Genomic DNA, 57,671 nt, shown 5'->3' on the forward strand with positions numbered 1-57,671 from the left:
TTCTCTGCTATCCAGAGCAACGATTTTAAAACGCTGGATGAAGGTCAGCGCGTAGAGTTCTCGATTGAGAACGGCGCAAAAGGGCCTTCGGCGGCCAATGTTGTTGCCCTGTAAAGACAGGCAATAACGGCTAATTATCAGGTTAGAAATCCCCGGTTTTTGCTCTGATATGAATTGCCCAAATAAAGAACGCTTTGCGCGAGATACCAAGTTTGGAGATCCTTAGATCGATCCTTAAACTACGGTACTATGACGGCTCCTATGACTAGGAGCCGTTTTTTTGTGCTATTTTTCAGGTTAGTGACAACTTTCATTGCTACGGTATTCTTCGTAAAAATCATTCCACTGAATTAATTTATCACAGCCTGTTTAAGCACGTTAGAATTCGCAGGGCTAATCTCAAAGAGAATAGAGCAAACAGCGACGTGGGAATTTTTATAAAGAAACGCCCTCGTCTATCAAGACTGAGGGCGGCAAAGACTTCTATTCGAAAAAACCAGCGCCATTCCAGTTAATCGAGCTGAAGGGATTGGATAAGCGAAATAGCTAGATCAATCGTTGGCCAGTGAGCGCTTCAAGAATTTTCAACGGGGACTGCTCTGGGTGTTTCATACCCTTTACCGGTAATAGGAAGGTCTGTTCCAGCATATATTGGCCTCCCATTGCGGCATGTGGTGTTTGATCTGAAAAACAAATCCAACTGCTACCAGGCGGAAATTCGATCGCAACTTGTTGGCCATTTTGCTGATAATCTGCGTCAGATTTCATTTTATCGTGTAGCTGCAACATTAAATGATCGTAATGGCTGCGTCGGAGTTTGGTGATACCAACTTTATGCTGTAACCAACTGCTAATAGGTGAGTAGCGATCGAGTTTTGGCAGATAACGGCTCGCTAATTGCTGAAAATCTTCACCTACTCGCCAAGAGCGATTTTCACCGTGGGGATTAATATTGGTGAAAATACGAATAATCCGCTCACCGTAATTAGGCCTCGAGGGGAAAGCATCAACGTGTAAACGGCTATCATCTTTGCGCCAGGACGTTTTGTCCCGCCATGCGGCGACTGGATGCAGCCTTAGGCTGTTAGTTGGGCTGCGTAGGGCATGGGTATATTCAGGTAATAATTGTCCTAATAGACTAACGCAGTGTTGATAATAGCGCTCAAGCAGCTGGCGCGTTAGCTCGATTTTACTTTCATCCGTCACACCAGTAAGTTCACCTTCCAGAGGTTTGAAACTGATGTTTTTGCGTTTTATATCGACCAGCGCTGGGTTCAGTAATTGCTTCTCTTGTGAGCTTAACGGGAAAGCCAGATTCGGTAAAAAAAGAACTTTTCCCTGTTCTAAGGCTTCAATTGCATCGGGAATGACATGCTCATTCTTGCCCCAATGTTGGTGAGGGAGAGTGAGAATCATCGGATCTGGGGCGATAGAGTTAGAATTCATCAGATATCCGGCCTAGATTATTTTAGTCAGTGATAAATAATATAACTTTTTTTAAACAATTAATTGCACTTTTGTGGCGAATTGCGAGCAAACAGAACATTCCGGTTAGTGGCAGAGCAAGTAATGGAGTGGCACTTATGCAGAGTGTCCCATTAGGTGATTTTGGTTCTGAATTTTCTGAGGACAATGATGCTCAATGAGCTGAGCATCATTGTGCTAGATAAGGTTGTTTTAGAGAGGATGGCGATAGACGACGTATCGTATTCCTTTGGCTAAGAAACGTAGAAAAATTGAATTAATGTAGTGAAATATTAATATGTTAACTGAACTGTGATTGGTTCTAATAAATATGGACATAAAAAAGCCCTGATAATCTGATCATCAAGGCTTTTTTTATCAGGTACATATCATCTGATTAGACAGGCACGATTCTCGAGTCAGTAATCGAGGAGACTTGCTTTTTTGAGTAGGCCAGATCGTAAACATCGTAGAAATCGATTTCGCCTTTATTTTCTATGATGCGTTTAATTTTATTTTTAAAGTCATCATTGATATTTTTATTTTCAAGCAATTTAGCCACTGCTTCTGGAGACAGAGCGCGGCTGAAAAACCATTCGCCGTTATAGCAAACGCGGAGGTCGAGTACACCAATGTCTTCAAATTTAAATATCGGCTTTATTTCCATCAATAAAATTGCTGACATGATGACAAAAAATGCAGTAAAACCAATAACGTAATAAGTACCAAAATAAGGTGTTAAAAGCATCAGAATTAAAACAAAGAAATATGAAATCAGCATTGCCAAACACAAATACGGATGTTTATGAATGAACTCAATATTAAAGTCAAGACGACCATTCCGGTTTTCTTTTTTATTGATTTTCTCAATGTCTTCAATGAGTATTTCTTTTATTATATCCATTGCGATGACCTTGTAATTGCAGATGAGTCGGATAAAATTATTATCTATTGCTATAGATTAGCACGAGAAATGCGTCCTCAAGTATATCAGTTCGATGAATTACCTGACCTAACTGTTATAGGCAGTTTCTGCGTATCGTGAGTTTTTGAACACTGTTATCACCTGCTGGTGACGACGTAATTCCCTGCTTTACTGAGCTAAAATTTAGTAGAGCGTAGAACCTGATGAGATTGAACGCTCTACTTGTTTTATCAAGCACGGGGTGACTATTTGAGGTTAGAACGTGAGTACAATTTTACCAATATGAGTGCTCGCTTCCATTAACTCATGTGCGGCGGTGGCCTCCTTGATAGGGAAGGTCGCAAAAACCTGTGGTTTTAGCTTCCCTTTCTCTATCAATGGCCAAATTTTTAGTTGTAACTCTTCTGCAATGATTGCTTTTTCTGCCACGGTTCGTGAACGTAGCGTCGAGCCGGTATGTGTCAGGCGTTTTAATAGCATCGGCATCAAGTTCAGATCTTTAGCAGGACCATTTTGCGTACCTATTTGTACAATTCTGCCATTCATCGCAGCGGCTTCATAATTGCGTGCTACATAGTCACCAGCGATGAGATCGACAATGACGTCGGCACCGTTGCCTTCAGTGGCTAATTTTGTTTCAGCCACAAAATCCTGAGTACGGTAGTTAATCGCTACATCGGCGCCCATTGCCAGGCAAGCTTCTCGCTTATCTTCCGATCCGACGGTGACAATTATTTTGGCTGCGCCAAAAGCTTTGCTTAGCATGGTTGAGGTTGTACCAATGCCTGAGGAACCACCGTGTATCAGCACGGTTTCTCCTGCTTTTAAGCCGCCGCGCTGAAATAAATTAGCCCAGACGGTGAAAAAGGTTTCGGGTAACGCCGCCGCCTCGATCATTGATAATCCTTCCGGAACCGGGAGGGCGTTTGTTTCGTGTATCACACAATATTCAGCATAACCGCCGCCTGCGATCAGGCCGCAAACTTTGTCGCCCATCTTGAATCGGGATGTTTTCTGTCCTAAGGCCACAACTTCGCCTGAAATTTCTAAACCCGGAATGTCTGATGCGCCCGGTGGTGGGGCATACAGGCCGCGACGTTGCAGAACATCGGGCCGGTTAACGCCGGCAGCCGCAACTTTGACTAAAATTTGCCCTTCATCTGGTGTAGGGATAGGGCGTTTCCCTGCCATCAAGACGGAAGGTGGGCCAAATTGGGTTATTTCTATCGCAACCATGCGACTATCGGAGGTTATTGAAGACATATCATTCCTCTTTAGTTATGGCGAACTCATTGAGTAGCCAATGGCTTCTGATTTACAGAAAAGGTTAATAGTTTAATAAACCCCTCTGAGTGCTGACCATATTATCCTCATTGTGAGAATAATCCATTCGTAGAGTGCGAGTCAGATGTGAAAAGTAAGGTACGACAGAAAGTAATAAATAAAAAAGGCGCCCAATAGGGTGGGCGCATAAAAGTGCTAAAAATGAATAACTACAGGACTAAGAGATACACTGGATCATTTTAATTGTATGGGTAAACCCATAGGCCGTTATATAGGTATAAATCCTAAACCTTGCTCCATAAAAAAGCCGGCTTAGCTTACTTAATTATTTGAACTGCCAGCAGACTTGGTAATGATAGTTTTCTGCATTCAGTAGGAAATCATCATTGACACTGGGACTCCAAGAATCGTCCCCACCAACGCCCATGTGGTAACCATCGATGTTTAACCAAGTCCCTTTTTCATGTTTCAGCAGATGTTGATGTGATGTTTCCATCAATTGTTGCAAGCCGTAGCGACTAATCCCGAAATGGAAGTTACCTGTTAGTTGTAAATTGCCATAGCTTAAACTGCGGGTGTTACAACGCAGGCCATTCTCACTAGGGAACGTATAGGGAGTGTGTAGCGATTCAAGAGGCAAAGTCCATTGGCTGAAAGTCGCAGATAGTTGGCGATCTGGATAATTTTCATGTGGACCCAGCCCAAGCCAACTTACTTGCGATTCGATAAGATTCAGTTGGCAGCACATGCCTATCCGGGCTGGAGATGGTGAGCCTGAGGCCCGCGTAACATTGACTTCAATTTTCATCTGATTTTGTTCATTGAAATGATAGACCCAACGGCTTTTTAATAAACCTCCTTGAGGAGCGTTATACTCATAATCTGCGGTTATCAATACGCCATTAGACATTGTGCTGGCATGTATTGAGATACAACGGCGATCAAGTTGATACATTCCGGCCTGTTTCCAGCGCTCAACCCAGGCATTTGGATCAATCCGCGTCGTTTCGCTGATACCAATATCATTATCTAATGGAGCGCGAATAAACTGATCCTGAAGCGGAGTAAGTAAAAGCGGTTTTTCATTAATTAACCACTGTTCTAATAAACCACTTTGTCGATCGAATAACCAACGCTGACGATTATTTTCAACAATCCAATATTGCTCATTAGATGTAAGTTGAGGATGTCCAATCACGGAGATATTTTGCTTCGATGCGGTGTTCGATGCGTGGGTTAATGAAGGCAGAATGGTAGGTAATTTCCATTGGTGCCACGCTGACTTGTGGTCTTCTTCAGACCACTGGGTAGCGGTTGGTTGTTTAATCTCAACGTGTAGCCACAATTCACCTTGTAACTTTAGGGGAGCTGGTAATGATCCTAACTCTAGCTTTTGGCTTAGCTCTGGGGCGATAACAATAGGTATATTTCCATGCTGAATTATTTCTCCATCCAGTTCTAGTCGCCAGTAAAAATGTTCATTGTCAGTATGACGGAATAGAAATTCACTGGTTACTTCCACTATGAGTGGGGTGGTGCTGACAAGCGTAAATTGAAAGAACTGCTGCGCTCGCTGTGCTTCATAAAGGCTAGGATGGGGAGTTCTATCAGGGAAAACCAATCCGTTCATACAAAATTGGCGGTCGTTAGGAGTATCACCAAAATCGCCACCGTAGGCCCAGTAGGCTTGCCCGTTTTCATCATGGCGAGTCAGACTTTGATCAACCCAATCCCAAACGAACCCCCCTTGTAAGCGTGGATGCTGCCGGAAGGCCTGCCAGTAACGATCAAAACCACCAAAACTATTCCCCATCGCGTGCGCATATTCACAAAGAATTAATGGCCGGGGCTCTTCGGGTAGACCAATCCATTTTTTTATCGACCACTTAGGCACGGCATCAAAAGGTTGGTCTTGATCCACTCTGGCATACATCGGACAGAGAATATCGGTAGCGGCAGTATTGGCTCCGCCACCTTCATATTGAACAGGACGGGTTGGATCGTTAGTTTTGATCCAGCGATATAGCGCATCGTGAGTTGCGCCATGGCCTGACTCATTACCAAGGGACCAGATGATAATGCAGGTATGATTACGGTCTCGTTGTACCATCCGAGTGACGCGTTCACTGAATGCATTGAGCCAACGTGGATCGTCAGACAGTCGGCTCATCGGTTGCATCCCGTGAGTTTCAATATTAGCCTCATCGACCACATAAAGGCCCAGTTGGTCGCATAAACGATACCACAGCGGGTGATTTGGGTAATGAGAGCAGCGAACGGCATTGAAATTATGCCGTTTCATTAACTGAATATCCTGACGCATAGTAGCTTCATCTATGGTCTGGCCTGTCAGCGGATGATGCTCATGACGATTGACTCCCCGGATAAGCAAGGGTTTGCCGTTTAGTTTGAGTAGCCCTTTATCAATTTCGATTTTCCTAAAACCTATGTCATAAGCTTCCGCCTCAATGATTTCTTGATCCAAAGACTTGAGAGCAACAACAACGCGATAAAGTGTAGGTTGTTCTGCGCTCCATAAGTGGGGCGATTCTACCGGTAGTACCAATTCGACACGTTCCGGATAGTTACCTCGTTCATCAATTGTTTTGCTCCCCATGTCCTGTTCTTGCTGCCCAATCAGAACATCATTTAGCCAAAGCTGAGCCTTTATCAAATAATTGTCGGCAATATGAGGTTGCAATAGAGGCAAATTGATCGCCGCCATAACGGAGAGCTCCGCGGAGCGAAAACCAGGTGCCAGTAGTGTCTTAATCTGGATATTAGACAGATGGATATCTGGTTTATGCAGCAACGTCACGTCGCGGAAAATCCCGCTCATACGCCACATGTCCTGATCTTCAAGATAGCTGCCATCACTCCAGCGCAAGACCAACACGGCAATGCGGTTACTTCCGGTTTGAAGATAGGGACTAATATCGAATTCAGCAGGCAGGCGGCTGTCTTGCGAATATCCAACCCAGTTGCCGTTACACCACAGGTGAAAAGCCGAGTTTACACCGTCGAAAATGATGCGGGTTTGACCGGATGCTGGCCAGTCGGGATTGAGCATGAATTCAGTTGAATAACACCCCGTGGGATTTAAGTCAGGTACATAGGGTGGATTAACAGGTATCGGATATTGGACGTTAGTATAAATAGGTGTATCAAAACCAAATAACTGCCAATTTGAAGGTACAGGTAAAAGAGTTGATTTAGGTAAGTCCTGAGTAATCCAATCCTCGGGAACGGCCTCAGGGCGGTCAAAATAACTGAAATGCCAATATCCATTTAGAGAATGCAGACTTGCCGAATCGGTATCATCACGAGCCTGAGTAACATCACGCCAGCTGCGAAAGGGAGAATGTGCATCCAGTCGATTATATTGAGTGATACCTGGGTTTTCCCAGTCACGTCGAGACAGTATATTTGCCAGTGATTTCTCTCGATTACCTTGCCTTATCTCTGCATTCATTTTCAGCCTTCTTTTTCCGTTTGATTATCGGGGCTTGCATTTAGTCGATAGGCGACACTGAATCGCATAAATATAGCCACACAAATGTTATGCGCTCACATTTCTTGTTTTGCTTACCTTGAAGGGGAAGGAATCGCTTGTAAACGGGTAAAAAATGAATAAGCGAGTGAGATCGCATTTATTTTTGGTTATGCAAAAAATCGTAAAATTTTTTCCGAGAAGGTTCGTAAAATTTATTTATGGCTGATGATATGTGTGCCAATAACACGTAATTTTATTTCGAACTACAAGGTACCCAGACGATTCGCTATTTGTGTTCCGCAAGCTCTTGTGGTGTAGTTTGTGACATGATTGGAACGTTATTTACTGGGGCTGTTGTTTGACGAAGCACAAGTTCAGGGCTTAAAAGCAGAGAGTTTAGCTGGATGCCATGGCTAGTTCGCAGTAACGCGACCAATTGTTGCAGGCTTTTCTCGCCTAGCTGACGAAAATCTTGTCTGACGGTCGTTAAAGGGGGGTGAAAATAGGCACTATCGTCGGTGTCGTCGTATCCAACTATGGAAACATCTTTTGGAATGCTGAGACCTTGTTCCTGGAGGGCGCGTAAAACCCCCAAAGCCATCTGGTCACTGGCAACCAGAATAGCGGTAAAAGAGGTGCCGCTTTGTAAAAGGGATTTTGCGCAAAGATAGCCACTGTGTGCGCTCCAGTCTCCATAGAACACTTTCTGAGGCTTTAGGCCGCTCAAGGCTAATGTGGTTAACCAGCCTTGATAGCGCAGTTGGGAGGAAATTGTGTCTTTAGAGCCTGCGATCAGAACTATTTTCTGATGCCCTAACGCCAATAAATGTTCGGCACCTTGCCTGGCGCCATGAAACGGGTCAAAAACCACGCTATGAGCGGTTGATTGCGGATCAACGTCCAGAAATATGACGGGAACATTGGTGCATTGATGGGTTATTTCGGCGCTTTGCTGCTGAGTTAGTGGCGCATTGATTAATATCCCCTCAACTCGCTGAGCCAGGAGTTCATTCACAGCGCGCTGGCAGGCCTGCTCGTCAAAATGATCAATCATGGCGATGACGACGCTAAAACCTAATTGGCGGGCTTTTATCTTTATTGCAGAGGCAATCTGCGATGGCGCATGTAAAGATAAATCGGTTGTGACTAACCCAAGTGTACAGCTGTTCTTACCAGCCAGCTGTTGGGCAACGCGATTGGGTACATAGTGCAGTGCTGCCATTGCCTGTTCTATTTTAGCTCTGGTTTTGTCTGAGACATTCGGAGCCTGATTTAATACGCGAGAAACAGTCTGATAGGATACACCCGCGTAATGTGCGACATCATCGAGCGTTACGGATTTGGTTTTCATAAACAGCTTCTCAGCAACAGAACTTACTGAACATAATAGCAAAATTGTGGCATAAATTTTTGAACGCAGCAGTAAAAGGTTAAAATCGCCTGCCAGAAGCCAGAAGCCAGAAGCCAGAATCAAGTAGCCAGGAGCAATAATCAATAATCTTTATTCAATAATCAATAGGCAATAAAAAGGAAAAGGGCGTAGGGCTAAAACCTGCAGAGTTAATGCAATTTTATAGATAAGCTGGTTTAACTGATGGCGTTGATAGCTAAAAGCATGGGTTAGGGTGAAAAGCGTCAAGCATCAGCATCAAGCATCTGCGCCAATGCCGGATAATCAGGCGTAGTGGTATTTAATGAAATGGTTCTGGCGGCAGGTTGTGGCCGGGGGAAGTGAATAAAAAATGGCTTCTTTGCCTTAATTTTAGGCATGTGAATCACAATATTCGGTTCCTGTAATAAAAAGAGTTGCTATTAAAAGCCCGTCATGAGTTAATGCGTCTCGGCCTGTGGTACAGACCTATTTATGCACGACATCTTGAGTAAAGTAGTTCATATTTAAAGCGTTATCGTTGATAGCTCTTCACTGACGAATTTCCTTCATAGTGCCTCCATAAGTAACGACTGATAACCGGCTATAACACGCCCATGGTGGCAAAAATTTTTTAATTAAGGAAATAAACATGTCTAACATGATGAAAGGTCAAGTAAAGTGGTTCAACGAGTCTAAAGGCTTCGGTTTCATCACTCCAGCTGACGGCAGCAAAGACGTGTTCGTACACTTCTCTGCAATCCAAGATCAAGGCTTCAAGACCCTGGCTGAAGGCCAGAACGTACAGTTCTCTATCGAGAACGGTGCTAAAGGTCCGTCTGCAGCAAACGTAACTGCAATCTAATCGGCCTCTCGCTGATTAATTGAAAAAACCCGCTCAGGCGGGTTTTTTGTTATCTGTAATAGGCCATGACTCAAGTTTTACGTTCCGTTTGCAACATCCCGTTCTTCCTCCAGACAATCTATCCTCGAAAGCTACCTATCAGCGCTTCCTTATTTAAAATACTACCTATCGGTAATTACCGTTGCATACCACTCTGGTACGCGTAAACCTTATCATTCTCACTGTATTATGTACTACACTAGTTGCATTGATTAAGGATAGGATAAGACTATGAAAGTTAACGATCTAGTGACAGTTAAAACCGACGGCGGCCCGAGACGGGAAGGCGTGGTTCTTGAGGTTGAGGAATTCAGTGAGGGCGTAATGTATCTGGTTTCACTGAAGGATTATCCTGAGGGAGTTTGGTTCTTCAACGAAATTGATAGCAAAGACGGGACTTTCGTGGAACCGCGTTGAATTGATTAAGCCTATATACAAGAAACCGGAGTAGGGGATTCCCTGTCTCCGGTTTTTTTACATCAATGTTAGCCTGCTACCGGCTAACACATTGAATATCCGATATATAGAGAGTTAATCGGCATGAGTAACTCGCTTAAAATGTTTCCCAGTTTTCCGTATCCAGTTCTGGTTTTTTAGCATTAAAATTATTGCTTGTCTTGGCGTTACTTGCGGGTTGTCCACCCGTGTTTTTACCTTTGCTATTTAATTGGAAAACAGCCACTGCGTGAGTCAGCATTGATGCCTGCTGCTCTAGTGATGCCGCCGCCGCTGACGCTTCCTGCACTAAAGAGGCATTTTGCTGCGTGACATTATCCATTTCAGAAACTGCCTGAGCTACCTGACTAATGCCCCGACTTTGTTCATCGGATGCAGAGGCAATTTCACCCATAATATCCGTAACATGAGTGACCGCAGTTACAATCTCTTTCATCGCTTTGCCTGCGTCAGAAACCAAAATCGAACCGTCGCCGACCAGATCAACGGAAGCTTCAATCAGACATTCTATTTCTTTGGCCGCGTCCGCACTACGTTGAGCCAAGTGACGAACTTCACTAGCGACAACCGCAAATCCACGTCCCTGCTCTCCTGCTCGGGCGGCTTCGACAGCCGCGTTTAGCGCCAGAATATTGGTCTGGAATGCTATGCTATTGATAACATTGGTAATATCTGCGATTTTCATTGAGCTAAGGGATATTTTATCCATCGTGCTCACGACATCGCTGACAATATCACCGCCTTCACGAGCTTTGCTGGAGGCATTGGCTGCCAGTTGGCTGGCATGATGAGCGTTTTCAGAGTTTTGTTTTACCGTGGCGGTTAGCTGTTCCATGCTGGCGGCAGTTTGTTCCAAAGATGCGGCCTGTTGCTCTGTTCGTGCTGATAGGTCGGTATTTCCAGACGCTATTTCACTGGTCCCTTGATAGATAGAATCTGCGCTATTTCTGACAGATTCAACGGTTCGGGATAATGATTCCTGCATCAGCTGAATGTTGCTGCCGAGTAGGCCAATTTCATTTTTGCCGAATGGAATAGTCGGTTGAGTCAGGTCGCCATCGGCAATCCGTTGGATGCGGGTGACCAGCACATTCATGGGCTTGATGATAACTTTACTAATGACTAAAAAAGTCACCAAAGTAAGAACCACGGTGAAAATGAAGGCTCCGCCCATCAAGATATAACCTAACCGAGCCCCTTGTTTAGCCGATTGATTTATCTGATTGGCTTGCTCGGCAAGATAATTAATGCTGGCGAGCAAAGGTTCGTTATAGGCCATATCTAACTGTTTAAGCTTTTCCGCTTCGAGAGAAATAACTTCCTCAAAGTGCCCCTGTTGTGAGGCATCCAACATCGGCATCATCCCTTCGCTGCGATATTGTTCGTAAGCTTTCTTAAGCGGTATATCCAGAGCTAACTCATTTTTATCTTTACCTGGGCGATTGAAGTAAAGATCAAACATCTTTTGCGATTCAGCCAGACGATTCTCCGCCGTTTTTAAACCGGATTGATAACTTTCCGTGTCGCCAATGCGTGCGGCAGAAGCGGCCTGAATCAAAATTAAGCGTGCCGCTCGGAGATAATCTGAGCTGTTGGATAAACCTAGACGAATGTCCACCTCTTTAGTAGCGTGCTCAAGATACTGATTACTTTGTTTTAAGAAGTAGCTAGATGTGCCAATGGCCACGGCAAACAGTGCCAGTATGCCAGCCAGAATTGCCACAAACAGAGTAACCAGGCGGATATTATTAATAAATATGACTTTTGCCTGCGAAGGCGTGGCTGTATCTATTAATTGCTGTGTACTTCCACTTTTCATTATTATTTCCGTCTTAAAGGCGATCGAAGGGAGAGGTAGGAACCGGACAGAACTTTATTCACATTGGTAATTAACTACATAAACTGCATAGAGTACTTTTAAAACCTATCGGCCATTGACCCGAAATGCTTAGGGTTATATATGCGACAGAGATCGCAAAACTGATTAAATACGTTCATAAAACTAAAGAATGGAACCTATAAGGCCGATAAAGCTGCAAATTTACCAAGGGATTTATCAGAAAAACTGGATTGGCTTAATACAGTATCGCGGTAACTTGCTGTTTTTCATCTTCCTTGCCTTCCTCACGCTCTGGTTGAATGGCCCGAGCGAAGTACGATAGCTAATGCAATAGCGCTCCTACGAATGAAAGAACTGCTGGTGGCTGTGAACTTATGCTTGAGTAAGGGAACATCAGCTCTAAAATGCTGACAACCTGACAACCTGACAACCTGACAACCTGACAACCTGACAACCTGACAACCCGACAACCCGACAGATTGAATTCTTTATACAGATTGAGTTACAGGGAGCGGTAGGGATAAACACGATTATCTTTGCGAAGGATAAGATACGCGAAGCGATGCAATGTCTCATACAGGGCTTGGGCTTTTGTTAATCTTTCTGAGTTAGCCGTCACTGAAACGAGTAAATTCGTGATAGGGGAGCTAAAAATGTTTTGGTTCCCTGCGCGGGAGAGCAAAAATCAGGTGCGCTGTGGCATTACGGAAACTCATAAGCCGGCTTAATTGAACGCCAGAAGATTATTTTTTCCTTGAGCAATAAATTCAATGATAAGAATATTTTCCTTTTTTAAGCGAAATACACTTAATTATCAACGTAAACGAAGTTTTTAATTATATTTCCTAATGAATTATTGTCGTTTATGATTTGTTGAAAAAACCTCGCTTTACATATTTATTCCCCGAACCTATAATTATGCGAAATTTCAGTGGAGAGAATTAATGGACACCCAAAGTTGTAGTCAAATAAGCAAGGCAAGCTGACTCATCTCCTTCTGATTTGTTGCTTGCCGAACATGGCGGGCAGCACCCTCAAGTTTTATTCTGAACTGTGCATACCCTAGTGAATTATAAATAGTCGATGGTTTTATCATCGAAAGAGTTTATTTGGATTTTATTATGGTATTCAACGGTCACTCTCTATTTCCTCCTGGTTTTCACATCAGTTAATTGCTGAGTATTCTCTCGGCACAATTACCTGTGTGCTAAATAGCACATGATTACTCTTCCATTAATAATGTGGATAGAATCATGTCATTGACTCCGTTCGTCTTAAATATATTACTCGCTACGGCTTTGGGCGCATTAATTGGCGCTGAGCGTCAATGGCGTCAGCGTATGGCGGGATTACGCACTTATGCTTTGGTTGCTACAGGCGCTGCGATATTTGTTCTTAGCTCTGCCGTAACATCTCCGGATAGTCCGGGGCGAATTGCCGCACAAATTGTTTCTGGGATCGGTTTTTTGGGCGCCGGTGTTATTATGCGCGACGGCATGAATATTCGCGGTTTGAACACGGCGGCGACTCTGTGGTGTTCCGCTGCGGTGGGCGTTCTTTGCGGACTTGGGCTTGTCTGGCATGCGGTGTGTGCGACTGCGATTATTTTGAGCGCTAATATATTACTGCGCGAAGCTGCTCATCGAATTAATCTACAGCCCCAACAACAGGCTCTCGATCTGGAAGTTCGTTATCGTATTCAGGTAACCTGCGGCACTGAAGATGAAATATTGGTGAGAACATTAATATTGCAGGGATTGAATGGAATGGCACTGCGTTTGCAATCTTTATGTAGCGCAGATATTTCTCGTCCCGGTCAATTAGAAGTGTGTGCCGAAATAATGGCAACGCCAGCGGCGCAAAAAGAAATAGAAGGCATTGTTTGTCGCGTTAGTCTGGAAAGAAGCGTCAGCGCGGTTCATTGGCGAGTGGCATCAGAATTGCCCATATGAAATTTTACTGTTATCTGGCAAAACTATTAATCATAAATAATAAACTATTCTCACCCAAGTGGTAGTAAGGAGCCGTTATGGACGAGCACCCCGGAGTTAAATTAATCAAGCGTTGTTAATTTCGATTTAAATTAATCTGGTTGGCAACGCAATAAATAAATCTCGACGTCAGTTTATTCTCAAAATAATTGGGAGGATAAACCCTGCGTGATGAGTATGAAATAAAAAGAGATGCGTTATGACCAAATTAATGAAAACAGGGCAAGCGGAAAATTATCGCCGTGAAAAAAACAAACCTTTTGTCGTTGCACAAGAGGCCAAAAATAGTCTGGATTTAACCTTATCCAAATTGAATGCCAATTTAAATGGTTTAACCGAAGAGGATGCCCAGGAACGCCTTGAGCAATATGGCGCAAATGAAGTTGCTCATGATAAAGCCCCACATGCGTTGATACAGCTGGTCGCTGCTTTTAATAATCCGTTTATTTTTGTCCTAATGGTACTGGCGGCGATCAGTTTCTTCACTGATTACTGGCTGCCGATGAAACAAGGGGAAGAAACCGATCTTACCGGCGTATTTATTATTGTGATTATGGTACTGCTGAGCGGATTTTTGCGATTCTGGCAAGAATACCGTACCAATAAAGCGGCAGAAGCCTTGAAATCGATGGTAAGAACTACCGCAACGGTAATGCGTCGTGAAAAACACAGCGTGCAGCCGGTTAAAAGGGAAGTGTCGATTAAAGAATTGGTTCCGGGGGATATTATTTATTTGTCTGCTGGAGATATGGTTCCTGCTGATCTCAGATTGGTTTCTTCAAGGGATCTGTTTATCAGTCAGGCAATTTTGACTGGTGAAGCAATTCCTATCGAAAAATACGATGCATTAAGCTGTGTAAGCCAAAAATCAACCTCCTCGGAGGCCTGTAGTGAAAGTGAGCTGCTGGAATTATCTAACGTTTGTTTGATGGGAACCAACGTGGCGAGTGGAACGGCGACCGCGGTGGTCGTGGCTACCGGAGGGCATACCTATTTTGGTTCGCTGGCGAAATCTATCGTAGGAACGCGTTCTCAAACCGCATTTGACCGTGGCGTCAACAGTGTTAGCTGGTTATTGATCCGATTTATGCTGGTTATGGTTCCGATTGTTTTACTGATTAATGGTTTTACCAAAGGTGATTGGACGGAAGCGGCATTATTTGCCTTAGCGGTTGCCGTGGGCTTAACGCCAGAAATGTTGCCAATGATTGTCAGCTCTAACCTGGCAAAAGGCGCAATCGCCATGGCCAAAAGAAAAGTGGTTGTTAAGCGACTAAATGCTATACAAAATTTCGGCGCGATGGATGTGTTGTGCACCGATAAAACTGGCACATTGACTCAGGATCGTATCATTCTGGAACATCATTTAGATGCGAAAGGCTGTAACGATACTCGGGTCCTGCAACTGGCCTGGCTCAATAGCTATCATCAAAGCGGTATGCGGAATCTGATGGATCAGGCGGTTATCAGTTTTGGCCGCGGTAAATCAGTTATCGATCCTTTGCGTAGTTACAATAAAGTCGATGAATTACCTTTCGATTTTGTGCGTCGCCGCTTGTCGATTGTGGTGAAAGATAAGGATCAGCGGCAGCAGTTGATCTGCAAAGGTGCGGTGGAAGAAATGCTCCAAATCTGTAGCCATATTCGCGATGGCGATCAGATTTTGCCGATGAATGATGCGCGTCGGCAGGCATTGCTGACACTAGCCAGCCAATATAATCAGGACGGTTTCCGGGTTCTGCTGCTAGCAACTCGGGATATGGGATCGCAGGTCAGCAATGTTCCACTCAGTATTCACGATGAAAAAGAGCTGATTGTCGAAGGGGTGTTGACGTTCCTCGATCCGCCAAAGGAAAGTGCGGCGGCGGCCATTGCTGCACTGCGTGAAAATGGCGTAGCGGTAAAAGTTTTAACCGGCGATAACCCGATTATCACCAGCAAAATTTGTCGCGATGTTGGTTTGGAACCGGGAGAACCACTCGGTGGCAGCGATATTGAATTGATGGATGATGAAACGCTGGCGCGTGAAGTCGAGTTGCGCACGGTATTCACCAAACTAACACCATTACAAAAATCTCGCGTATTGAAAATGTTGCAGGCCAACGGGCATACGGTCGGTTTCCTCGGCGATGGTATCAATGATGCTCCGGCGTTGCGCGATGCAGACGTGGGAATTTCCGTTGATACCGCAACCGATATAGCGAAAGAATCCGCGGATATCATTTTGCTGGAAAAAAATCTGATGGTGCTGGAGGAGGGCGTAATCAAAGGGCGAGAAACCTTTGGTAATATCATCAAATACCTAAACATGACCGCCAGTTCCAACTTCGGCAATGTGTTTTCCGTATTGGTTGCCAGTGCTTTTATTCCTTTTTTGCCGATGTTGGCGATTCATTTACTGCTGCAAAATCTGATGTACGATATTTCCCAGCTATCATTGCCTTGGGATAAAATGGATAAAGAATTTTTGCGCAAACCGCGTAAGTGGGATGCGAAAAACATTGGCCGCTTTATGCTATGGATTGGCCCAACCTCGTCTATTTTTGATATTACTACTTACGCATTAATGTGGTTTGTCTTCGCGGCTAATAGCGTAGAGCATCAGGCGCTATTCCAGTCTGGCTGGTTTATTGAGGGGCTACTCTCGCAAACATTGGTTGTGCATATGTTGCGCACGCAAAAAATTCCGTTTATCCAAAGTACTGCTGCGTTGCCGGTTTTATTGATGACCGGATTGGTTATGGCGATTGGTATTTATATTCCGTTCTCACCTCTTGGCGCGCTGGTCGGTCTGCAGCCGCTGCCGTGGCAATATTTCCCGTGGTTAGCGGGTACATTGATTAGTTATTGCGTGGTTGCGCAATTGATGAAGCGATTCTATATCCGTCGCTTTGGGGAGTGGCTGTAAATTAAAGATTCTGATTAAACGGCGTCGTACAATTATTCACCGGGGTCTTCTGACCCCGGTTTTATTGTTTATTCGTTGCTCACGCGAATAACCAACTTACCAAAGTTCTTACCTTGTAGCAGACCCATAAAGGCCTGTGGGGCATTCTCCAATCCATCAACTAAATCTTCGCGGAATTTGATCTTGCCCTGTTCGAGCCATTCGTTCATCTGTTTGATGAATTCGCCGTAGTGATGAGCATAGTCGTCAAAAATGATGAACCCCTGCATTCTGATGCGTTTACGTAAAATCAGACCTTGCAATAACGGCAGGCGATCTGGGCCGTCAGGTAATGCGGTGGCGTTATACTGTGAAATAATGCCGCAAACAGGAATACGTGCTTGGGTGTTTAGCAGAGGTAAGACCGCATCGAATACGGCACCGCCGACGTTTTCGTAGTAAATATCTATACCGTCAGAGCAGGCTTTAGCTAATTGCTGAGGAAAATCAGTAGATTGATGATCAATGCAGACGTCAAATCCCAGTTCTTCTACCACATAGCGACATTTTTCTGTGCCACCGGCAATGCCAACTACACGGCAGCCTTTAATTTTCCCAATTTGTCCAACAACAGAACCTACCGCGCCGCTGGCAGCCGCCACCACCAGTGTTTCGCCTTCTTTTGGCTGACCTATATCCAGTAATCCCATATAGGCGGTAAATCCAGGCATGCCCAAAACACCAAGTGAGCGAGAAGGATGAGACAGTAATGGGCCAAGGTTTTTCACATTGCTGCCGTCAGAAACCGCGTAATCCTGCCATCCGTTAACGGACAATACCCAATCACCGACTTTAAAATCAGGATGTTGCGAGGCTTCAACCCGGGAAACCGTGCCGCCAACCATCACGTCGTCAATGGCAACTGGAGGGGCATATGATGGGGCATCGCTCATGCGACCACGCATATAAGGATCGAGAGATAAATAGCGGGTTCTCAGCAAGATCTGTCCTGCCGCTGGCTGAGGGATATCTCTGATCTCTAAACGAAAATTATCCGCTGTCGGTGCGCCTTTGGGTCTGGAGGCCAGCACAATACGACGGTTATGGATTTTATCTTGAGGCATGTTGAGTTCCTTGCTCGTTTGACAGATCTGAATGAGGTGCGGCTAGCGCAAACCTCGTTAGGTGCTGCAAAAAGAATAATGGGTATTACGCAAAATGCCTCAGTAAGGCGCAGCCGTTATAGCGGGACGATCAGGACATCAACGCGGCTGGCATTGATTAATCGGGTAGCTGAGCAATAAATTTTATTCATCATGCTGGCGCTATGATGGCCGCAAATAACCAAGTCTATTTGCCGTTTATTACTGACGTAATTCAGGCTATCCGCTAATTCGCCGTGGAGAATGGCCATTTCAGCAATGGGATAATTGGTTTTGGCCTGTAACTCAGCCATAAATAAGCGAGCTTCTTCCTGTAACAGGTTGCGCAGATCGCCCAGCATTGGCGCTGCAAAGTTATTATACATTTCCGGTTCGGTAGTCAGCGTGACCAAAGAAATAATACCGTTATGTGGGCGAACGATTGAAACCGCCTTGTCGACTAATTGCTGGCTGTCCGGCGAAAGTGAAACAGCAACCAGTACATTTTGATATTTCATTATTCTCTCCACTAAACAACATCATAGCTAAAGAGTAGGGGATAGGCCGGCTTGAGGATGAGATCTGCTTCACAGTTAATCTTTTTGTTAAATTCATAGCATAAAATAGCGCCAATCGTATGCAAAATGACCTTATAAACGGTTTTTATGTGTAAATTTTACCCAAAACGAGATTATACCTTTGCAAAAAGTATGGGTATGTACCACATTTAATAAATTCTCTCCAAGCGCAGTAGACAATGACGCTATCTGAAATGTTTTGTTACGTCTGTTGTGGCTTTCCAGACCTCTTTTGGACATTTTTAACCGATTATTCCTAGTTGGTTATTATTCGAACACTTATTAAGTGGCTGCTAATGGTTTTTAATCGTCGCGATTACTCGGGAAAAAATATAGTTTACTTAAGTTATTTATAGTTTTGACGATCATTTAATTTACTTAATAGCGATTAATTCTGGGATTCCCGCCTCATGGCAGATTTATGCTCCGTTATTTTGGTTTGGTGATGTTTTTGTTCGAATTGATCTAAAAAAGCTAAGAATTAGGCTTATATGATTGGATTTTAAGACGGTTTCTGACTTGGGCTTGTTTTTTAACCGTCAAATTGATCAAAAAATAAGCTAGCTACACCATATTTCAGAAAATTATATTTTATTTTTGTGACTTGTGTCACATTACATTTAAAATAAATCACTACTCACGTTGTATGTGCCGACGATTCGGGAGTAGAGTTGGCCCTCTTTAGGAATATTCCTAATATTTGTAAGAAAAGTTTCATGAACATGACGCAATAATAGAACGGTCGAAAAATACTGTAGCCCAAGCGTCTGACATGAGGCTACGTAACAAAATGGTTTTTTTCTGTGATACCAGTAGTCTTTTAATTACTTTTAGTTCTATACGTTTTAATAAACGGTATAACGGGAAGGATCCCTGGTCATGGGTGATAAACACCTTCACCCAACTTATGTTTTAAAACATAATCTGTCGGGATGTATAAGATGAGTACGTCTGAATTACTCAAACATATTTATGATATTAATTTGTCATATTTACTTTTAGCACAGCGTTTAATTAATGATGAGAAAGCATCTGCCATGTTTCGTTTAGGTATCACGGATACTATGGCCGACGCATTATCTCAATTAACGTTGCCTCAAATGGTTAAATTGGCGGAAACCAATCAATTAGTTTGCCATTTCCGCTTTAACGATCACAACACTATTCATCATCTGACGAAAGAATCTCGCGTGGATGATTTGCAGCAAATCCATACTGGGATTTTATTGTCAAGCCACTTACTGCATGAGTTATCGTTGAAAGACGGTAGTGCGTCTAAAAAAAGAGCATGACGATGGTTGAGAAAAGTATTGTTCAGGAAGCCAAAGATATTCATCTCGCAATGGAGCTGATTACCTTAGGTGCGCGTTTGCAAATGCTAGAAAGTGAAACTCAGCTCAGTCGTGGCCGTCTGATTAAACTTTACAAAGAGCTACGAGGCAGTCCGCCGCCGAAGGGAATGTTGCCATTCTCGACGGATTGGTTCATGACGTGGGAACAAAATATTCATTCATCGATGTTTTATAATGCCTACAGTTTCTTACTGAAAAGTGGGCAATGCACCGGCGTTGAAGCGGTTATTAAAGCTTATCGGCTCTATTTGGAACAATGCCCGGATCGGGTGGAAGAGCCGCCGTTACTGGCTTTGACCCGTGCCTGGACTTTAGTGAGATTCGTTGATAGCGGTATGTTGCAGCTATCTGGCTGTAGCTGCTGTGGGGGGACTTTTATCACCCACGCCCATCAACCGCGTAACAGTTTTGTCTGTAGTCTTTGCCAGCCTCCTTCCCGCGCAGTAAAAAAACGTAAACTTTCTCCGCAACCTGCCGATATAACTACACAACTGCTGGATGAGCAGGTTAGACGCGCAGTTTAAGTGAGATTTGATTGTTAGATTTTTGTCAGGCAGGCCCGGTATGGATACTCGGTTTGCCTGATACTAGCGACTTTCGATGGATCTTAAACTCCGCAAAACACCTCACCTTCCACCCACACACTTTGCTAAGGATGTCACGTGTTAGTTATTTTGGGTTATATCGTGGTACTAGGTGCGGTACTCGGTGGCTACATGATGGTAGGGGGCCACCTTGGTGCGCTCTATCAGCCGTCGGAATTTTTAATTATCGCTGGTGCCGGTATTGGGGCATTTATTGTTGGTAACAACGGTAAAGCGATAAAAGCCACATTGCGCGCAATGCCGAAGCTATTGCGCAGATCTAAATATAACAAAGTGCTATATATGGATTTAATGGCATTGTTGTATCGGTTATTAGCTAAATCGCGTCAGCAGGGGATGTTGTCACTCGAAAATGATATTGAAGATCCCCAGCAAAGTGAAATTTTCTCTAATTATCCCCGTATTCTCGCCGATAAAATATTAGTCGAGTTTATTACCGACTATTTGCGTTTAATAGTCAGCGGAAATATGAATGCCTTCGAAATTGAAGCGCTGATGGAAGAAGAAATAGAGACCTTCGAACAGGAAAGCGAAGTCCCCGCCGGTAGCTTGGCCATGGCGGGCGATTCATTACCCGCTTTCGGTATTGTGGCCGCGGTGATGGGGGTTGTTCATGCCCTGGCTTCTGCGGATAGACCTGCGGCTGAACTGGGCGCGTTAATTGCTCATGCAATGGTTGGTACTTTCCTCGGTATTTTATTGGCTTACGGCTTTGTTTCTCCGCTGGCAACCCTATTGCGTCAGCAAAGTGCTGAAACGACCAAAATGATGCAGTGCATCAAGGTGACGCTGCTTTCCAGTCTGAACGGCTATGCGCCGCAAATCGCCGTAGAGTTTGGCCGCAAAACCCTTTACACCACCGAGCGCCCGTCATTTATCGAGCTAGAAGAACATGTGCGTAGAGTGAAAGCTCCTGCACCTCAAGCGACAGAAGAGGACGCATGAAGCATCAGAATCACCCCGTTATTCTGGTTAAGAGGCGTAAAGGCAAACATGGGGGAGGCCATCACGGCGGCTCATGGAAGATTGCTTATGCTGACTTTATGACAGCGATGATGGCTTTCTTTTTGGTGATGTGGTTACTGTCGATTTCCAGCCCCCAAGAGCTGACGCAGATTGCAGAATATTTCCGTACGCCGTTGAAGGTGGCTTTAACCAGCGGTGATAAAAGCAGCTCCAGCACTAGCCCGATACCTGGCGGTGGTGACGATCCCACCCAACAACAGGGCGAAGTGAGGAAAGTAAGCAAATCGGCCGAAGCCCGGCAGGAAGAAAATCGGTTGAATAAACTGCGCGAGAAGCTGGACGAACTGATTGAGTCCGATCCTCGCCTGAAAGCGCTACGTCCACACCTACTGATTAACATGATGGATGAAGGGTTACGCATTCAAATTATTGATAGTCAAAATCGGCCTATGTTCCAGATGGGCAGCGCGCAGGTTGAGCCGTACATGCGCGATATTCTGCGGGCGATTGCGCCAATTTTGAATGATATTCCGAATAAAATCAGTCTGTCAGGCCATACCGATGATTTGCCTTATGCCAACGGTGAACGAGGTTACAGTAACTGGGAGCTCTCTGCCGATCGTGCTAATGCTTCACGACGCGAATTGCTGACCGGCGGGTTGTCGGAAGGGAAGGTGCTGCGGGTGGTGGGCATGGCGTCTACAATGGGGTTAAAGGAGCAGAGAGCCACCGATCCAGTGAACCGACGCATCAGTATTTTGGTGTTGAACAAACAGACGCAGCAAAGCATTGAACACGAAAATCTGGATAACAAAGCGCTGGATATTGAGAAAGCTGAAGGTTTGAAACAGCTCGAATCCAGTGCACAACCTGTCGCAGGAACGGAGTCCACTGCAACGGTTGCACCGCAGGCCGCACCGGCCGTCGAGCCAGCTGTATCTGCGGTAACAACACAATCTGCGCCGGTTGCTGAGTCGCCGGTAGTGGGGAATTCAGTGGCAGCACCTGACGCACCGGTAGCGACACCGCCGGTCGGCGCGGATGTCACTCCGCCGCCGGCAGCAGAGCCACCACAACCGAATACGGAGACGGCTACCTCAGTCGCCACTGGGCCAACAACATCGTTGCCAGCTGCACCTGAATCTCAAGTACCTGTCTCTCCGACAAGCCGCGACGCACAGTAGAGGTGACAACGTGAGCATGGATATTACCGCGTTTTATCAAACATTCTTTGATGAAGCAGACGAACTGCTGGCAGACATGGAACAGCACCTGTTATTGCTGGACCCATTAGCGCCTGATAATGAACAGCTCAATGCGATTTTTCGTGCAGCGCATTCAATCAAGGGCGGGGCCGCAACCTTCGGCTTTACCGTGTTACAAGAAACAACCCATCTGCTGGAAAACTTGTTGGATGGTGCCAGACGCAATGAAATGCGCCTGAGCACTGACATCATCAACCTGTTTTTGGAAACAAAAGACATCATGCAAGAACAGTTGGACGCCTATAAAACCTCCCAAGAACCCAATCGGGATAGCTTTGAATATATCTGTCAGGCATTGCGCCAACTGGCACTTGAAGCATTAGAACCGGCGGCTGCGGCTAACGCACCTGCGGCGGCTAACGAGGCTAAAACCACAGCGACCCCGGCTCTGGTTCAGGGAGGAATGCGTATTTGCCTGTCTGGCCTGAAGCCACAGGAAATCCCGCTGATGCTGGAAGAACTGGGCAATCTGGGGGAAGTGAAAGACCCTCATCAGGGTGAAAACAGCCTGGAAGCGACGCTGATAACTTCAGTGAGTGAAGACGATATTTGTGCCGTGCTGTGCTTCGTTTTGGAACCGGAACAAATCAGTTTTGTAGAAGCACCGGCAGTAGCGGACGTTGTTATACCAGCGACAAATGCACCTGCGGCAAGTGCGCCAGCAGTGGAAGCGGCGCCTGTTACAGCCGCTGCACCGGTAGCGGAAGCGGTGAAACCGGCTCCGGCTACCGGCGCTGAGCCAGCGAAACCGCGGCCAAAAGCCAGCGAATCAACCAGTATTCGCGTAGCGGTTGAGAAGGTTGACCAATTGATCAATCTGGTGGGTGAATTAGTGATCACCCAATCCATGTTGGCCCAGCGTTCCAGCACTCTGGATCCGGTAGCTCATGGCGATCTGCTTAACAGCATGGGGCAGTTGGAGCGTAACGCTCGGGATCTGCAAGAGTCGGTAATGTCGATTCGTATGATGCCGATGGAATATGTATTCAGCCGCTTCCCGCGTTTAGTTCGCGATCTGGCCAGCAAGCTGAATAAGCAAGTAGAACTGACGTTATTGGGCAGTTCTACCGAGCTGGACAAGAGCCTGATCGAACGCATTATCGATCCGTTAACGCATTTGGTGCGTAACAGTCTGGATCACGGCGTTGAAAATCCTGAAACCCGTATTGCAGCAGGTAAATCCCCGGTCGGCAATCTGACGCTGTCGGCGGAGCATCAGGGCGGCAATATCTGTATTGAGGTGATCGATGACGGCGCCGGTCTGAATCGTCAAAAAATTCTGGCTAAAGCGATGTCTCAAGGCATGGCGGTGAATGAACACATGAGCGATGAAGACGTCGGCATGTTGATTTTTGCACCGGGCTTTTCCACCGCTGAGCAGGTAACGGATGTTTCCGGCCGCGGCGTGGGCATGGACGTAGTGAAACGAAATATTCAGGAAATGGGCGGCCATGTGCAAGTCAGTTTCCAGGCAGGGAAGGGCACGTCTATTCGCATCCTGCTGCCGCTAACGCTGGCGATTCTGGACGGTATGTCGGTCAAAGTGAATGATGAAGTGTTCATTCTGCCATTGAATGCGGTTATGGAATCTCTGCAACCTCAGGCGGAGGATTTGCATCCGTTGGCTGGCGGCGAGCGCGTATTACAGGTACGCGGTGAGTATCTTCCTTTGGTTGAGCTATACCGGGTGTTTGACGTTCCTAATGCTAAAACCGAAGCCACTCAGGGCATTGTGGTGATTCTGCAAAGTGCAGGCCGTCGTTATGCGCTGTTGGTCGATCAGTTGATTGGTCAGCATCAGGTGGTAGTGAAAAACCTGGAAAGTAACTATCGCAAAGTGCCGGGTATTTCTGCCGCAACCATTCTGGGGGACGGCAGCGTTGCTCTGATCGTGGATGTTTCTGCTCTACAGGCGTTAAACCGGGAAAAGCGTGTATCCGTTGAGGATGCCGCGTAGCCAGTCCGAATATGGACACAGGATGCCGACTAAGGTTGGCAGTCCTGAATATAAGCATAACAATCTATTCACGCCGTGCGGTTAGTTGAGTTTAATCGCGCTGGCCGGGCTAAACGGCTTCGTGGAATAGATTATAAATTCAACCTATTGATTGAAGGGTAGAAACATGGCAGGACTAGCAACCGTCACTAAATTGGCTGGCGAAACGGTAGGACAAGAATTCCTGATTTTTACGCTGGGTGATGAAGAGTACGGCATTGATATTCTGAAAGTGCAGGAAATTCGCGGTTACGATCAGGTCACGCGCATTGCAAACACCCCGGCGTTTATTAAAGGCGTCACCAACCTGCGCGGCGTCATTGTGCCGATTATCGATCTGCGCGTGAAGTTCGCGCAGAACAACGTGTCTTACAACGAAAATACCGTGGTGATCGTCTTGAATTTCGATCAGCGCGTGGTGGGTATCGTGGTTGACGGCGTGTCCGACGTGCTGTCATTAACTAACGAGCAAATCCGCCCGGCACCTGAGTTTGCCGTGACTCTGGCAACTGAATACCTGACGGGCCTTGGCTCTCTCGGGGAAAGAATGCTGATTTTGGTGGATATCGAAAAGCTGTTGAGTAGCGAAGAAATGTCGTTAATCGACAGCGTTGCGAAAGGTTAAGTAGATACCAGCGGGGGAAACCCCGCTTTTTTACAGGTGAATACCGTGTCTGCCGCTCAATAGCTCCCTTCAGGTGCCGCAAAATAATAGTTGTGCCCTCAGGTAAAGTTCCCCCTGCCGCTGCCGATAACACATGTAATTGACGTACTTTTGATTTGACGTACTTATGAAGGGATAACATGTTCAAGCGTATGAAAGTAGTCACCAGTTTATTGCTGGTGTTGGTGTTATTTGGTGCCTTACAGCTTATTTCTGGCGGGCTTTTCTTTAATGCCCTCAAAAACGATAAAGAAAACTTTGCCGTTTTGCAGGTTATTCGTCAGCAACAATCTTCACTGAGCGATAGCTGGGTCAATCTGGTTCAAACCCGAAATACCCTGAACCGCGCGGGGATTCGCTATATGGCGGATGCGAACGGTACCGGTAGCGGTACGCCGTTGCCTGAGTTGTTGACCTTGGCGAAAGACACGCTGGTTAAAGCGCAAAAAAGTTACGCTGATTTCGAACAGATTCCAGTGGATAGCCGACAGAGCGCTGAAAGTACCCAACGCATGAAACAGACTTACGATGCATACGTAGGCGCGTTGGCCGAACTGATCCAGTTAATGGAAGCCGGCAAAATCAAAGAGTTCTTCGATCAGCCGACCACCAGTTTCCAGGACGCCTTTGAAAAAGATTACACCGCTTACCGTATGCTAAACGACAACCTGTATGCCTCAGCGGTAGAAGACAGTAATAAGTCATTCACCGTTGCTATGGGTATCCTGATTGCGATTCTGATCGCGGTAGTAGCAGTGATGCTGATCGTTTGGTTCGGTATCCAACACATTCTGATTAATCCGTTAAATCGTTTGATTGAACACATCAAACACATCGCTGGCGGTGATCTGACTCAGCCGATCGAAGTGCTGGGTCGTAACGAAATGGGCGCGTTGGCAGCCAGTTTGAAAAACATGCAGTCAGAACTGATCAACACCGTGAGCGGCGTGCGTATGGGTGCCGATGCTATTTATAGTGGCGCATCTGAAATCGCTGCGGGTAACAACGATTTGTCTGCTCGTACTGAACAGCAGGCCGCTTCTCTGGAAGAAACCGCCGCCAGCATGGAACAGCTGACCGCAACAGTGAAACAGAATGCCGAAAACGCTCGTCAGGCAAGCCAATTGGCTCTGAGCGCCTCTGAAACCGCGCAAAAAGGCGGCAAAGTGGTGGCTAACGTGGTGCAAACCATGCATGACATTGCCGGTAGTTCACAGAAGATCGCCGATATTACCAGCGTAATTGATGGTATTGCTTTCCAGACCAACATTCTGGCGTTGAACGCCGCGGTAGAAGCCGCGCGCGCCGGTGAGCAAGGTCGAGGCTTCGCGGTGGTAGCGGGTGAAGTTCGTAACCTGGCGCAGCGTAGTGCACAGGCGGCAAAAGAAATTAAAGGTCTGATCGAAGACTCGGTTAACCGGGTAGACATGGGCTCCGTGCTGGTAGAAAGCGCCGGGGAAACCATGGGTGACATTGTGAATGCAGTGACCCGCGTCACTGACATCATGGGCGAAATCGCTTCCGCCTCTGATGAACAAAGTCGCGGTATTGATCAGGTTGGTCAGGCGGTGACAGAAATGGACCGCGTAACGCAACAAAACGCCTCGTTGGTTGAAGAATCTGCTTCCGCCGCTGCGGCTTTGGAAGAGCAGGCCAGCCTGCTGACCCAATCGATGTCTGTTTTCATCCTGCGGGTGGATAACGGTAATAGTAATAAAGATGTGAGAAGAACCAAGCAGCCGGTAGTGGAACAGACCGGTACTGCTAAAAAAACACTGGGAAGTGACCTGCAAGAGAATTGGGAAACTTTCTAGACCCTACAAAATATAATATTAAAAGCCGGCCTTAGAGCCGGCTGAGAAGAGGTTACGATGTTTGGCCGAATCCGGATTTCTACCAGCTTTTTCCTGTTACTGATGATGATTTGCTCTATACAGTTGATATCAAGTGGTCTGTCGTTTACTGCTTTTCGTGCAGACAACCAAAATCTCAACCGAGTGGATCTGAGTAGCCAGCAACGGGATGCATTAAGCCTGAGTTGGGTATCCTTGCTTCAGGCTCGTAATACCTTAAACCGCGCGGCTACCCGTGCGGCTCTCAACGTACCACAGGAAAAGGTCAACGAATTAATGGGCAATGCCCGCAGTTCGTTACAGAAAGCAGATCTCTACTTTAACCAATTCCTGGCTGTACCCCGTGTTGATGCCAGCGCCGTTGAATTAACCGACGCGACACAAGCCAGCTATCAGAATTTACGCGCGGCGCTGCGGGAATTGATCGTGTTCCTCGAAGCCGGCAAGTTACAAGAGTTTATGGATCAACCGACCCAGAAAACTCAGGATCTGTTTGAAGCTGATTTTGTGCAATACCTACAGCATACCTCTGAAATTATTGCCGAATCTGGCCATGAAAATGGGCAGGCTTATTTGCTTTCCAAATGGATTTTTGCTGGTGCAATTGTGCTGGTGATTTCTATGGCGATTTCTTGCCTGATCTGGCTGCGTACCATGTTTGTGACGCCGCTGGCGATTATGCGTGAGCATTTTGACCGGATTGCTCAAGGCGATTTAGCGGGCAATATTTCGGTTACCGGGCGTAATGAAATCAGTCAATTATTCGGCAGTTTGCGCATTATGCAGCAGTCGCTGATTAGCACTGTGAGTAAAGTCCGAGACGGCACCGAATCAATGTTGACCGGTATTCAGGAGATTTCCGCAGGTAATAACGATCTTTCCGCCCGTACGGAACAGCAGGCGGCTTCGCTGGAAGAAACCGCGGCCAGCATGGAGCAATTAACCGCAACGGTAAAACAGAATGCGGATAACGCCCGTCAGGCAACGCTATTAGCCAAGGATGCTTCGGCAACCGCCGCTAAAGGTGGCGCTCTGGCCAGCGACGTGGTTAGCACTATGCACGAAATCGCTGCGAGTTCTCATAAAATCGGTGCAATTACCAGCGTAATCGACGGCATTGCTTTCCAGACCAATATTCTGGCGCTGAACGCTGCGGTAGAAGCGGCTCGTGCCGGTGAACAAGGTCGCGGGTTTGCCGTTGTCGCCGGTGAAGTGCGGAATCTGGCTCAGCGCAGTGCGCAGGCCGCAAAAGAAATTAAAGGACTGATCGACGAATCCGTTGGTCGCGTGCGTCAGGGCTCTACTTTGGTAGAAAACTCAGGCACCACCATGGAAGAAATTGTCCGCTCTGTAACAAGAGTTACCGACATTATGGGGGAAATTGCCTCGGCCTCGGATGAGCAAAGCCGTGGGATCGAGCAGGTTTCGCTGGCGGTCACCCAAATGGATCAGGTAACACAGCAAAACGCCGCATTAGTGGAAGAGGCAGCTTCTGCAGCCAACGCATTGGAAGAGCAAGCAGGTTATCTCTCCCATGCGGTGTCAGTCTTCCGTTTGGCGCAAGATGGCTACGATGGGGATTGGCAGGAGGCTACAGGTGCAGATAAGCAACCTGTTGTTAAGGAAATCTCAGATTGTTAAACGGCGTAGCATGTCATTTTTTAAGGGTGAGGCCGGATGAAACCATCTCCTAAGTCAACCCCCCCAGATTCTGGGTCGATATTAAACCAGATGGTACAACGGTTACCGCTGTCGGATGTGCATTTCCGACGTATCTGCCAGCTGATTTATCAGCGGGCAGGTATCGTACTGGCCGATCATAAGCGGGAAATGGTTTACAACCGCCTGGTGAGACGCCTGCGGTTGCTGAATATTAATGATTTTGGTCAATACCTGGCGTTGCTGGAAACCGATCCGAATAGCGCAGAATGGCAAGCGTTTGTTAATGCTTTAACCACTAACCTGACGGCTTTTTTCCGCGAAGCCCATCATTTTCCGATTTTGGCTGAACATGCTCGCCAGCGACCAGGGAATTATTCGGTCTGGAGTACCGCGGCCTCGACGGGAGAAGAACCTTATTCTATCGCGATGACGTTGAGCGATACCTTAGGGCATCGTGCCGGTAGCTGTCAGGTTTTGGCCAGTGATATTGATACTCAGGTATTGGAAAAGGCCACCAGTGGCGTTTATCGACAGGATGAATTGCGCTCGCTTTCTGCTCAACAGATGCAGCGCTATTTTTTACGCGGAACCGGCCCTCATCAAGGCTTGGTTCGGGTACGACCGGAACTGTCTAATATGCTGACTTTTCAGCAGCTTAATCTGTTAGCGCCAGAATGGGCGCTGCCGGGACAGTTCGACGCGATATTCTGTCGTAATGTTATGATTTATTTTGATAAAGAGACGCAGGAACGCATCTTGCGCCGCTTTGTTCCTTTGCTAAAACCCGGCGGCCTGATGTTTGCTGGCCACTCGGAGAATTTCAGTCAAATCAGTCGGGAATTCTATTTGCGCGGGCAGACCGTTTATGGACTGACCAAGGAGAGGTGATGAGTAAAATCAGAGTATTGTGCGTTGATGATTCAGCATTAATGCGCCAGTTAATGACCGAGATTATTAATAGTCACCCGGATATGGAAATGGTCGCTACGGCGCCAGATCCGCTGGTTGCCCGTGATTTGATCAAGAAATTTAATCCGCAAGTACTGACACTTGACGTTGAAATGCCGCGCATGGATGGCCTGGATTTTCTTGAAAAACTGATGCGACTGCGACCTATGCCGGTAGTGATGGTTTCGTCATTAACTGGTAAGAATTCCGAAATTACTATGCGAGCGCTGGAGCTTGGGGCGATTGATTTCGTCACTAAACCTCAATTGGGTATCCGCGAAGGCATGCTGGCTTATAGCGAGCTGATTGCAGAAAAAATCCGCACCGCGGCGAAAGCCCGTTTGCCACGACGCATTACGGATAATGCTCCGGTCATGCTGAGTCATGCTCCGCTGCTGAGTAGTGAAAAACTGATTGCCATTGGCGCATCCACCGGAGGAACCGAGGCGATTCGTACCGTATTGCAGCCTTTGCCGCCGACCAGTCCGGCGTTGCTGATTACTCAGCATATGCCACCGGGATTTACCCGTTCTTTTGCCGAACGTTTGAACAAGCTTTGTCAAATTACGGTAAAGGAAGCGGAGGACGGCGAACGTGTGTTACCGGGACATGCTTACATCGCACCGGGGGATCGCCATCTGGAACTGACCCGCAGCGGCGCGAACTATCAGGTACGTATTCACGATGGCCCGGCGGTGAATCGCCATCGCCCGTCGGTTGACGTACTGTTTCGTTCCGTTGCCCAGTGCGCGGGGCGTAACGCCGTCGGCGTGATTTTAACCGGTATGGGCAATGACGGTGCCGCCGGTTTGCTGGAAATGCATCGGGCTGGCGCATATACCATTGCCCAGAACGAAGCCAGTTGCGTGGTGTTTGGTATGCCACGTGAAGCCATCGGCATGGGTGGCGTCAATGAAGTACTGGATCTGAACCAGGTAAGCCAGCGTATGTTGGCGCAGATAAGCAGTGGTCAAGCCTTACGTATCTAGGGATCGGCTTCAGATTTTAATATTCCGGTGTAAATCGGCTTTTGTTTTCAATAGCTCAGCGGTGAGCAACAAACCTTAGGAGTAAGTATGGCGGACAAAAATCTCAGATTCTTAGTGGTAGACGATTTTTCGACCATGCGTCGTATTGTCAGAAACCTGCTAAAAGAGCTGGGCTTTAACAATGTGGACGAAGCTGAAGACGGCGTCGACGCATTGAACAAATTACGCGCAGGCGGTTTTGATTTTGTGGTTTCTGACTGGAACATGCCAAACATGGATGGCCTGCAATTGTTGCAAACCATTCGCGCGGACGGCGCGCTCGCAGCTTTACCGGTGCTAATGGTGACCGCAGAAGCCAAAAAAGAAAATATTATCGCGGCTGCGCAAGCGGGTGCCAGCGGTTATGTAGTGAAGCCTTTTACTGCAGCGACCTTGGAAGAAAAACTCAATAAGATCTTTGAAAAATTGGGCATGTAAGGAGTCGAGATGAATAACCATCCAATGCCCGCAACTGATGCGGCATCAGCCAGTGATATAATCAGCCGGATTGGTAATCTGACACGTATGCTACGTGACAGCCTGCGTGAGCTGGGGCTTGATCAGGCGATAGCTCAGGCGGCGGAAGCGATTCCAGATGCACGCGATCGTCTCGACTACGTGGTTCACATGACGGCACAGGCGGCGGAACGTGCGCTGAACTGTGTTGAGGCGGCTCAACCACGCCAAAACGAGCTGGAGTCATCGGCTAAAGCGCTTAAAGTTCGCTGGGATGAATGGTTTGCCAATCCGATCGAATTGTCTGATGCACGTTCACTGGTCACTGATACTCGCGAATATCTGGATTTGGTACCAGAACACACTTCTTTCACCAACGCGCAGCTGTTGGAGATTATGATGGCGCAGGATTTCCAGGATCTTACCGGTCAGGTGATCAAGCGCATGATGGATGTGGTGCAGGAAATTGAGAAACAGTTATTAATGGTGCTGATGGAAAATATTCCGGAACAAACGGCAAAACCTCAGCCAGTCAATAGTTTACTTAATGGCCCTCAGCTGGATAAAAACGGTGCAGGGGTAATTGCAAACCAGGATCAGGTTGATGATTTACTGGATAGCCTAGGTTTCTAAGCTGACGGTGAACGTTTAAATGCAGATGAGGACATTTCCCTCATCTGCAATTTACTGCTTGGCCATCATTTTGACTGGTTATCCAACTGAAAAATGGCGCTTCACTCGTTGTCACAGATTTATAGTACGTCCCTCACTTCTTCCTGCCTGCATTTGGCTAACAACACTGCCTTTTCCGCATTGACTCGCCCGTAGCCATACCATTTGCTGTGCCCATTTTTATCATATTTGCCATTTTTCCGATCAATCTTATCGCAGGAGTCGCGGATGATATCTCTGACCTCAAGGTAGGTGAGCGATGGATTGACGGACAGAATCAGGGCGGCCACGCCAGCGGCGCCGGGGCAGGAACTGGAGGTGCCGCCGAACTTGTTGGTGTAATTACCAAAGAGATCGCCGGTTAGCGTCATACCGGTATTATACCCGTCCTGATTACGTACATCGGTGGTCCAGATGCCGGAGGTGAGTGGGGCGGGGTGGAATTTCTCAGGATGGGCGAAATCCCCGCTGGGGAAGGTACACCACAGCGCTTTGCCGAAGTCACTGTAGGCGCAGCGGGTGCTGCGGTCATTACAGGCACCAACGGCTATGACTTTGTCATTACTGGCGTAACCGTTATTATCGACCGATTCATTACCGTTGCCTGCGGCAAAGAAAACCGCGCACCCTTTCCCGTTACGCCCTTTTTCTACCGCATAGTCTATGGCTAGACGCGTAAGCGCCGGTAATTCGGTTTCTCTATCGTGATATTCATCATCAGGATCAAACCAAATACCGTCGGCGGGCCCCCAACTGCAAGAAATGATATCCGCGCCTTTATCCGCAGCCCAAACGAAAGCGAGAGCTTCCCCCATGGAGCCTAAGCCATCGACCAGACGAATAGGCATCAGATTTGCCTCCGGTGCTACGCCGGATGCGCCATACAAACCATCGGCGCAGGCCACGCCGGCGCAGGCGGTTCCGTGTCGGTTACTTTTATCCGGCAAGGGATTTTCATTCTCATAACCCATTTCATAGTTATGGGGATGGACGACTTTACCCGGCCGCATAAATTCAGGGTGCTGAATATCAAAGCCATCATCAATAATGGCAATGGTGATACCCGCGCCGCGTGTTATTTCGTGGGCGGCTTCAACGTTAGCGCTGGCGTCGACATCCGTTTCTGTTCTCACGGTAGTTTTCTTCAAATGCCATTGATTGGGGTGAATCGCTTTAGGCATTTTTTGGTGAATTAATTCAGGATGACAATATTCCACTTCTTCACAATTCAGTATGTCCTCCGCGAGAGTAAATATATCATCGCCGGTATCTTCTATGGCTGAAATAAAATAGGCGTTTTTAAGGAATGAAATTTCATTTTTTATAATAAGATTGTATTTATTAATGATATATTCACATTGGGTTTTTTTTATGTCATTTTTGAATTTGATAAAGATATTTTCTGTATAAACGATCGGCTCAGCAGTTTGTTCATTCCTAAAACCGAAACCGGCAAATCTGACATCCCGATCGGTGGAAAGTTTTTCTCTCAATTCATTGATAACGTTTTCTTCCCCTTCAACCCTAACCACATAGACGTTTACATTACTGATATTAAACAATAAATTGTAATGTAAGGGTTCGTCTTTAATGATTTTATCCATTGTATCGGAAAATTCTTTTCCAGCTTTCATTCTTACAATAAGTAAATCGCCGGATTTAACCAAAGGTAAAATTTTTCTATGGTTATCTTTAATGTCATAAGTAACGTCAAATCTTTTCATTTCAAATCCTTTTTGATTGAATTGGTCATCGGTTTATTATGCTAACAGTGAATGTTAGTTATTCTTGGTTAATGGTTTTGATATAATTAATCACTCCCAACTTCTATTTATTTATATCACCTGGAACCTGTCTTTTACATAAACGCCTCGCTAATGACTATCAGGCGTTTATGACGGGATATTCATTATCATTAGCTAGCCTAAGCGTTATTTTTGCTAAAAATAAAATGATAAAACCGAATGCAGCGTTGAATTTTCAACTGGCGATATCTCCCTGTGGCTTAAAAATTATGCGTGGAGCGAGGCGAAGCCCATCGCCTTATCAGAGAAATAACCGCCTAATTGCTGCTTTGTTCCGTCCATCACCCCAGAAAAATTTTGTCATGCTAGCGGCAATTATTTTTCCTTTAATTTTTTATTCTTAACAGGAACGTCCAAGCTGAACAGGGACACTGACTGTGGCTGAAGATAGCGATCTGGAAAAGAGCGAGGAACCCACAGCCCATAAGCTGGAGAAGGCTCGCGAAAAAGGCCAGATTCCTCGCTCGCGCGAACTGACCTCGATGCTGATGCTCGGGGCCGGTTTGTCGATCCTGTGGGTTTTTGGCGAATCCATCGGGCGGCAACTGGCGGCGATGATCGCGCAGGGATTACAGTTTGACCACAGCGTGATTGGTGATGAAAAGCATATGCTGCGACAGATTGGCATGCTGCTGATGCAAACCGTGACGGCGCTGTTACCGGTATTAATTGGATTGGTATTGGTCGCGCTGTCGGTTCCGATGTTATTGGGCGGCATCTCATTTAGCGCCGAATCCTTTAAGTTCGATTTAAAACGTATGAATCCGCTTTCCGGCTTGAAGCGCATGTTTTCTTCGCAAGTGCTGGCCGAACTGCTGAAAGCGATTCTTAAAGCCACGTTAGTCGGTTGGGTCACCGGCATGTTTTTGTGGCACTACTGGCCTGACATGCTGCGGCTGATAGCGGCTCCGCCCCTTGCCGCACTGGGTGATGCCCTGCGTTTGATTTTGTTCTGCGGTTTTATCGTGGTGTTGGGCTTAACGCCTATGGTGAGTTTTGATGTGTTTTATCAAATTATGAGTCATATCAAAAAGCTCCGCATGACCAAGCAGGAAATACGCGACGAATTCAAGGATCAGGAAGGGGATCCGCACGTTAAAGGACGTATTCGCCAGCAGCAGCGCGCAATGGCCCGTCGCCGCATGATGGCCGATGTACCGCAGGCGGATGTGATTGTTACCAACCCGACGCACTATGCGGTGGCCTTGCAGTATAACGAGAACAAGATGAGTGCGCCGAGAGTGTTAGCCAAAGGTGCAGGAGAAATAGCGTTACGAATTCGTGAGTTAGGTGCTGAACACCGCATCCCGATGTTAGAGGCGCCGCCGCTGGCTCGTGCTCTGTATCGTCATAGTGAGATCGGTCAGCATATCCCGGCCACCCTGTACGCGGCGGTGGCAGAGGTTCTTGCCTGGGTTTATCAGCTTAAACGCTGGAAGCTGGAAGGTGGGCTGATTCCTAAAAAACCTGAAAATCTACCGGTGCCGGATGCACTGGATTTTGCTGGAGAGAGTGAGACTAATGGCTAACTTGGCCGCCCTGCTTCGTTTACCGGGCAATTTTAAAGACACGCAGTGGCAGATACTTGCCGGTCCAATTCTGATTTTGATGATTTTGTCGATGATGGTTTTGCCATTGCCGCCGTTCATTCTGGACCTGCTGTTTACCTTCAATATTGCGTTGTCCATCATGGTATTGCTGGTTGCGATGTTTACTCAGCGCACGCTGGAGTTTGCCGCTTTCCCAACTATCCTGCTGTTTTCTACCTTATTACGCTTATCCCTTAACGTTGCCTCGACCCGAATCATCTTGATGGATGGTCATACCGGTGCGGCGGCGGCGGGGCGGGTGGTAGAAGCTTTCGGCCACTTCCTGGTGGGCGGTAACTTTGCCATCGGTATCGTCGTGTTTATCATTCTGGTGGTGATTAACTTTATGGTTATCACCAAGGGTGCAGGACGTATTGCCGAAGTAGGCGCGCGCTTTGTACTGGACGGAATGCCCGGTAAGCAGATGGCTATCGATGCCGATCTTAACGCCGGTTTGATTGGCGAAGAGGAAGCAAAAAAACGACGTTCTGAAGTTACCCAGGAAGCCGATTTCTACGGTTCAATGGACGGTGCCAGTAAGTTCGTTCGCGGTGATGCCGTAGCCGGTTTGCTGATCATGGTGATTAACGTGATCGGCGGTTTGTTGGTTGGGGTGATGCAGCATGATATGGCCGTGGGCCACGCCGCAGAAACCTATACCTTGCTAACCATCGGTGACGGTCTGGTTGCGCAGATTCCTGCCTTGGTTATCTCTACTGCTGCCGGTGTTATCGTCACCCGCGTGAGTACCGATCAGGACGTGGGCCAGCAAATGGTCACCCAACTGTTCAATAACCCGCGCGTGATGGTGCTGAGCGCCAGCGTTCTGGGGTTACTGGGCATGGTGCCGGGAATGCCGAACTTTGTCTTCCTGTTGTTCACCGCGGCTTTACTGGCTTTGGCCTGGCGTTTAAAGGGCAAACAGACCAGTCAGCCTGCGGTGGCAGAACAGCCCGTGGTGCAGGATCAGCAGCAGGCTGCCGAAGCGACTTGGTCAGATGTACAACTGGAGGATCCGCTGGGCATGGAAGTGGGTTATCGCCTGATTCCTATGGTGGATTTCCAGCAAAACGGCGAATTATTGGGGCGAATCCGCAGTATTCGTAAGAAATTTGCGCAGGAAATGGGCTATCTGCCGCCGGTGGTGCATATTCGGGATAATCTCGAATTGCCACCTGCCAGCTACCGTATTCTGATGAAAGGGGTGGAGATCGGCAGCGGCGAAGCCCATCCGGGGCGCTGGCTGGCTATTAACCCTGGCAATGCCGTGGGAACATTACCCGGTGAAGCGACACAGGATCCAGCCTTTGGGCTGGCTGCGGTCTGGATTGAGAGTGCTTTGCGTGAGCAGGCGCAGATTCAGGGCTTTACCGTGGTTGAGGCCAGCACCGTGGTGGCGACTCACTTAAACCATTTGATCAGTCAATATGCTAGCGAATTATTCGGTCGTCAGGAAACGCAGCAGTTGCTGGAGCGTGTGTCGCAGGAAATGCCTAAGCTGACGGAAGATTTCATTCCGGGTGTGGTGTCTCTGACAATTTTCCACAAAGTGTTGCAGAATTTGTTGTCCGAGCGGGTGTCTATTCGCGATATGCGAACCATTATTGAAACGCTGGCGGAACATGCGCCGAACCAAACCGATCCGTACGAGCTGACGGCGGTAGTGCGCGTGGCGCTGGGTCGTTCGATTGCACAGCAGTGGTTCCCTGGTACCGGAGAAATTCAGGTTATCGGTCTGGATGCGGCGTTGGAGCGTTTGTTGTTGCAAGCCTTGCAAGGTGGTGGCGGTTTGGAACCGGGTCTGGCGGATCGTTTGCTGGATCAGTCGAAACAGGCATTGCAGCGTCAGGAAATGTTGGGCGCACCGCCGGTATTGCTGGTTAACCACGCGTTGCGTGCGTTGCTGGCTCGCTTCCTGCGTCGCAGTCTGCCGCAAATGGTGGTGCTGTCCAATCTGGAGATTGGCGACAATCGTCAAATTCGCATGACATCCACCATTGGAGCCGCCTAATGAAGTTTCATGCTTTGGTTTTAGCCGCGTTAGCGTCAGTGTCGTGGGGCGCTTACAGTGCTTCCGGCAGTTGGGTTGCCGATGATATTGGTGTGACGCAGAATTTACGTGGCGTGCCGACTTCATCGCCGGTATTGCGTCCGACCACGCCTTATGTCACCGCGGAGCATCGCATTGTGTCGGTTAGCTGGCGGATACAGTTGCTTTCCGCCGCTCCCAATGGTCTGCAAATGAAGCTTTGTTCCCCCTCTCGTTGTATTGATTTGAACGGCGGTAGCGGTTCCAGCCGGGGTCTGGCGGGTGAGTCTGCAACCAGTCCGTTGACTTTTGTCTATCTGATTCAAGGGCAGGGGCGAGTGAATCCGCCGTTACAGGTGATGAGTAACCAGGTGATAGTGAATTATCAATAGAATTCCCGTTTTAAGGTAAACAGATTCAGATTGCCAATATCTTTCAATTGAGCCGCTTTTCAGTGGCTCTAAATTGAGGATATTTACCCTTTTCTATCAGATTCACCTTAGAGTAATAAAAGATAAATATAAAACTGGAGCCGATTTTTAAAGCCTCGTCGTTCGGCTTTTCCCTCGCTTTCTTATTGTGTTTTCCCATCTAAGTCAGACGAAGATTAAGTTCGGATCTGGTTTCGAAAGCCCGGTAGCTCACTGTTTCCTCCCTCGTGCACTCTTCGTCCGGTGAGCCAGCGCTAGATTCAGCAGCGGGCGCATCCTGACCCTACGGCTCAAAGCGCTTTAAACAACTGACGGCTGTTCACTCTGGTTCTTATCCCGGCTTGGCCTACTTCCCGATTGCGCCTTGTTAAAATTAAAACCATTTTTCTTATGAGTCATAATTTGTCTTTCGCCGTTGATAAGGCTTTTGACCTTGAGCTTGACCTTTCAGAGCGCATTTGAGTTGTCGAATGAAGAATGCAGGCAGGACGCGAAGCATGGGTGCCGCGCTTGAACAGGCGCGAATCGCGGCGTTCCGTCAACCGAAATTTGATCCGGCACCCAATTTTCATCAGGCTTGTAATGTTGACCAGAAGCGTTATCTGAAACCTTCAGCAATAACAATCAATAGATGAGTGAGAGTCAGATGGGTAAGTTACCTTGCGGTAGATGTAACGACCCGGAAGGAACACAGTACAAGAAAAATATTAATTTTATGAAGAATAATAACGTGAAAAACCAGAGGAAATTAGAAAGGAAAAAATTCACCTTTAACGGTGATGCGTGACGAACGCCACCACCGTCAGATAATTAGCTCAAAAATCAACCGCAGGTTGAAGTTTAAACGCCGATTTTACGCCCCAGCAGGCTAGCGCCGCGGGACTGACCATCGGGGCCATACAGAGACTGACCGTGGCGCGTATTCAATACCGCCAGCGCCTCATCATTGTGCGCGATGTGCTGATTCAGCAAAAAACCGTTGTGCAAATTGGTATAACGCATCTTTTCGGCTTTTTTCAGGATTCGCTCCCAGCGCTCTGTCAGCGCAGGAACTTGCTGATAAGGGGCTTTGATTTTGGCCGCTGTTTCTGCCGCCAGACGGTTTTGATCCAGATAATCCAGAGTCGCTAATAACGAACTTTTTTGCTCGGTTATCCCTTGCAGAACCACGCCGTGAATTCGCCCGTCGCACAGTAATCGCTGCTCTTCAGCAATAACCACGGACAGGGTATCTAAACATTCCAGCTGTTGATCCAGATTGGTCTGTAATCTTTCCACCGCCACTTATCCTTACACAATTAACTATTTTTAAGATAATCCGCAGCGTCTTTTAACAGGGCATCGGCAATTTTACCGGTGTCCATGGTCAGTTGGCCGGAGCGAATAGCCTGTTTCAAACTTTCTACACGTTCTACATTAATATCCTGGCTGCCCGGTTGCATCAGCTTGGCTTGCGCGTCGCTGAGTTTAACCTGCGTGCCGCTAACTTGCGCTTTAGCCTGGGTAGACTTACGCATTTGCTGCGCTGCCTCGCTGGTTTCGCGCGGTTGTACCGGGCTGACCGGCACCAGTGGCTGTGTGCGATCGATGCTCATGGTGTTACTCCCTTCATGGCGGGATTTAGATTAGTGACCCGCAAACTGGTGGCGGGATTTACGCTAATTCACCCGCGAATAACTGCTTGTTAATGGTTATCGGCAACGATGATAAAAACTTTAATCACTATAACATAATGCGAATAACGCCATCGTCACCCAAGGTGCCACTGACGATTTGACCCGACGCCATACGCACCCGAACGTTATCCTGAAGGGCGGCGTTGTTCATCGCCTTGCCTTCGCTATTGATATTAAAGCCTTCTCCCTGCGCGACAACCTGAACCGCCTGACCGGCCTTGATCACCCATGAGCGCCTGAGCATGGCCTTGGTCAGCGGTTGTCCGGCATTAATATGGCGTAAACTGATCGTACCCTTAGCAAAACGTGCCTCGTTTAACGCGCCTTGCGGCAAGGTGTCCAACCGTCCTTCCTTATAAGCCATGTCTTTTTCTGCCAGCTTCTCACCGGCAGTGATCTGGCGGCTGGCCACCAGATATTTCCCCGTGACCTGCACCTGCGTCTGCATAAAACGCCGTTGCTGACCACAGCGCACCGACAAACTGACGTTACCCCATGGGCGCGCGTTGGCCGGTAGCGAGATTTCGGGATTTTCACACTGCGGCCATTGAGCCTGTGGCGTTTTTATTTTCACTTCAACCTGCCGGGTATCCGAGGGGAATTGGCTGTGAAAGAACTGGTCAATCTGTTCGGCCAGATCCGTTGCCTGCGCTGTTCCTACACACAGCCACGCCAAGCCTAACCCGATGACACCGCCTGCTTTCATGGAATCCCCTACGTCTTGAGGCCGATTTAATGGCCCGATAGATTGACTGCTTCCCCACTAGTGTACCTGTAGCTGAAAAGGGTTAAGGGGATAAATAGCGACGCATTTTGCCCTTATTCAAACGATAGGCTTTCCCTAACGCCGTTTATGCTGTCGACTCCAAATTCTAACCTCGCGGGGGGGCTATGCTCGACAAACTGGACGGTGCTCTGCGCTTTCAACAAGAGGCGCTAAATCTTCGCGCTCAGCGGCAGGAAATTTTGTCTGCCAATATTGCCAACGCCGATACGCCGGGCTTTCAGGCTCGCGATATCGATTTCTCCAGCCAACTGCAAAAAGTGATGGAGCAAGGGCGTGTTAACGGCAGCGGGATGTCACTCAGTTTGACCGCAGCCCGTCATATTCCGGCTCAAAATATTCAGCCGCCGGATCTGGATCTGCTATTCCGGGTTCCAGACCAACCCTCGATGGACGGCAACACGGTAGATATGGACCGTGAACGTACCAATTTCGCCGATAATAGTCTGAAATATCAAACCGATCTGACCATTCTTGGCAGCCAGATCAAAGGGATGATGTCAGTGTTACAACAAGGATAAGGCGTATGTCTTTACTGAATATATTTGATATCGCCGGTTCTGCGTTGTCTGCGCAATCCCAGCGGATGAACGTGAGCGCCAGTAACATGGCCAACGCCGACAGCGTAACCGGGCCGGATGGCCAGCCTTATCGCGCAAAGCAGGTAGTGTTTCAGGTTGCCAATCAAGGCGCTCAGGAAACCGGCGGCGTTCGTGTCGCACAGATCGTAGAAGACACGGCTCCGGATCGTTTGGTGTATCAGCCGGGTAATCCACTGGCGGATGCCAAAGGCTATGTGCGTATGCCGAACGTGGATGTGGTGGGTGAGATGGTGAACACCATTTCCGCTTCCCGAAGCTATCAGGCCAACGTGGAAGTGCTGAATACCACTAAATCCATGATGCTCAAAACGCTGACTTTGGGCCAATAATCGGAGCCGACAATGGCAATTAATACCTCAATGAATGACAGCTTGGACAACACTATTCCCAATACCGCTGCCAAGCTTCAGCAAAAACAGACTCTCGGCGGTGCTGGTAGCAGCGAAGAGATGCAAAACAGCTTTCTGACGCTGCTGGTTGCCCAGTTGAAAAACCAGGACCCAACTAATCCTCTACAAAACAATGAATTGACCACTCAGCTGGCGCAAATCAGTACGGTACAAGGTATTGAGAAACTGAATACGACCTTGGGTTCGATTTCAGGTCAGATTGATAACGGTCAATCGTTACAGGCTAGTGCGCTCATTGGCCACGGCGTGATGGTGCCGGGCAACAGTATTCTGGCCGGTTCGAAGGACGACATCGTGAGTACGACGCCGTTCGGTATGGAACTGGTGCGCGGAGCCGACAAAGTGACCGCCACTATCAGCGATACCAACGGTAACGTGGTCAAAACTATTGAATTCCCTGGTGGTTTAGAGGCAGGCGTTCATGTCTTTACTTGGGATGGCAAGCTGGAAGACGGCAGCAACGCACCGGATGGCGCCTACAGCGTCAGTATCGCCGCCAGCAGCGGTGTGGAGTCACTGAACCCAACGGCGCTGAGCTTTGGCGTGGTGAACGGTGTCACCAAGGGCGCTCAGGGTACCAAGCTGGATCTCGGCCCGCGTGGCACCGTGACGATGGATGAAGTTCGCCAGATTCTGTAAGTCCGCTGCTTCGTGCACGGAAGGCATTTTGATAAAGCAGTGGGCCAGACAAGAGTTTGGTTCTCTCATTTACCCGGCGTTTTGATGTTGTATCAACGCCTTGAATCCTAACGGAGAGTAACATGGGTTTTTCTCAAGCAGTCAGCGGTTTAAACGCAGCGTCTAGTAATCTGGATGTGATCGGTAACAACATTGCCAACTCGGCTACCTCTGGTTTTAAAGCAGGTTCCGTATCTTTCGCCGATATGTTTGCCGGTTCTCAAACCGGTATGGGCGTAAAAGTTGCCGGTATCACTCAGGACTTCAACGACGGTACCCCAACCACCACTAACCGTCGTTTGGATCTGGCTATCAGCCAAAGCGGTTTCTTCCGTATGCAAGACAGCAGCGGCGGTATTTTCTACGCGCGTAACGGCCAGTTCAAACTGGATGAAAACCGTAACATCGTTAACCAGCAAGGCTTGCACCTGACCGGCTATCCTGCCACAGGTACACCGCCAACGGTTCAGCAGGGTGCTCAGCCGATTCCGCTGACGATTCCACAGGGCATGATCAGCGCGAAAGCGACCACTTCCGGCAACATGGTCGCTAACCTGAATTCATCTCACAAGCCAATCACCGAAACTTTTGATCCGGCTAAGCCTGATACTTATAGCTTCGTCAACAATATCACCACCTTCGATAGTCTGGGTAACAGCCACGATGTCAGCGTGTTCTTTGTGAAAACCAAAGACAACACCTGGGACGTGTACACCCAAGACACCAGCGTGGCCGGTTCTAAAGCCGACAAGCAAGGCACCATGAACTTCGATACCAACGGTCTGCTCACCGGCACGACCGATGGGGCAGGTGCTCCAAGCGCAACGCCATTCACTCTGAATGTGCCAATGTCCGCATTGAATGGTGCGCCAGCGCAGACGTTTACACTGAATCTGGCCGGTGCCAAGCAGCAGAATACCGGTACTGACAGCATCTCAGCCCAGAACCAAACCGGCTATGCGGCAGGTGAGTTTACTGGCTTCCAGATCGAAAAAGACGGTTCCGTGATCGGTACTTACTCTAACCAACAGAAACAGCTGCTGGGCCAGATCGTACTGACTAACTTTGCTAACCCAGAAGGCTTGTCTTCACAGGGCGATAACGTTTGGAAAGAAACTGCGGCTTCCGGTAACGCGATTCTGGGTACGGCAGGCGGTGGTGGTTTCGGTACGCTGACCAGCGGTGCGTTGGAATCTTCCAACGTGGATCTGAGTAAAGAACTGGTAAATATGATCGTTGCCCAGCGCAACTACCAGTCCAACGCCCAGACCATCAAAACCCAGGATCAGATCTTACAAACTCTGGTCAACCTGCGCTAATCGCGCTAACGGGATAGCAGCATGGATCACGCAATATATACCGCGATGGGTGCCGCCCGGCAGACGCTGGAGCAGCAGGCCGTTACCGCGAACAATCTGGCAAATGCTTCAACGCCGGGCTTCCGCGCGCAGTTATCTGCGTTGCGAGCAGTACCGATTGACGGGCCGAGCATGGCGACGCGTACTTTGGTGGCGGCATCGACGCCCGGTGCGGATATGAGTCAGGGGCCAATGAACTACAGCGGTCGCCCGCTGGACGTGGCGCTGCAGCAAGACGGTTTTATGGCCGTGCAGTTGCCAGACGGCACCGAAGGTTATACCCGCAACGGTAACATTCAGGTTTCTGCCGACGGTCAGATGACGGTGCAGGGTTATCCGCTGATGGGGGATAACGGCCCGATTGACGTCCCGCCGCAGGCGGAAGTCACGATCGCGGCTGACGGCACCATCTCGGCGTTGAACGCGGGCGATCCGCCAAACACCATTGCTCAGATTGGCCGGTTAAAACTGGTTCAGGCGCAGGGCAGTGAGCTGACGCGCGGCGATGACGGTTTGTTCCATCTGACGCCGGCTACGCAACAGCAACGTGGTGCTACGTTGCCGAACGATCCGCTGGTCAAAGTGATGCCTGGCGTGATTGAAGGCAGCAACGTCAAACCGGTGGAAACTATGGTGGATATGATCGCCAACGCCCGCCGTTTTGAAATGCAGATGAAAGTCATTCACAGCGTGGATGAGAACGAACAGCGCGCTAACCAGCTGTTAGCTATGAGTTAAGCGCCCAGGCGCAGAGGAGTACACTGATGATCCGCTCATTATGGATTGCCAAAACCGGTTTAGATGCCCAGCAAACCAACATGGACGTTATTGCCAACAACCTGGCAAACGTTAGCACCAATGGCTTTAAGCGTCAGCGCGCCGTGTTTGAAGATTTGCTGTATCAAACCATGCGTCAGCCGGGGGCTCAATCTTCGGAACAGACTACCTTGCCGTCCGGCCTGCAAATTGGTACGGGTGTTCGTCCGGTGGCCACCGAGCGCCTACACAGCCAGGGGAACCTGTCCAAGACTGATAACAGTAAAGATATCGCCATCAAAGGGCAGGGGTTCTTCCAGGTGCAATTGCCTGACGGCACCAATGCCTATACCCGTGACGGTTCATTCCAGATGGATCAGAACGGTCAACTGGTAACCGCCGGTGGTTTTCAGGTGCAGCCTGCCATCACGATTCCTGCCAATGCCTTGAGCATCACGGTAGGGCGTGACGGTATCGTTAGCGTGACTCAGCAGGGGCAAACCGCCGCTCAGCAGGTCGGGCAACTGACGTTGACTACCTTTATCAACGACACCGGTCTGGAAAGCGTAGGCGAAAACCTGTATCAGGAAACCGCCAGCTCCGGCGCACCGAATGAAAGTACGCCGGGCCTGAACGGCGCAGGCTTGCTGTATCAGGGCTATGTTGAAACCTCTAACGTCAACGTGGCGGAAGAGTTGGTCAACATGATCCAGACCCAGCGCGCCTATGAAATCAACAGTAAAGCGGTAACAACTTCTGATCAGATGCTTCAAAAACTGACTCAGATCTAAGATAGCTTTCGGGGGGCTGGATTGCCCCCTGACTGCGTTAGGCCGATTGGAATTTTGGGGTTCAAGGCAGCTTACCCCTTTGGTTACAGGTAATAAAAACAGAGATGGATACTTCGCCGTTCAGAAAATTAAGTGGATTGAGATGGGTCTGTGCGCCAACAATGGCGGTGCTGCTGCTCAATGGCTGTGCGTATATTCCGCATAAACCACTGGTGGATGGCACCACCTCTGCGCAACCCGCGCCAGCGAGTGCGCCCTTGCCGAATGGCTCAATATTTCAGGCTGTTCAGCCGATGAACTATGGCTATCAGCCGCTATTTGAAGACCGTCGCCCGCGCAATATCGGCGACACGCTAACCATTACCTTGCAGGAAAACGTCAGCGCCAGCAAAAGCTCTTCTGCCAACGCCAGCCGTAACGGTGCCAGCAAATTTGGCGTAGCCACTGCGCCGCGCTATCTGGAAGGTTTACTGGGCAACGCCCGTGCCGATCTGGATATTTCCGGCGATAGCACCTTTGGCGGCAAAGGTGGAGCCAATGCCAATAACACCTTTAACGGCACTATTACCGTGACCGTGGATCGGGTTCTGGCCAACGGTAACCTGCATGTCGTGGGGGAGAAGCAGATTGCAATCAACCAGGGAACCGAGTTTATTCGTTTCTCCGGGGTCGTCAATCCGCGCACCATCAGCGGCAGCAACACCGTTACCTCAACTCAGGTGGCGGACGCACGTATCGAATACGTGGGTAATGGCTATATCAATGAAGCGCAAACCATGGGCTGGTTGCAGCGGTTCTTCCTTAATGTTTCGCCGTTCTAAGAGGCCGATTAATGCGTAAACAATCTCTCATCCCGCTTTTTGCCGCACTGTTGTCATTGGTGTGGCTGCCGGCATCGGCAGAGCGAATTCGTGATTTGGTTACCGTTCAGGGCGTGCGGGATAACGCCCTGATTGGCTACGGGCTGGTCGTGGGGCTGGATGGCTCCGGTGACCAGACCATGCAGACTCCCTTTACCACTCAAAGCCTGAGCAACATGTTGTCCCAGTTAGGGATTACTGTGCCGCCGGGCACCAATATGCAGCTGAAAAACGTGGCGGCGGTGATGGTTACCGCTAAATTGCCTGCGTTTTCTCGCACTGGGCAAACCATCGATGTGGTGGTTTCTTCCATGGGTAACGCCAAAAGTATTCGCGGTGGGACTTTGCTGATGACTCCGCTGAAAGGCGTGGATAATCAGGTTTATGCGTTGGCGCAGGGCAACGTTCTGGTCGGAGGCGCAGGGGCGTCTTCAGGCGGCAGCAGCGTAACCGTTAACCAGTTGACCGGTGGACGAATCAGCAATGGCGCGACCATAGAACGAGAATTACCGACTACCTTTGGCAGCAGCGGCGTGCTTAACCTTCAGTTAAATAACGAAGATTTTACGCTGGCGCAGCAGATAAGCGATGCGATAAACCGTTCGCGTGGCTTCGGTTCTGCCACCGCGATTGACGCCCGTACCATTCAGGTTCTGGTGCCAAGCGGTAGCAGCTCACAGGTGCGTTTCCTGGCCGATATTCAGAATATTCCAGTTAATGTCGATCCGGGCGATGCCAAGGTCATTATCAATTCCCGCACCGGCTCGGTGGTGATGAACCGTAACGTTGTGCTGGATTCTTGTGCGGTGGCGCAGGGCAATCTGTCGGTTGTGGTGGATAAACAAAATACCGTAAGCCAGCCGGATACGCCGTTCGGCGGCGGTCAGACCGTTGTCACGCCAAATACCCAGATATCCGTACGTCAGGAAGGGGGCGCGCTGCAAAAAGTGAATGCCAGCCCGAATCTGAACAACGTTATTCGCGCGCTGAATTCTCTGGGCGCAACGCCAATCGACCTGATGTCTATTTTGCAGGCGATGGAAAGCGCCGGCTGTCTGCGGGCTAAACTGGAAATTATTTGATGAGCGATTTGATGGCCATGTCCGGGGCGGCATACGACGCCCAATCCCTGAACGCCTTAAAGCGTGATGTGGCAAAAGATCCGCAGGGCAACCTAAAACAGGTGGCTCAGCAGGTCGAAGGGATGTTTGTGCAAATGATGCTGAAAAGTATGCGTTCCGCCATGCCGGAAGACGGCCCGCTGAGCAGCGACCAAACCCGGCTCTATACCTCTATGTATGACCAGCAGATTGCGCAGGAAATGTCGGTGAAAGGTCTCGGCCTGGCCGATATGATGGTGAAGCAACTTTCCGGTAGCCAGTCGCCAAGTGAAACGGCCGGTACTGTGCCGATGGCGCTGGATAAAGAAGTCATGCAAACCCTGCCGGCGCAGGCGCTGGCGCAGATGATGCGTCGGGCAATTCCCACGCCGCCGCCGGAAGGTACCAGCCCGCTGTCGCTCAATAACAATAACTTTGTTTCGCGTTTGTCGATCCCGGCCAAAATGGCCAGCCAACAGAGTGGCATTCCTCATCAACTGATTGTGGCTCAGGCGGCGCTGGAATCAGGCTGGGGGCGCCGCGAGATCCCGACGGCGGAAGGCAAATCCAGCTACAACCTGTTTGGTATTAAAGCAGGCAGCAATTGGGAAGGGCCGGTTAGTGAAATCACAACCACTGAGTACGAGCAAGGCGTGGCGAAGAAAACCAAGGCCAGCTTCCGCGTTTACGGTTCTTACGTCGAAGCGATTAGCGACTACGTCAAATTGCTGACCAAAAATCCTCGCTATGCGGAAGTGGCGGCGGCGAATACGCCGGAGCAGGCGGCACATGCCTTGCAGCGAGCGGGTTACGCAACCGATCCACAATACGCGCAGAAATTGGTGGGCGTTATTCAGCAAATGAAGAGCGCTGGGAATCAGGCGGTCAAAGCCTATACCCATGATTTAAGTCAAATTTTCTAACGGCAGGCAGCAAACTGACGGCGTAAAACCCCGACCGCCCTGTGATTTATCCCCGGGCGGTTTTTTTTAGCAGGAATATCGCCGTAATCCATCGGGAAAAATGGGTATTTTTTGCCAAATTTACTCAAGTTATCCGATCTTTGGCCGATAAATATTACAGGCTGCGCGGGGACTTGTACCCCTCAGACAGTAACCCTATTCATCACCGCAGGTGACACAAACTACCGATCGCCTGCCGTAAAAGGATTTCTTTATGTCCAACAATCTGATTAATACCGCGATGAGTGGTCTGAGTGCGGCGCAATACGCCCTGAGCACCGTGGGTAATAATATTACCAACTTCCAGGTCGCCGGGTATAACCGCCAGAACGCTATTTTTGCGCAAGCGGGCGGCACCTTGTCTCCAGCGGGTTTCCTCGGTAATGGTGTTAACGTGACCGGCGTAAATCGTGAGTACAACTCCTTTATTAATAATCAGTTACGCTCAGCCCAAACTCAAAGCGCCGGTCTGACAACTTATTACAATCAGATCTCGCAGATTGATAACCTGTTGGCGGATAAAAATAACAGCCTGTCCGTTACCATGCAGGATTTTTTCAGCAATCTAAAAGGTCTGGAAACGCTTCCTAATGACGACGCGACGCGTAAAACCGTGTTGGGTAAAGCCGAAGGTTTGGTAAACCAATTCAAGAATGCGGATAAATATCTGCAAGACATGAATAACGGTGTTAACCAGAAAATTAGCGACAGCGTTAACCAGATTAATAACTATTCTGAGCAGATCGCCAAACTTAACGACCAGATCACCCGTTTACGCGGCAGCAGCGGCAGCGAGCCAAATGCTTTGCTCGATCAGCGCGATCAGTTGGTTAGCGAGCTGAACACCATTATTCCTGTCACCGTAACCCAGCAAGACGGCGACGCTTATAACGTGTCCTTCGCCGGTGGTTTATCGCTGGTACAGGGGTCGAATTCTTATAATATGCGTGCAATTCCTTCTAGCGCAGACGGTACTCGTATGACCATCGGTTATGACCGCGGTCTGGGCGGTGTGGCTGAGCTGGACGAATCCCGCATTACATCCGGTTCTTTGGGCGGTACGCTGAAATTCCGCAGTGAAGCACTGGATAGCGCTCGCAACCAATTAGGGCAGTTGGCGTTGGTGATGGCCGACAGCTTTAACCAGCAGCACGAAAAAGGCTTTGATATCAACGGCGATCCAGGAGAGAAGTTCTTCAACTTTGCTCAGCCAAACAGCGTCAGCAATGCCAAAAACACCGGCACCGGCCATCTGGATGTGAGCTACAGCAACACTAGCGAAGTGCAGGCCAGTGATTACAGCATGGAATTCGACGGCACCAACTGGCAGGTTACGCGTCTATCAGATAACAGTAAAATCGCGCCTAAAACCGAAGCTGACGGCAGTCTGAGCTTTGATGGCCTGAATGTTTCTGTCGGCGCAGGCGTAGCGGCGAACGATAAGTTCACCATCAAACCGGTGGCTAATACCATTTCTAACCTGGATGTGGCAATCAAGGATTCCTCCAAAATTGCTGCTGCGGGCGCGGATCCAACCGGTGTAGACGGTGGGAAAGGCGATAATAACAACGCCAAGGCGTTACTGGATCTGCAAAACAAACAATTGGTCAACGGCAAAGCGACGTTGTCCGGTGCTTACGCCGGTTTAGTCAGTAACGTGGGTAACCAAACCAGTACGGCGAAAGTGAACAGTACCGCGCAGTTCAATATCGTGAAGCAGCTTGATGAGCAGCAGCAGTCCATTTCCGGGGTAAACCTGGATGAAGAGTACGGCAATCTTCAGCGTTTCCAGCAATATTACCTGGCCAATGCGCAGGTTATCCAAGTGGCTTCGACTCTGTTTAATTCCTTGCTGGAAATTCGTTAAACCGAACCCTGCGGGGATAAATACTCAATCACTGTTCTGCGATACGGCTCGCAGAACAGACGCTAAAAGGAACTGACATCGTGCGCCTTAGTACCAGCATGCTGTATCAGCAAAATATGCGCGGCATCACTGATGCCCAATCTCTGTGGTTGCAGTCTGGCCAACAGATTTCTACCGGCAAACGAGTGATTAACCCATCGGATGATCCCATGGCAGCCTCACAGGTGATCATGCTGTCTCAGGCTCAGTCTGAGAATGCGCAATTTGCCTTAGGCCGCAGCTATGCGCGCCAGACTTCATCTTTGGAAACCAACTTTTTGGCGCAGTCAACCAGCACCGTGCAGCAAATGCAAGCATTGGTGATCAGTGCCAGTAAAGACTCCCTGAGTGATGATGACCGAGCTTCTTACGCAACTCAGTTGCAGGGCCTGAAGGATCAATTGTTAAATCAGGCTAACTCCACGGATGGCAACGGCAACTACATGTTTGGCGGTTTCAAGAATGACAAACCTCCTTTCGTTGCCGATCCGGTGACCGGCGCGGTAACCTATAACGGTGGTGATGAGCCTAAGACTCAACAGGTTGATTCTTTCCGTAACATGACCGTAGGCCACACGGGGTCCAGCGTGTTTATGAGTCTGACCGCCAATGCGCGTCCGGAGCCAACGGATCCGGCTACCGGCACGACGCCAGCGTCAGAAAGCAATATTTTCAATACCATCGATACCGTATTGAACGCGCTGAAAATGCCAATGAATGGCGCATCGGAAGCAGATAAAAAGCTCTCCGCGGATGCGATGGATAAAGGGATTCGCGGGTTAGACAACTCGTTGAATAATATCCTGTCCGTTCAGGCTGAAATTGGTACCCAATTGCAGGAATTGGACAGTCTGGATAGCCTGGGCGACGACCGTACTCTGATAAACAAACAACAGCTTAGCGATTTACAGGATGTAGATTGGAACGCCGCGATTTCATCCTACGTTATGCAACAAGCCGCATTACAGGCTTCGTATAAAGCTTTCAGCGATATGCAAGGCATGTCCCTGTTCCAGCTTAACCGTTAATACCCTGCGTTCTTACCCGCTGACCAGCTCGGCGGGTCCCCTTTTAAGTGTACTTAAACCGGGTGCACTTTTCGGTATGTCATCTTTTCCCACTAAGGTTTGGGATGGCATACCACCTTTTTATTCGTCCCCCCATCTTTAGCCTCGTTTCAAGTTAACTTCCAACCCTAAAGCATCGCTATAACAATCCGTTATGGCAGAGTGATTATTGCTATTGCTGCAAGTAATTAGTGACGTGAAATGATGGGGCTCAGAGAAAGAGGGCGCTAGCTTCAGGCCATCCCGCCAACAACACCGGCCAGACGATCGAAGAACTCACCGAACAGATGCTCGCAGTAGGGAGCAAGACTCGGCATTAACAAGCCCAGAACCAGCATACCTATGGTTAAAGTGAGGGGGAAACCGATCACGAATACCGAAAGCTGCGGCGTCATGCGGTTTAACATCCCCAGTGCCATGTTTAGCGTGAGCAGAATAGTGATCATGGGTAACGCGAGCATAAGTCCACTGATAAAGATCAGAGAACCGATCTCGGTTAAGGCGCGGAACCCGCCGCCGTTTAGGGGCGCAAACTGAATGGGCAGCGTGTGGAAGCTGTCGGACAACATAGAAATCAGCCATAAATGGCCGTTGAGGGACAAAAAGAGCAGCATTGCGATTAGATTCAGCAATCGCGCCAGCACGGGCATATTGGGGCCACCGGAGGGATCGAAGAAGGTAGCGAAAGACAGCCCCATTTGTAACCCGATGATTTCCCCCGCTAAACGAATGGCTGCAAAGGCGAACTGCATGGTCAGGCCAATAGCGACGCCGATGATCACTTGCTGAATGGCGACCCAAATAGCGCCGACGGAAAAAATGGGAATATCAATGACCGGCAGGGACGGTGCAATCAGAAAGGTAATCATTACCCCAAGGCCGACTTTGACCTTACGGTTGATCGATTTTTCATTCAGAACCGGCGCGGTGCTGATCAGCGCCAATACACGAACCAGCGGCCAAAAATATTGGCTGACTAAATGGCTAAGCTGGCTGGTATCAAAAGAAAGCATGTTTAGCCGATCAGCGTAGGCAAGCTGGTGAAAAGATTACGCATGTAATCCAGAATCAAATTCAGCATCCATGGCCCGGCGATAACCAAAGTGGCGAAGACTGCCAGAATTTTAGGAATGAAAGACAGGGTCATTTCGTTAATCTGCGTGGCGGCCTGTAGCAGGCTGACCAACAGACCGCTGACCAACGCCGCCAGCAATAGCGGCGCGGCCAGTGCCAGGGCGATTTTCATCGCTTCAGTGCCAAGCGCCATTACCGATTCAGGAGTCATAGCCTACCTTTGTATAAAATGAGCTGGATGAGATAATTTCAGGCTAACTGTAGAAACTTTGCGCCAGTGAACCTAGCAGCAATTGCCAGCCGTCCACCAGAACAAACAACATCAGCTTAAAGGGGAGCGAGATCGTCGCCGGCGGCACCATCATCATACCGAGGGCCATTAATACGCTAGCGACCACCAAATCGATAATCAGGAACGGAATAAATACGGTAAAACCGATCTGGAAGGCGGTTTTCAGCTCGCTGGTGACGTAGGCCGGAAGCAAAATACGCATTGGCACCGCTTCTGGGCCTTCAAACGCAGGCAGATTGGCTAAACGGGCGTACAGCGCCAAATCGGTTTCCCGGGTTTGTCGCAGCATAAATTCCCGCAGCGGCTGCGAGCCTTTATCTATGGCGATATCCATGGTGATCTTATCCTGGCTAAACGGCAGATAAGCATCCTGATAAACTTTGTCGAACACCGGTGACATGATAAAGAAGGTCAAAAACAGCGCCAGACCTAACAAAACCTGATTCGGCGGTGCCGATGGCGTGCCGAGGGCGTTACGTAACAAACCCAGCACGATAATGATTCGGGTAAAACTGGTCATCATCAGCAACGCCGCCGGTAAGAAGCTCAGCGAAGTGATCAGGACTAAGGTTTGTACCGGTAGTGACCAGCTTTGCCCGCCGTTGGCGAGAGGCTGGCTGATAATACCGGGTAATTGCGCAAACACCGCCGGTGAGAACAACAGGGCGGTGAAAGTGAATAGGGGGGTAAGCAGACGGCGCATCCGCACCGTTAAGGCAAAAGTGGCCTTGAATTCAGGGCGCTGAGACGTCATGCCGATTTTTCCGGGTGTTTCAGGATTTTTTGCAGTAGCTGACGAAAATCAGCCGGTTTAGTGGTATCTGGCTCGACGGTAGGGTCTACCGGAGGGCGTTCCATCGTGTGCAACTGAGTGACCTGCTGTGAAGTGACGCCCAGCACTAACCAGGTGTTATCTACTTCCACAATGACTACGCGCTCGCGCTGGCCAACCTGACAGCTAGCGCGCACATTCAGCAATTTGTTATTGCGCGCCTGCGGAGCAAAGCCCAGCCGTTTTACCAGCCAGGCACCGCACAGAATCAGTAAAATAACGCCGCCGAGAACGCTGCCAACCTGCGTTAATACCGCACCAGCCGGAAGGGCAGGTGCCGCGGGAACGGCTGTTTGGCTACTCACTCCAGGGTGAGAATTGGCGAAACCGGTGACCGGCGTTTGTGCTTCACTCATTAGCGGCTTAAACGGCGCATACGCTCAGATGGCGTAATGATGTCGGTAATACGTACGCCGTATTTATCCGCAACCACTACCACTTCACCTTGCGCTATCAGGTAACCGTTAATCAGGATATCCAGCGGCTCACCAGCCAGACCATCCAGAGAAACCACTGAACCTTGCGATAGGCGCAGCAATTCTTTGATGGTCATTTTGGTGCGGCCCAGCTCTACGGACAGTTTTACCGGAATATCAAGAATCAGATCGATTTCCTGCAAATTGCCAAGTGCGTCCGGTGCCTCCAGCGATTTGAATACGCCTTCAGTTGTTGCCGTTGGTTTTTCTGTCGCTTGCTGCTCGTTAAACGCATCAGCCCACAGATCATCCACGGATTCCTTTCCATCGCCAGACGGCAGCTTAGGGTCACTCATTGGGCTGTTCCTCATTTAGAGCATTCAAAATAGGGTTAATCAGATGTTCAACACGAAGGGCGTATTGCCCGTTCAGAGTACCGTACTGGCTGGTTAGCACCGGTACGCCATCAACGTGGGCGATCAGCCGGTCTGGCTTATCTATCGGCAATACATCGCCCGGTTTCAGTTTTAAAATCTGAGACAAACGCAGCGAGATCTCGGCAAAATTGGCCACCAGCTCCAGCTCGGAGTGTTGAACCTGTTTTACCAACGTTTCGCGCCAGTGGGTGTCTTCCTGACGTGAGTTTTCCAGCGGCGGATTGGTCAATAGCTCGCGCAGCGGTTCGATCATGGCGAAAGGAATACAGATATTGAATTCGCCGCTTAGCGCGCCGATTTCCACGTGGAATGGCGTGGTGACCACGATGTCGTTCGGCGAGGTAGTGATGTTGGTAAATTTCACCTGAATCTCGGAACGGACATATTCCACGTCGATCTTGTAAATGGCGGCCCAGGCGTCGCGGTAGGCGTCCAGCGCCAAACGCAGCATGCGGGTAATCACCCGTTGTTCAGTATGGGTAAATTCGCGGCCTTCCACTTTAGTCGGGAAACGGCCATCCCCGCCGAACAGGTTATCGACGGCGATAAACACCAAACTTGGCTCAAACACAAATAGGGCAGTGCCGCGCAGCGGTTTGAGATGTACTAGGTTCAGGTTGGTTGGCACCGGCAGGTTACGGGCAAATTCATGGTAAGGCTGGATTTTAATCGGGCCTACCGTGATGTCCGGGCTACGACGGAGCAGGTTGAACAACCCCATGCGGAACTGACGGGCAAAACGCTCGTTAATGATCTCCAGCGCGTGCAGACGCTCACGCACCACGCGGCGCTGGGTTGTCGGATCGTAAGGCTTAACGTCACTGTCACTGCCGACTATGGCAACCGGCTCATCGTTTCCGCTGTCGCCGTTTAACAGTGCGTCAATCTCTGCTTGTGAAAGTATGCTGTCGCCCATAATGATTATCGCAGTATGAATGCGGTAAACAGCACGTCGCTGATTACCTGATTAGGTTGACCTTTAACCATTGGCGGGCTGAGGACGGTTTTGATTTGCGCCATTAACCGCTGTTTGCCTTCTTCGTTCGCCAGGCTTTCGGCAGTCTGGCGAGACAGCAACAACAGCAGACGGCTGCGAACTTCCGGTAAATAGTCGTTCAGCGCGCGACGGGTATTCTCGTCTGGCAGGCGCAGAGTCAAACCGATGTACAGCACGCGATCCAGGTTGTTGTCCGGCGTGATCAGATTAACGGTAAAGGTATCAAGCGGCATAAAGACCGGAGCCACAGGGACAGGTTTAACGTTCGCAGGCTTGCTGTTGTGCAGTACCCACCAGCTATAGCCGCCGCCCGCAGCAGAAGCCACGGCAATCAGTACTAGCAGAATCACCCAGATTGAACTTTTACGCTTGGCCGGGATGGTGTTATCAGACATGGGGAAGACAAATTCCTGTTTCGTGTATCTGCATAATAACGCGGGTATGACTCGTTGACGGATGTCGCCACCTTGGCAACTTCTGACAACCTACCCGCGTTAAACGAATAATGGTGATGATTATCCCGCGTATCACCGCCGGCAATAGGCAGAATAGGTGGGAAAAAACGGCCTACCTCGCCCGTTTGTTCAATTTTAGGCGAAAATATCAACACCGCCGTTGCCGGATGCTAAAGATTGCAGTGCGGCTGGCGTCACCAACGGTGTCAGAGAATCAGCCGATTCAGCGTTTTCGCCGTAAGCAGGCTGGCCATTAGCCGCATAGTTTTGCTGATTTTGTTGATGCTGCTGTTGCTGAGCCTGCTGCCACTGAGACGATCCTTCGCTACTGACACTGCTCTGGCCCAATTGAATCCCACTTTCAGCTAAAGCATGACGCAGCCCCGGCAGAGCGGCTTCTAGCGCGGCGCGAACCTGACCGTGAGCTGAGGCGAAGTGCAGCTGCGCCTGATTATCTTCGATCTTCAGACTGATTTGCAGCGCGCCCAATTCCTGCGGATGCAAACGCAGTTCGGCATTTTGCTGGCCGTTGCGGCTAAACATTAATACCTGCTGGCCTAACGCCTGCTGCCATTCCTGACTGCCCAACTGAGCGCTCAAATGGCCGGCAACCGGGGCGGAAGCAAGGCCGCCGGTAGGCGCAGCCATGATTGGGCTGGAGACCGGCGGTAATGAAGGGGTGATAGCGCTGGTTAACAAGGCTTTCTCGCCGCTATTGACTGCTTCTGTCGGGGCGATTAACGCACTCAGCGCAGCGGTTTTATTGGCGGCTATGGCGCTGTTGTCCTGTGTCTGACCGGTAGGGCGGTTCTGACGCAGTTCTACCTTTTCGGTTTTGGTTTTTACCTCGGCCAATAGGTTATTCGCGGGGTTACCACCCTCTTTTTTACCGTTACTCAAAGTGGTACTCAACAGCGCGCCCAGCTCTTTATCCTGACCGGTTAAGCCCAGCAGACTGCCCAGCGCTTCGCCTTTACCTGCGGGGCTACTTTTGGAGCCAGCATTCAGATTATCCTGTGCGGTCAGCCCTGATTTCAGGCTGTTACCGCTTGCCAGTGTAGTCGCTACCTGATGGGGCAACATCGCCAGCAAAGTATGTAATGGGTTCAGGTCGGGTTTATCGCGCTGAATTTCCAGTTTTTGATCGTCTTCTGGCGTTGTTTTCTTGCCATGAGACTCGCCTGTCTGACCTGCGGCCGTTAATCCTGCCGGCAGGGTCGCGGTGATATCACCCAATGCGGCCAGCAACTGGTTAAGCTTGCTACTGCCTTGGCTGGTTTTATCCCCTTCGACATCGGCAATGTTACCGGTGACGGCGGCTAAAGAAGATTTCAGCGCTTTGGCATCGGCGGCATCCAGCTTCTGAGCCAATTGGCTCAATTGGCCGCCTAGCAGCTCGGCAAAATCCGCCGGTAAACCCGCATCGCTGAATAACGCAGCGATAGAAGAAGACGCTGCACCCTCAGTTTCGGTTGGTGTCGCAACACCGGGCAGTACAGACAGATTCATGAATTCAGGCTCCTTTGTGAGCTGCGCTGGGCAAACTCATCCATCAATTTTTGATCCATACGGTTTTCATGGTGACGCTGGGTGGTTTCCGCCCGTTCCTGCAAGGTTTCGAACGCGTTGAGGCGTTGCTGTTTCTCTTGCCAGTGCTTGACGGCTAAATCGACGCGCTGATTCCATTGCAATAGCTGCTGCCGGTGCTGATCGATTGCCAATTCCAACGTCTGAATAAACTGCTGATAATTCTGCCAGGTTGAGGAGGCCATCCCGTCGGATAAGGTATCGTTCAGCTTGACCCGATATTCATCCTGATAGTTGAGCAACATATTCAATTGCTGCTCGGCTTGCAGGTACGATTGACGCACCTGTCCCAACTGTGTACTGGCCTTTTCGACGGCCTTCTGCGCCAAGTCGCGCAGGGTAACGAGAGGTGATTGACTTTTCATCGTATTCCTCATCTATTACGGAATGAAGATTGGCGTCAGTGAGCTGACGGCCAATCAGCCGGGAAACAGCGCCTTCAGATGCTGACAGGCATCCTCATAGCTACTTCGCTCAAACATTCCTTGCTGCAAGAAGGTTTCCATCTGGGGGTAAAGCAAGATTGCGCGGTCGAGCAGCGGATCGCTCCCTGCCGCGTAGGCACCGACGCTGACCAAATCGCGGTTGCGTTGGTAGCTCGCCAGTAACTGTTTGAACTGACGAACTTTGCTGTAGTGATCCTCATCAATCAGCGCCGTCATGGCTCGGCTGATGGAGGCTTCGATATCAATAGCCGGATAATGGCCGGATTCGGCCAAACGGCGGGACAGCACCACGTGGCCATCCAAAATGGCGCGGGCGGAGTCGGCAATCGGATCTTGCTGATCGTCGCCCTCGGTCAATACGGTATAGAAAGCGGTGATAGAACCGCCGCCGCTGACGCCGTTACCGGCTCTTTCGACCAACGCCGGTAGCTTGGCGAAGACAGAAGGCGGGTAGCCTTTGGTGGCAGGCGGCTCGCCAATGGCCAGCGCGATTTCACGCTGTGCCATGGCATAACGCGTCAGGGAGTCCAT

Annotated in this window: 55 protein-coding genes (1 of these 55 running past the window's edge); 32 read left to right on the forward strand and 23 right to left on the reverse strand. The window is 49.0% G+C overall.

What is annotated here, in order from left to right; genetic code table 11:
• On the forward strand, positions 1-114 hold a 114-nt coding region (locus tag DBA33_RS15055), incomplete at its 5' end, for a cold shock domain-containing protein (RefSeq protein ID WP_162975216.1).
• A 432-nt stretch (positions 115-546) separates the two neighbouring features.
• Here the strand turns inward: DBA33_RS15055 and DBA33_RS15060 are convergent.
• The 6 genes from DBA33_RS15060 to DBA33_RS21170 all read right to left on the reverse strand — a co-directional run bounded on the left by DBA33_RS15060 (position 547) and on the right by DBA33_RS21170 (position 8,936).
• A complete protein-coding gene (locus DBA33_RS15060; RefSeq protein WP_064517582.1) occupies positions 547-1,446 on the reverse strand; it encodes a Kdo hydroxylase family protein in 900 nt (299 codons plus the stop codon).
• Between the two features lie 415 nt (positions 1,447-1,861).
• The gene (locus tag DBA33_RS15065) at positions 1,862-2,368 is read right to left on the reverse strand and encodes a YlaC family protein (RefSeq protein WP_064517584.1); all 507 of its coding nucleotides are present in this window, start codon (positions 2,366-2,368) and stop codon (positions 1,862-1,864) included.
• Positions 2,369-2,644: 276 nt separating this feature from the next.
• Positions 2,645-3,652, reverse strand: a complete 1,008-nt coding sequence (locus DBA33_RS15070; protein WP_064517586.1) for an NAD(P)H-quinone oxidoreductase — start codon at positions 3,650-3,652, stop codon at positions 2,645-2,647.
• A 346-nt stretch (positions 3,653-3,998) separates the two neighbouring features.
• Positions 3,999-7,145 carry a beta-galactosidase gene (locus DBA33_RS15075; protein ID WP_064517588.1) on the reverse strand — a complete coding sequence of 1,049 codons (3,147 nt, stop codon included), beginning with the start codon at positions 7,143-7,145 and terminating at the stop codon, positions 3,999-4,001.
• A gap of 307 nt (positions 7,146-7,452) precedes the next feature.
• A complete protein-coding gene (locus tag DBA33_RS15080; protein WP_064517589.1) occupies positions 7,453-8,517 on the reverse strand; it encodes a LacI family DNA-binding transcriptional regulator in 1,065 nt (354 codons plus the stop codon).
• 284 nt (positions 8,518-8,801) lie between these two features.
• Complete coding sequence (locus DBA33_RS21170) at positions 8,802-8,936, reverse strand: hypothetical protein (RefSeq protein ID WP_276148124.1); 135 nt, start codon at positions 8,934-8,936, stop codon at positions 8,802-8,804.
• A 251-nt stretch (positions 8,937-9,187) separates the two neighbouring features.
• Between DBA33_RS21170 and cspE the strand changes: the two genes are divergently transcribed.
• Both cspE and dsrB read left to right on the forward strand, forming a co-directional pair.
• Positions 9,188-9,400: a transcription antiterminator/RNA stability regulator CspE gene (cspE, locus tag DBA33_RS15085; protein WP_002210893.1), complete on the forward strand. Its 213-nt coding sequence runs from the start codon at positions 9,188-9,190 to the stop codon at positions 9,398-9,400.
• 270 nt (positions 9,401-9,670) lie between these two features.
• Positions 9,671-9,856 (forward strand): protein DsrB, encoded by a 186-nt coding sequence (dsrB, locus tag DBA33_RS15090; protein ID WP_064517591.1) that lies wholly within the window; start codon positions 9,671-9,673, stop codon positions 9,854-9,856.
• Between the two features lie 136 nt (positions 9,857-9,992).
• Here dsrB and DBA33_RS15095 read toward each other — a convergent pair whose 3' ends face one another.
• Positions 9,993-11,714, reverse strand: coding sequence for a methyl-accepting chemotaxis protein (locus DBA33_RS15095; RefSeq protein WP_064517593.1), 1,722 nt, complete (start codon positions 11,712-11,714; stop codon positions 9,993-9,995).
• Positions 11,715-12,988: 1,274 nt separating this feature from the next.
• Here DBA33_RS15095 and DBA33_RS15100 point away from each other — a divergent pair.
• Together DBA33_RS15100 and mgtA are read left to right on the forward strand one after the other, a co-directional pair.
• On the forward strand, positions 12,989-13,687 hold the full coding sequence (locus DBA33_RS15100) for an MgtC family protein (RefSeq protein ID WP_064517595.1): 699 nt from the start codon (positions 12,989-12,991) through the stop codon (positions 13,685-13,687).
• Between the two features lie 238 nt (positions 13,688-13,925).
• On the forward strand, positions 13,926-16,634 hold the full coding sequence (mgtA, locus tag DBA33_RS15105) for a magnesium-translocating P-type ATPase (protein WP_120806729.1): 2,709 nt from the start codon (positions 13,926-13,928) through the stop codon (positions 16,632-16,634).
• A 68-nt stretch (positions 16,635-16,702) separates the two neighbouring features.
• Here the strand turns inward: mgtA and DBA33_RS15110 are convergent, their stop codons facing one another.
• On the reverse strand, positions 16,703-17,737 hold the full coding sequence (locus tag DBA33_RS15110) for an NADP-dependent oxidoreductase (RefSeq protein WP_120806730.1): 1,035 nt from the start codon (positions 17,735-17,737) through the stop codon (positions 16,703-16,705).
• A gap of 116 nt (positions 17,738-17,853) precedes the next feature.
• The gene (gene uspC / locus DBA33_RS15115; protein ID WP_064517600.1) at positions 17,854-18,273 is read right to left on the reverse strand and encodes a universal stress protein UspC; all 420 of its coding nucleotides are present in this window, start codon (positions 18,271-18,273) and stop codon (positions 17,854-17,856) included.
• Positions 18,274-19,274: 1,001 nt separating this feature from the next.
• On the opposite strand from uspC, the gene flhD reads away from it, so the two are divergent.
• The 12 genes from flhD to cheZ all read left to right on the forward strand — a co-directional run bounded on the left by flhD (position 19,275) and on the right by cheZ (position 31,761).
• Positions 19,275-19,625: a flagellar transcriptional regulator FlhD gene (gene flhD, locus DBA33_RS15120; RefSeq protein WP_038242066.1), complete on the forward strand. Its 351-nt coding sequence runs from the start codon at positions 19,275-19,277 to the stop codon at positions 19,623-19,625.
• A gap of 2 nt (positions 19,626-19,627) precedes the next feature.
• Positions 19,628-20,209, forward strand: a complete 582-nt coding sequence (gene flhC, locus DBA33_RS15125; RefSeq protein ID WP_049597484.1) for a flagellar transcriptional regulator FlhC — start codon at positions 19,628-19,630, stop codon at positions 20,207-20,209.
• A gap of 138 nt (positions 20,210-20,347) precedes the next feature.
• The gene (gene motA, locus DBA33_RS15130; RefSeq protein ID WP_064517603.1) at positions 20,348-21,235 is read left to right on the forward strand and encodes a flagellar motor stator protein MotA; all 888 of its coding nucleotides are present in this window, start codon (positions 20,348-20,350) and stop codon (positions 21,233-21,235) included.
• Complete coding sequence (gene motB, locus DBA33_RS15135) at positions 21,232-22,440, forward strand: flagellar motor protein MotB (protein ID WP_064517605.1); 1,209 nt, start codon at positions 21,232-21,234, stop codon at positions 22,438-22,440. Before motA ends, motB begins: the two co-directional genes overlap by 4 nt.
• A gap of 16 nt (positions 22,441-22,456) precedes the next feature.
• On the forward strand, positions 22,457-24,478 hold the full coding sequence (cheA, locus tag DBA33_RS15140; RefSeq protein ID WP_162975217.1) for a chemotaxis protein CheA: 2,022 nt from the start codon (positions 22,457-22,459) through the stop codon (positions 24,476-24,478).
• A 166-nt stretch (positions 24,479-24,644) separates the two neighbouring features.
• Complete coding sequence (gene cheW / locus DBA33_RS15145; protein ID WP_049597488.1) at positions 24,645-25,142, forward strand: chemotaxis protein CheW; 498 nt, start codon at positions 24,645-24,647, stop codon at positions 25,140-25,142.
• A gap of 179 nt (positions 25,143-25,321) precedes the next feature.
• Complete coding sequence (locus DBA33_RS15150; RefSeq protein ID WP_064517610.1) at positions 25,322-26,995, forward strand: methyl-accepting chemotaxis protein; 1,674 nt, start codon at positions 25,322-25,324, stop codon at positions 26,993-26,995.
• A gap of 57 nt (positions 26,996-27,052) precedes the next feature.
• Entirely contained in the window at positions 27,053-28,675 is a 1,623-nt protein-coding gene (locus DBA33_RS15155; RefSeq protein ID WP_064517612.1) for a methyl-accepting chemotaxis protein, read from the forward strand.
• 36 nt (positions 28,676-28,711) lie between these two features.
• Positions 28,712-29,584, forward strand: coding sequence for a protein-glutamate O-methyltransferase CheR (gene cheR, locus DBA33_RS15160; protein ID WP_064517614.1), 873 nt, complete (start codon positions 28,712-28,714; stop codon positions 29,582-29,584).
• Entirely contained in the window at positions 29,584-30,633 is a 1,050-nt protein-coding gene (locus tag DBA33_RS15165; RefSeq protein ID WP_049597492.1) for a chemotaxis response regulator protein-glutamate methylesterase, read from the forward strand. Before cheR ends, DBA33_RS15165 begins: the two co-directional genes overlap by 1 nt.
• A gap of 87 nt (positions 30,634-30,720) precedes the next feature.
• The gene (gene cheY / locus DBA33_RS15170) at positions 30,721-31,110 is read left to right on the forward strand and encodes a chemotaxis response regulator CheY (RefSeq protein ID WP_049597493.1); all 390 of its coding nucleotides are present in this window, start codon (positions 30,721-30,723) and stop codon (positions 31,108-31,110) included.
• A 9-nt stretch (positions 31,111-31,119) separates the two neighbouring features.
• Complete coding sequence (gene cheZ / locus DBA33_RS15175; RefSeq protein ID WP_049597494.1) at positions 31,120-31,761, forward strand: protein phosphatase CheZ; 642 nt, start codon at positions 31,120-31,122, stop codon at positions 31,759-31,761.
• 119 nt (positions 31,762-31,880) lie between these two features.
• Here the strand turns inward: cheZ and DBA33_RS15180 are convergent, their stop codons facing one another.
• Complete coding sequence (locus DBA33_RS15180; protein WP_064517616.1) at positions 31,881-33,524, reverse strand: S8 family serine peptidase; 1,644 nt, start codon at positions 33,522-33,524, stop codon at positions 31,881-31,883.
• Between the two features lie 170 nt (positions 33,525-33,694).
• Between DBA33_RS15180 and DBA33_RS20665 the strand changes: the two genes are divergently transcribed.
• Genes DBA33_RS20665 through DBA33_RS15195 form a run of 4 tightly spaced genes read left to right on the forward strand, consistent with a single transcriptional unit; the run spans position 33,695 to position 37,615 of the window.
• On the forward strand, positions 33,695-33,949 hold the full coding sequence (locus DBA33_RS20665; protein WP_128821883.1) for a hypothetical protein: 255 nt from the start codon (positions 33,695-33,697) through the stop codon (positions 33,947-33,949).
• A gap of 33 nt (positions 33,950-33,982) precedes the next feature.
• Positions 33,983-35,134: a flagellar biosynthesis protein FlhB gene (gene flhB, locus DBA33_RS15185; protein ID WP_120806732.1), complete on the forward strand. Its 1,152-nt coding sequence runs from the start codon at positions 33,983-33,985 to the stop codon at positions 35,132-35,134.
• Entirely contained in the window at positions 35,127-37,205 is a 2,079-nt protein-coding gene (flhA, locus tag DBA33_RS15190; RefSeq protein WP_064517621.1) for a flagellar biosynthesis protein FlhA, read from the forward strand. The genes flhB and flhA overlap by 8 nt, the downstream gene beginning before the upstream one ends.
• Positions 37,205-37,615, forward strand: coding sequence for a flagellar protein FlhE (locus tag DBA33_RS15195; RefSeq protein ID WP_064517623.1), 411 nt, complete (start codon positions 37,205-37,207; stop codon positions 37,613-37,615). The genes flhA and DBA33_RS15195 overlap by 1 nt, the downstream gene beginning before the upstream one ends.
• Positions 37,616-38,494: 879 nt before the next feature.
• Here the strand turns inward: DBA33_RS15195 and flgN are convergent.
• From flgN to flgA, 3 genes are all read right to left on the reverse strand, one after another.
• Positions 38,495-38,938 (reverse strand): flagellar export chaperone FlgN, encoded by a 444-nt coding sequence (gene flgN / locus DBA33_RS15200; protein ID WP_064517625.1) that lies wholly within the window; start codon positions 38,936-38,938, stop codon positions 38,495-38,497.
• 14 nt (positions 38,939-38,952) lie between these two features.
• The gene (flgM, locus tag DBA33_RS15205) at positions 38,953-39,249 is read right to left on the reverse strand and encodes a flagellar biosynthesis anti-sigma factor FlgM (RefSeq protein ID WP_064517627.1); all 297 of its coding nucleotides are present in this window, start codon (positions 39,247-39,249) and stop codon (positions 38,953-38,955) included.
• Positions 39,250-39,376: 127 nt separating this feature from the next.
• The gene (gene flgA, locus DBA33_RS15210; protein ID WP_064517629.1) at positions 39,377-40,036 is read right to left on the reverse strand and encodes a flagellar basal body P-ring formation chaperone FlgA; all 660 of its coding nucleotides are present in this window, start codon (positions 40,034-40,036) and stop codon (positions 39,377-39,379) included.
• A 185-nt stretch (positions 40,037-40,221) separates the two neighbouring features.
• Between flgA and flgB the strand changes: the two genes are divergently transcribed.
• From flgB to flgL, 11 genes are all read left to right on the forward strand, one after another.
• Positions 40,222-40,635, forward strand: a complete 414-nt coding sequence (flgB, locus tag DBA33_RS15215; RefSeq protein ID WP_049597502.1) for a flagellar basal body rod protein FlgB — start codon at positions 40,222-40,224, stop codon at positions 40,633-40,635.
• A 5-nt stretch (positions 40,636-40,640) separates the two neighbouring features.
• The gene (gene flgC, locus DBA33_RS15220; RefSeq protein WP_049597503.1) at positions 40,641-41,045 is read left to right on the forward strand and encodes a flagellar basal body rod protein FlgC; all 405 of its coding nucleotides are present in this window, start codon (positions 40,641-40,643) and stop codon (positions 41,043-41,045) included.
• A gap of 12 nt (positions 41,046-41,057) precedes the next feature.
• Positions 41,058-41,765: a flagellar hook assembly protein FlgD gene (gene flgD, locus DBA33_RS15225; protein ID WP_064517631.1), complete on the forward strand. Its 708-nt coding sequence runs from the start codon at positions 41,058-41,060 to the stop codon at positions 41,763-41,765.
• 122 nt (positions 41,766-41,887) lie between these two features.
• Positions 41,888-43,123, forward strand: coding sequence for a flagellar hook protein FlgE (gene flgE / locus DBA33_RS15230; RefSeq protein ID WP_064517634.1), 1,236 nt, complete (start codon positions 41,888-41,890; stop codon positions 43,121-43,123).
• A 21-nt stretch (positions 43,124-43,144) separates the two neighbouring features.
• Positions 43,145-43,900, forward strand: coding sequence for a flagellar basal body rod protein FlgF (locus DBA33_RS15235; RefSeq protein WP_049597506.1), 756 nt, complete (start codon positions 43,145-43,147; stop codon positions 43,898-43,900).
• Between the two features lie 26 nt (positions 43,901-43,926).
• Entirely contained in the window at positions 43,927-44,709 is a 783-nt protein-coding gene (flgG, locus tag DBA33_RS15240) for a flagellar basal-body rod protein FlgG (protein ID WP_049597507.1), read from the forward strand.
• 104 nt (positions 44,710-44,813) lie between these two features.
• Positions 44,814-45,530, forward strand: a complete 717-nt coding sequence (gene flgH / locus DBA33_RS15245) for a flagellar basal body L-ring protein FlgH (protein WP_049597508.1) — start codon at positions 44,814-44,816, stop codon at positions 45,528-45,530.
• Positions 45,531-45,541: 11 nt separating this feature from the next.
• Positions 45,542-46,651: a flagellar basal body P-ring protein FlgI gene (locus DBA33_RS15250; protein ID WP_064517636.1), complete on the forward strand. Its 1,110-nt coding sequence runs from the start codon at positions 45,542-45,544 to the stop codon at positions 46,649-46,651.
• Entirely contained in the window at positions 46,651-47,592 is a 942-nt protein-coding gene (gene flgJ / locus DBA33_RS15255; RefSeq protein WP_064517638.1) for a flagellar assembly peptidoglycan hydrolase FlgJ, read from the forward strand. Before DBA33_RS15250 ends, flgJ begins: the two co-directional genes overlap by 1 nt.
• A gap of 253 nt (positions 47,593-47,845) precedes the next feature.
• Complete coding sequence (gene flgK, locus DBA33_RS15260) at positions 47,846-49,498, forward strand: flagellar hook-associated protein FlgK (RefSeq protein ID WP_064517640.1); 1,653 nt, start codon at positions 47,846-47,848, stop codon at positions 49,496-49,498.
• An 80-nt stretch (positions 49,499-49,578) separates the two neighbouring features.
• Positions 49,579-50,565: a flagellar hook-associated protein FlgL gene (gene flgL, locus DBA33_RS15265; RefSeq protein WP_120806733.1), complete on the forward strand. Its 987-nt coding sequence runs from the start codon at positions 49,579-49,581 to the stop codon at positions 50,563-50,565.
• Between the two features lie 272 nt (positions 50,566-50,837).
• Here flgL and fliR read toward each other — a convergent pair whose 3' ends face one another.
• The 10 genes from fliR to fliI all read right to left on the reverse strand — a co-directional run.
• A complete protein-coding gene (gene fliR / locus DBA33_RS15270; RefSeq protein WP_064517642.1) occupies positions 50,838-51,617 on the reverse strand; it encodes a flagellar biosynthetic protein FliR in 780 nt (259 codons plus the stop codon).
• A gap of 2 nt (positions 51,618-51,619) precedes the next feature.
• The gene (gene fliQ, locus DBA33_RS15275) at positions 51,620-51,889 is read right to left on the reverse strand and encodes a flagellar biosynthesis protein FliQ (protein ID WP_049597514.1); all 270 of its coding nucleotides are present in this window, start codon (positions 51,887-51,889) and stop codon (positions 51,620-51,622) included.
• A gap of 43 nt (positions 51,890-51,932) precedes the next feature.
• A complete protein-coding gene (fliP, locus tag DBA33_RS15280; protein WP_064518546.1) occupies positions 51,933-52,673 on the reverse strand; it encodes a flagellar type III secretion system pore protein FliP in 741 nt (246 codons plus the stop codon).
• A gap of 47 nt (positions 52,674-52,720) precedes the next feature.
• Complete coding sequence (gene fliO, locus DBA33_RS15285; RefSeq protein ID WP_064517644.1) at positions 52,721-53,158, reverse strand: flagellar biosynthetic protein FliO; 438 nt, start codon at positions 53,156-53,158, stop codon at positions 52,721-52,723.
• Entirely contained in the window at positions 53,158-53,574 is a 417-nt protein-coding gene (fliN, locus tag DBA33_RS15290; protein ID WP_049597516.1) for a flagellar motor switch protein FliN, read from the reverse strand. The genes fliO and fliN overlap by 1 nt, the downstream gene beginning before the upstream one ends.
• Positions 53,567-54,571: a flagellar motor switch protein FliM gene (gene fliM, locus DBA33_RS15295; protein ID WP_049597517.1), complete on the reverse strand. Its 1,005-nt coding sequence runs from the start codon at positions 54,569-54,571 to the stop codon at positions 53,567-53,569. Before fliM ends, fliN begins: the two co-directional genes overlap by 8 nt.
• A 5-nt stretch (positions 54,572-54,576) precedes the next feature.
• Positions 54,577-55,047 (reverse strand): flagellar basal body-associated protein FliL, encoded by a 471-nt coding sequence (fliL, locus tag DBA33_RS15300; RefSeq protein ID WP_064517646.1) that lies wholly within the window; start codon positions 55,045-55,047, stop codon positions 54,577-54,579.
• 195 nt (positions 55,048-55,242) lie between these two features.
• On the reverse strand, positions 55,243-56,616 hold the full coding sequence (locus tag DBA33_RS15310) for a flagellar hook-length control protein FliK (RefSeq protein WP_064517648.1): 1,374 nt from the start codon (positions 56,614-56,616) through the stop codon (positions 55,243-55,245).
• Positions 56,613-57,059: a flagellar export protein FliJ gene (gene fliJ, locus DBA33_RS15315; protein ID WP_064517650.1), complete on the reverse strand. Its 447-nt coding sequence runs from the start codon at positions 57,057-57,059 to the stop codon at positions 56,613-56,615. The genes DBA33_RS15310 and fliJ overlap by 4 nt, the downstream gene beginning before the upstream one ends.
• 54 nt (positions 57,060-57,113) lie before the next feature.
• Positions 57,114-57,671, reverse strand: partial view of a flagellar protein export ATPase FliI gene (gene fliI, locus DBA33_RS15320; protein ID WP_064517652.1) — the 3' portion only. The gene runs 807 nt beyond the window's last position; only the last 558 of its 1,365 coding nucleotides appear in the window; its start codon lies beyond the right edge, outside the window; its stop codon occupies positions 57,114-57,116.

The organism is Yersinia sp. IP36721, assembly GCF_003634395.1.
Taxonomy (GTDB): Bacteria; Pseudomonadota; Gammaproteobacteria; order Enterobacterales; family Enterobacteriaceae; genus Yersinia; species Yersinia entomophaga.

Excerpts from the sequence above, each read along its gene's own strand:
- DBA33_RS15060 (WP_064517582.1), bottom strand. The coding sequence starts at position 1,446 with ATGAATTCTAACTCTATCGCCCCAGATCCGATGATTCTCACTCTCCCT.
- DBA33_RS15065 (WP_064517584.1), bottom strand. The coding sequence starts at position 2,368 with ATGGATATAATAAAAGAAATACTCATTGAAGACATTGAGAAAATCAAT.
- DBA33_RS15070 (WP_064517586.1), bottom strand. The coding sequence starts at position 3,652 with ATGTCTTCAATAACCTCCGATAGTCGCATGGTTGCGATAGAAATAACC.
- DBA33_RS15075 (WP_064517588.1), bottom strand. The coding sequence starts at position 7,145 with ATGAATGCAGAGATAAGGCAAGGTAATCGAGAGAAATCACTGGCAAAT.
- DBA33_RS15080 (WP_064517589.1), bottom strand. The coding sequence starts at position 8,517 with ATGAAAACCAAATCCGTAACGCTCGATGATGTCGCACATTACGCGGGT.
- DBA33_RS21170 (WP_276148124.1), bottom strand. The coding sequence starts at position 8,936 with ATGCCTAAAATTAAGGCAAAGAAGCCATTTTTTATTCACTTCCCCCGG.
- cspE (WP_002210893.1), top strand. The coding sequence starts at position 9,188 with ATGTCTAACATGATGAAAGGTCAAGTAAAGTGGTTCAACGAGTCTAAA.
- dsrB (WP_064517591.1), top strand. The coding sequence starts at position 9,671 with ATGAAAGTTAACGATCTAGTGACAGTTAAAACCGACGGCGGCCCGAGA.
- DBA33_RS15095 (WP_064517593.1), bottom strand. The coding sequence starts at position 11,714 with ATGAAAAGTGGAAGTACACAGCAATTAATAGATACAGCCACGCCTTCG.
- DBA33_RS15100 (WP_064517595.1), top strand. The coding sequence starts at position 12,989 with ATGTCATTGACTCCGTTCGTCTTAAATATATTACTCGCTACGGCTTTG.
- mgtA (WP_120806729.1), top strand. The coding sequence starts at position 13,926 with ATGACCAAATTAATGAAAACAGGGCAAGCGGAAAATTATCGCCGTGAA.
- DBA33_RS15110 (WP_120806730.1), bottom strand. The coding sequence starts at position 17,737 with ATGCCTCAAGATAAAATCCATAACCGTCGTATTGTGCTGGCCTCCAGA.
- uspC (WP_064517600.1), bottom strand. The coding sequence starts at position 18,273 with ATGAAATATCAAAATGTACTGGTTGCTGTTTCACTTTCGCCGGACAGC.
- flhD (WP_038242066.1), top strand. The coding sequence starts at position 19,275 with ATGAGTACGTCTGAATTACTCAAACATATTTATGATATTAATTTGTCA.
- flhC (WP_049597484.1), top strand. The coding sequence starts at position 19,628 with ATGGTTGAGAAAAGTATTGTTCAGGAAGCCAAAGATATTCATCTCGCA.
- motB (WP_064517605.1), top strand. The coding sequence starts at position 21,232 with ATGAAGCATCAGAATCACCCCGTTATTCTGGTTAAGAGGCGTAAAGGC.
- cheA (WP_162975217.1), top strand. The coding sequence starts at position 22,457 with ATGGATATTACCGCGTTTTATCAAACATTCTTTGATGAAGCAGACGAA.
- cheW (WP_049597488.1), top strand. The coding sequence starts at position 24,645 with ATGGCAGGACTAGCAACCGTCACTAAATTGGCTGGCGAAACGGTAGGA.
- DBA33_RS15150 (WP_064517610.1), top strand. The coding sequence starts at position 25,322 with ATGTTCAAGCGTATGAAAGTAGTCACCAGTTTATTGCTGGTGTTGGTG.
- DBA33_RS15155 (WP_064517612.1), top strand. The coding sequence starts at position 27,053 with ATGTTTGGCCGAATCCGGATTTCTACCAGCTTTTTCCTGTTACTGATG.
- cheR (WP_064517614.1), top strand. The coding sequence starts at position 28,712 with ATGAAACCATCTCCTAAGTCAACCCCCCCAGATTCTGGGTCGATATTA.
- DBA33_RS15165 (WP_049597492.1), top strand. The coding sequence starts at position 29,584 with ATGAGTAAAATCAGAGTATTGTGCGTTGATGATTCAGCATTAATGCGC.
- cheY (WP_049597493.1), top strand. The coding sequence starts at position 30,721 with ATGGCGGACAAAAATCTCAGATTCTTAGTGGTAGACGATTTTTCGACC.
- cheZ (WP_049597494.1), top strand. The coding sequence starts at position 31,120 with ATGAATAACCATCCAATGCCCGCAACTGATGCGGCATCAGCCAGTGAT.
- DBA33_RS15180 (WP_064517616.1), bottom strand. The coding sequence starts at position 33,524 with ATGAAAAGATTTGACGTTACTTATGACATTAAAGATAACCATAGAAAA.
- DBA33_RS20665 (WP_128821883.1), top strand. The coding sequence starts at position 33,695 with ATGACGGGATATTCATTATCATTAGCTAGCCTAAGCGTTATTTTTGCT.
- flhA (WP_064517621.1), top strand. The coding sequence starts at position 35,127 with ATGGCTAACTTGGCCGCCCTGCTTCGTTTACCGGGCAATTTTAAAGAC.
- DBA33_RS15195 (WP_064517623.1), top strand. The coding sequence starts at position 37,205 with ATGAAGTTTCATGCTTTGGTTTTAGCCGCGTTAGCGTCAGTGTCGTGG.
- flgM (WP_064517627.1), bottom strand. The coding sequence starts at position 39,249 with ATGAGCATCGATCGCACACAGCCACTGGTGCCGGTCAGCCCGGTACAA.
- flgA (WP_064517629.1), bottom strand. The coding sequence starts at position 40,036 with ATGAAAGCAGGCGGTGTCATCGGGTTAGGCTTGGCGTGGCTGTGTGTA.
- flgB (WP_049597502.1), top strand. The coding sequence starts at position 40,222 with ATGCTCGACAAACTGGACGGTGCTCTGCGCTTTCAACAAGAGGCGCTA.
- flgC (WP_049597503.1), top strand. The coding sequence starts at position 40,641 with ATGTCTTTACTGAATATATTTGATATCGCCGGTTCTGCGTTGTCTGCG.
- flgD (WP_064517631.1), top strand. The coding sequence starts at position 41,058 with ATGGCAATTAATACCTCAATGAATGACAGCTTGGACAACACTATTCCC.
- flgE (WP_064517634.1), top strand. The coding sequence starts at position 41,888 with ATGGGTTTTTCTCAAGCAGTCAGCGGTTTAAACGCAGCGTCTAGTAAT.
- DBA33_RS15235 (WP_049597506.1), top strand. The coding sequence starts at position 43,145 with ATGGATCACGCAATATATACCGCGATGGGTGCCGCCCGGCAGACGCTG.
- flgG (WP_049597507.1), top strand. The coding sequence starts at position 43,927 with ATGATCCGCTCATTATGGATTGCCAAAACCGGTTTAGATGCCCAGCAA.
- flgH (WP_049597508.1), top strand. The coding sequence starts at position 44,814 with ATGGATACTTCGCCGTTCAGAAAATTAAGTGGATTGAGATGGGTCTGT.
- DBA33_RS15250 (WP_064517636.1), top strand. The coding sequence starts at position 45,542 with ATGCGTAAACAATCTCTCATCCCGCTTTTTGCCGCACTGTTGTCATTG.
- flgJ (WP_064517638.1), top strand. The coding sequence starts at position 46,651 with ATGAGCGATTTGATGGCCATGTCCGGGGCGGCATACGACGCCCAATCC.
- flgK (WP_064517640.1), top strand. The coding sequence starts at position 47,846 with ATGTCCAACAATCTGATTAATACCGCGATGAGTGGTCTGAGTGCGGCG.
- fliR (WP_064517642.1), bottom strand. The coding sequence starts at position 51,617 with ATGCTTTCTTTTGATACCAGCCAGCTTAGCCATTTAGTCAGCCAATAT.
- fliQ (WP_049597514.1), bottom strand. The coding sequence starts at position 51,889 with ATGACTCCTGAATCGGTAATGGCGCTTGGCACTGAAGCGATGAAAATC.
- fliP (WP_064518546.1), bottom strand. The coding sequence starts at position 52,673 with ATGCGCCGTCTGCTTACCCCCCTATTCACTTTCACCGCCCTGTTGTTC.
- fliO (WP_064517644.1), bottom strand. The coding sequence starts at position 53,158 with ATGAGTGAAGCACAAACGCCGGTCACCGGTTTCGCCAATTCTCACCCT.
- fliN (WP_049597516.1), bottom strand. The coding sequence starts at position 53,574 with ATGAGTGACCCTAAGCTGCCGTCTGGCGATGGAAAGGAATCCGTGGAT.
- fliM (WP_049597517.1), bottom strand. The coding sequence starts at position 54,571 with ATGGGCGACAGCATACTTTCACAAGCAGAGATTGACGCACTGTTAAAC.
- fliL (WP_064517646.1), bottom strand. The coding sequence starts at position 55,047 with ATGTCTGATAACACCATCCCGGCCAAGCGTAAAAGTTCAATCTGGGTG.
- DBA33_RS15310 (WP_064517648.1), bottom strand. The coding sequence starts at position 56,616 with ATGAATCTGTCTGTACTGCCCGGTGTTGCGACACCAACCGAAACTGAG.
- fliJ (WP_064517650.1), bottom strand. The coding sequence starts at position 57,059 with ATGAAAAGTCAATCACCTCTCGTTACCCTGCGCGACTTGGCGCAGAAG.